Here is a 56,632-nt window from a genome sequence, read left to right on the forward strand (position 1 = left end):
CCCGTTCGGCCTCGCTCAGAACGAGATCGGCCTTCGGCCGGCCGATGCGCATCCCGTCCTCAAGCCCCGAGATGCCCTCCGCCGCGAACTTCCCATGCCACTTCCGCACCGTCGTCGCGGTCACACCGACTTCCACGGCGACTCTCGCGTTCGGCACCCCACCCTCGCAGGCCAGCACGATGCGAGCACGCTCGGCGAACCGCGGCGCCACCGTCCCACCGGCCCAGCGGGACAACTCTGCACGCTCTTCATCAGACAGGCGGACTTCAACAGCACGAGGACCCGGGGGCATAAAAACAGGCTACAGACTTAGCCCTGAGATTTCCGGCGCATCACACTAGGGTGGGCGTGGCCGAAGTGGGTCACCGCCCCCTTGAACGATGGCGTTGAGGTGTTCGCTCTGCCGAAGCGACTGACCCGAGCACTGGCCAGCGCGAGCTCCGCCGAACTCGAAGAACTCGCAGGCCGCTGGACTACGCGCCTCCGATCCGAGGACGGAGACGACATGACCGACGATGACCTGCTGGCAGTCCTGCAAGGCGTTGCCCGCCTCGCAGCGTCTGCGGTGAATACGGGTGGCGGCCTCTACAGCTGGAGCTTCTGACCGCCCCTCCGTGAGGGACGCTCGTTCTTGACGCCGCTGCACGCCAGGAGCTCGGTCCCGGTGGCGTCGAAGTACAGGGTGAAGAACCAAGATCGGTCTGCTGCAACGATGTTGCCGGTGCGCAGTTGCTCGTCGCGGTGCCGAGTGCGGAGGATCTCAACGGTCTCGTCAAGGCCGAGGGTTGTCAGGCCGATCTTCAACGACCTCCTCAGCCTTGTCGCAGCGATGCCAAAGACCATCCAGTGCGGGGCCTGGCCGTCGTAGAGCATGACCTCGCCGCCGCCGGCGATGGCGTCGCGCGCTGCCTTGCAGGCACTGGTCTGGCCTTTGAGCATCGCAGTGATGTCGGGGTGACGTGGGTTCTCGTCCTCGGTGGCCATGCGGTGACTGTAGAGATCGAGCGCAGGCGTTGCTACAGGATTCGGCGTGACCTGCGCAGGGCTCTGAGACGGAGGCGTTCGTGACAGGTAGAGCGGCAGACCGGCAACGTAGTGGTCAATCGGTCAATACCAAACCCTGGCTGCAAGATCCCCTCCACCCCGGAGACGTCGGTCCACGTCTCCAGCCACTCCCTCGCCTTGGCGAGGTCGGTGGTCATCGGGCACAGCGTCCACGGCGCGCTCAGCTGGTGGGTGCCGAAGAGGTCCTCGAGGATTCGCCGGCGCTCGTGATAGGGCCGGGTAAGGAGTTCGGTGCCGTCCTGCTGAAGGACGTCGAAGGCGATGAAGAAGGCCGGGGTCTTCGCGGCCAGTGCGGCGGCGGTGCGGCCGCGGGCGGCGGCCCGGCGCTGGAGCGCTTCGAAGGACAGGCGTCCGACAGCGGTGTCCCAGACGACGAGTTCGCCGTCGAGGACCAGGCCGTCGGGCAGCTGCTGGGCGGCGGCGACCAGGTCGGGGAAGCGGTCCTGGACCAGGGAGCCACGCCGGGTCTGGAGCAGCACCCTGCCGTCCGGGCCGACCGGGGTGAAGAGGATGGCGCGGTGGCCGTCGAACTTCTGCTCCAGGGCCAGGCCGCCCGCCAGGACGCCGGGACCGGGGACAGACTCGGCAGCCTGGGCGAGCATCGGCTCAAAGGGAGGGGTCAGAAACACTCGGGGGTTGGCCTCCTTCACCGCCGCTCCGTGCCTGGTCCCAGCGTCACCCGCCGGGCACGGTCCAGCGCGCCCGATGCGGCCAGAAGGCCCCGCGACGTCAGGCTCCAGGGTGGGTTGGCTTCTGCTGTGACTCCAGGAGCCGGGCACGGCACTCCTGGCAGAGGGGGTTCCCGCCAACCCCATATCGACAACATGTTCTATGACTTCTCTGCACCAAGCCCACCTGTGGTCAGCCCAGTCAATCGGTAGGCGCTCAAGGCGGCACCGAGGTGCGCTGGCTGTCCGGAGCCGGGATCGTGGGCAGGAGTGCGCGCACCAGTGCGGTCGGCCACCGGGTGAGGGTGGCCGACCCGCACAGCTTCCCTCAGGGCACGAGCCCGTGCGGGGCTTCGGCCGCGGCAGGTGCCTGAGGTACCTCCAGCCCTGCTGTCGGGCCGATGACGAACACAGCGGGCGGTGCGACGCTGTGGACAGCGCAGTCCTGGGCGAGGTTGGCCAGTGTGGACCGCAGAATGCGCTGGAAGCGGGTGGCTGCGTCCTGGACGACGAGTACCGGTGTGGCCGCGTCCCGGCCGGCTCGCATCAGCAGCTCGCTGCTCTTGGCCACGTGAGTGACGCCCATGAGGATCACCAGCGTGCCCTTGAGCCGGCCGAGAGCAGACCAGTCGACGAGGCCTGCGGCGTGATCAGGGGGTACGTGCCCGGACACGATGGTCACTTCCTGGGCCATGCCCCGGTGGGTCACCGGAATCCCGGCCAGCGCCGGTGCCGCCAGCGCGCTGCTCACGCCCGGCACCACGGTCACCGGCACATCTGCCTTGGCGCAGGCGGACACTTCCTCGAAGCCGCACCCGAACAGGTACGGGTCTCCGCCCTTGAGCCGGACCACGAACCGTCCCGCCAGTGCCCGGTCCACCATGACCTCGTTGATGTGCTCCTGGGCCATAGTCCGGCTGTAGGGCAGTTTGGCCGCGTCGATGATCTCGACCTCCGGCCGCAGGTCGGCCAGCAGCTCCAGCGGCGCCAGCCGGTCGACCATGACCACGTCGGCGGCTCTGAGCAGATCGCGGCCGCGCACGGTGATCAGGTCCGGATCTCCTGGTCCGGCGCCGATCAGGGCCACGCCCGGACCCGGATGATCCGGCCGGGCGTCGTCCGCCGCGGCTTGCCTGTTCACGAGGGTGCAGAACACCCGCTTCTGCTCGGCGACCCGGGCGATTTCCTCGTTGTGGTCTGGGGTGCAGGCGACCGCGAACCAGACGTCGTCCAGGTCCGCGGGCTGCCATGACCGCTCGTGCCACCGGATGCGGCCCGCCTGGGCCATGGCCCCGATGGCAGGGCACAGGGCAGGCGCCACGACGGTGATGTCCGCACCGGTACGGCTAAGGCGCGCGAGGGGCCGCAGCGCCGTGGGCTCCCCTCCGAACACGACCACTCGGCGTCCCGCCAGATCAAGCTCGGTCGACAACGGTCGCGCCTCGGGAACGGGAATACGAGCTGTGGGAATCAAGCGCCTTCATCCATTCGTATCAGAGTGCAGGAAGCTGTCCGGGAATCCCTCGGCCTCGAGGGTCCGGCCGACGAGGAGCGTCGCGATGCGCTCCGCCCCAGCGGCCCGCACGTCGTGAGCGATGCGCGCGAGCGTCGAGCGCACGACCTGCTGACCGCGCTGACTCGCCTGCGCGACCACCGCTGCCGGGCAGTCCTCGCCGTAGTACGGGACCAGCTCCTCGACGACCTGTTCCAGATGGTTGATCACCAGATAGATCGCGAGCGTCGTCCCGGTCCGCGCGAAGTTCGTCAGTGTCTCCCCTGGGGGCATCGAGCCCGGCCTCGACCGAGCCCGCGTGATGACCAGACTCTGGCCCACGCCGGGGACGGTCAGCTCCCGGCCCAGAACGGCGGCGGACGCGGCGAAGGCGGATACGCCCGGCACCACCGCGTGCGGCACGTCCTGCTTGTCCAGCAGGCGCATCTGCTCGGCGACCGTGCTGTACAGCGACGGATCTCCAGAGCACAGGCGCACGACGTCCAGGCCCCGGCGATGCGCCGCGACGATCCGTGCGACGGCTTCGCCGAGCGGCAGATTCGACGCATCGATGAGGTTCGCGTCCGGCGGGCAGAAGGCGAGCAGATCGGTGGGGGTCATGCTCCCCGGGTAGAGACACAGACCGCAGCGACCGAGGAGTTCTCGGCCCCGGACTGTGATCAGATCCGCCGCCCCAGGCCCGGCGCCGACGAAATACACGGTCATACGAGTGCGCTCCTCCTTCCAATCGCCCGCCACCACGGCGGACACGAGGAGAACGACGCCTGTTCGTCTTCGGTGACGTCGATTCCCGGACGTACCGCAGGCGGTTCCAGGGCGGTGAGGGACCAACGGCCCGGAAGATCAGGAATCGCAGCGACCGGCCCGAGCCCGCCCAGCAGCGGGCACCTTCCTCCTCCCGGGCCTGACTGGCACAGGTCCGCGGTCGGTCACTACGGAGTGAAGGGCCGGGTTCGAGAAGGTTCAGTCAACACACCAGCGCACGCACGGTCCCGACTGTGACGGGGCCCAGGTCGCGACTGCAGGACGTTGGGTGGGGGTACTCATGAGCAGGTTCCTCTCGGCGGCACTGTAGTGAACCGTTTCGCCGACCCGGCATTCTCGCCGACACACAGCGCCCACAAGCAGTCACCAGACCGCGCTCCGCTACCAGGGCAGCAGGGGTTCGGGAGGGGGTGCAACACGGCGGTGCAACGCTCTCGCGCAACGGGGCGTTGCACGCGTTGCGCCAGGTCAAGCCCGCAACACACGGCTGCGCTCGACCACGTTGCACAGCCCAGGGCACCCGCCTGCAGGCAGCGGGGCTACGTCCTGCCCTCCGCGCCCCAGCCACCGAGGAAGTCGGCCAGGGCTCCGCGCTGCTGTTCCTCGCGGGCGATCTGCTGCGCGAGGACGTCGCGGTCGATATACGGGGGCGACGGCGGCGAGAACCAGGCGCTGGAGTTCGTCCGGCTCCAGTGCCTCCACCTCCCACTGCACCGGGCGCTCGATGCGAAGGCCGGCCACCTCGGGTCGCCGTGTTTGCCCTCGGTCGCCGGGAGCCCGTACGCGCGTACCTGTTCGTAGGTGAGCAGCACCCGGGTCACCGAGCTCCAGCAGCACCGTGCGTTCCACCCAGTCCCGTTCGATGTCCTCGCCGGAGCAGTCGAAGTCGCCGACCACGGCAAGGTGGGCTTCGCGTTGCTCATGGGCGACGCGGTCGCGGACGACGTCGGCGTAGGACTGGGAGCTGAAGCCGCGGACCACGAGCACGGGGATGCCCGCGAACTCGAGCCAGCCGGTCAGTTGCTGTCGGAGGGTGTCTTTCTCCGCCGCGACGTACAGGGCCTGCTTCGCCCGTGGTGCGGTCCAGGCGGAACCAGGTGGGCATCGCGGCGACGAACTCGTCCGCGTCCGGCCAGGCCGGCGGGACGTGGACTTCGCGGACGGTGTCGATCAGGTCGGGGAAGCGGCCCTCCCGCCGGCCTGTGCCAGCTGCGCGGACAGCCGCCGGTACATCGGCGGCGTGTGCGGCAGCACGCCCTCGGCTGCGAGGCGGTACATGACCTGCCTCAAGGTCACCTTGAGCAGCGCGTACCCGTCCACGATCTGCCGTGCCCGTTCCACGACGAGGGGCCATCGGATCCGTTCACGAGCCATACCGGTACATGTACCCCTCCGCGCGGACGCCGGCCCTCAGTGCACGGGAACGTGCAGGCCGCAGTCGGCCTCATCGGCGGTGAGCCAGCTTCCGGTCCACGGGGCGTCGCTGGTCTCCAGCACGCGACCGGCAAGCGGGGCCACCCAGGAGCCGGACGATCACAGCGGTACCCCCACCCGACGGCCGGACTCTCCCGCCCCCACCCTTGGGCGGGCCTCGGCCCGCGGAGGACAGCATCCAGCCCGCCGAAAGAGTGAATCTGCCCTCGCGTACGTGGGCGCGGTCCTAGTCGTGTCGGCCCAACTCACCTGATTTCAGGAGGTATTGACACGTTTTCGGGTGGTCTGTCATGTTCTGTCGCCAAGGTGCAAAGCCAACGAGTGAGAGCGAGGAATCCCATGGCTCAGCGAACCGAGTACGACGCGGCCCAGACCGCGAAGCGGCTGCACACGACGGTCGCGGTGCTGCGCTGGGCGCAGCACGTGGGCATGGTCCCGGATCCGGACGTGAGCGGCTTCGCGTGGTCGCGGCAGGTAGTGGAGGCGATGGACGCGGGCGCCGTGCGGGCTGCGATGCCGCGCGAGGCGATCTCGCCGTACGAGGTGGCGAACCGGATCGCGGCAGCGCTGGGCAGGCCGAACGAGCCCGGCCAGCCGCCTGCGGTGTCGTCCTACGCGGTGGAGCGGCTGATCGCGCTCGGCCTGCTGACCGACCTCAGCGGCCACCGCCGGTACAGCTCCCTCAACCCCGATCAGGTCGACCAGGTCGTCGCACGGGAGGGCCTGGCCGAGCTGCTGGACTGTGAGGCCCCGCTCGGGCCGGAGCAGGCCGCGGCCCGGCTCGGCGTACGCCGGGTCGATTTCGAGTGGATGCGCCGCCTGGGCTGGATCGCTCCGGTCTCCTGGGGCCGCGTCCAGTTCGGCGCGAGCAAGGCCGGCGCCGTCGACGTCCCGCGCTTCGCCGCCGGGCACGTCGACGACCTGCCCGGGGCACACCCCGAGGTCGACTGGGCGCAGCTGCGCACGGTCGGCAAGGGCCGGCGCCCTCCCCTCGCCGGACTCCGGGCGCAGCCGGCCTGAGCTCCGCGGCCCGGCCCTGATGGACGGCACCTCTTCCCCTCGGCTATCGCGTGGGAAAGACACCTCATGCAGCTAAGGAGTCAAGGCGCCCGAGGGGAGACCGGTCTGGAGGCGTCACGTGGTTCGTGATCACGGGGGTGCGTCGGGCGTGAAGGCGTAGGTCCGCAGCGGATTCAGATGTAGCTCGTGCGGACCCATACAGTCCGCGGCAAGAGTTCCCACGGCCGCCCCGCACACGCACGTCATGTTGGGGCCTCCCGATCCGAGAGGTCCGCAGCAACCGTGGTGAATGCCCAGAGAGCTGGCCAGTTGCAGGCTCGGCACGTCCTCCGGGTGCACAATGACGGAGTTCCGGGGGCCGGCGGGCACCATGTCGGTCATGCCGGGCGGCATGAGCAGAGCCCTGCTCACAAGTGCGCGTGCTGCCTGGGTGCCTGGTGCCACGAAGGGAGCGCCCCAGGGTTCGGGATCGATGGCGTAGCTGCCTCGCGGGACCGTCGAAGGCGCGAGCCGCGTCGTACTGTGCCGGTCTTTGTCGTGCAGCGAAATATCCGGGATGCCCTGGTGCTTCTGCAGGTCCGGGGTAAGTTCGGCACCGCACTTGGCACAGTAGAAGACCGTCACACCGACTGTTGTATCCCACCAACAGCACCCGTCACGACCGAGTTCCCCTCCTCAGTCCGCCTGTCCAGCACAAGCGGTGGGGAAGGCAATGGACTCGTCGAAAGGAACTCGTGTCTGAAGGCAGTGGTGGAGTTGGCCGATCATGCGGTTGAACAGGGTGTCGCAGGGCTTGCATGTGCCAATCTCCGCCCGCCCGGCGGCGCCGGTAGTGGGCGTCCGCGCCGCTTGAACCGCTGAGGGAGGCGAAGGCCCATAGGTGGCCGACGTGGTTGAGGCGGTTGTTCTTGGCGATGCAACCGGCGTCCAGCGTAGTGGCGTTTGCCGGAGGCCCGGGTGATCGGGGCCGAGCCGGCGTACGCCTTCAGCCCCCGGCCGTGGCGAACCGGGTGGTGTCGTCGCCGATCTCGCCCAGAATGCGGGCACCGACCTGGGGACCGATCCCGGGGAAGCTCAGCATGATCGCCGCGTCCGGGTGCGATGGGAAGGCATCCTCGGTCGCCTGCGCCAGGTCATCGACCGCCTCACAGGCCGGTCCACGACCTGTTCCACGACCTGCCGAGGCAGAAGTGGAAGCGCCGTTCCTGTGCGCACAATGAGTCCGGCGCGCAGGGACGGACGAAGGGGATGGACGTGCAGCAGAATCCGGGGATCGAGTTGCGGGTCGCGGGTCAGGCGGATGTAGACGCCGCGGCGGAGTTGTTCCGGGGGTACCTCGACTTCTACGAGGTGGAGGTGACCGATCCGGACCGGCCGCGCGCCTTCCTCGCCGAGCGGATCGCGAAGGACGAGTCGCTGGTCCTGCTCGCCGACGCACCGGGCGTCGGGACGGTCGGATTCGCCCAGGTGTACCGGGCGTTCTCCTCGCTCAGCATGGACACCGCCTGGGTGCTCAACGACCTGTACGTGGCCCCGGAAGGCCGACGTACCGGCGCCGGCCGGGCGCTGCTGCGCGAGGTGCTGCGCCGGGCGCGGGAGGCCGGGGTGACCGGGGTGCAGCTGGAGACCGCCTACGACAACAAGGTCGCGCAGGGGCTGTACGAGGCGGAGGGCTTCGTACGCGAGGGGTTCCATGTCTACTTCCACGAACTCGGGTGAAACATTTCCGGGCCGTCATCGCGTCGATGGGGTGAGACGACGCGAGGGGGAGTAGATGCGGCAGGGTCGCAGAGACGGGTTCCGTGAGTTCGCGGAAGGCAGATCGGGGCACCTGTACCGGTCGGCCTGCCTGCTGGCCAGCGGGGACACCCATCTCGCGGAAGATCTGGTGCAGGAGACCCTGGGGCGGATGTACCTGCTCTGGGGGCGGAGCTCCCGCATCGACAATCCGGCGGCGTACGCGCAGACGGTGTTGGTCCGGGCCTTCCTGACCCACCAGCGCCGGCGGTCGGCGGGCGAGCGCCCGGTCGGGGAGTTCCCCGATTCAGGTGCGGTGGCCACCGGTTCCGGCGATCCGGCGCTGCGGGTGACGCTGCTGGAGGCGCTGGGGCGGCTCGCGCCCAAGGATCGGGCGGTGCTCGTGCTGCGGTACTGGGAGGACCGCAGCATCGAGGAGACCGCCAACGCGATGAATACCAGCTCGGCGGCGGTCCGCACCCGGGCCTCGAGAGCGCTCGGCCGCCTCAGGGAGCAACTGGGCGGCAGCATCGGCGAGTTCGCGGGCCTCTGAAAACGGAGACGGTCCGGTTCGCCCGCGGTGGGCGGCGTCGGGCCGGTTCGGTCCTCTGCACACTCCTGAGAACGGAAGGTTTGGTTCCCCATGTCCTTTGAAGACGAGCTCGGTGAAGCCCTCCGGCGTGCGGGGGACGGTTTCACGGCCGACCGGCACGCCCTCGTGGAAGCCGGTGAGCGGCGCGGACGGCGGCTCGTCGCCCGCCGCCGGGCCGCCCTGATCGGCGGATCGGTGCTGTCCCTGGCACTGATCGGCGCGGCCGGCGCCTACGCGGGGGGCCTGCTGGGCGGAACGGACCGGGTCGAGGTCGCGACGCCGCCGACACCGTCGGGCGGACCGTCGGGAGGGGGCGGGGACGGCACCCCGGAGCCGCCGCCGCAGCCGCCCCGCGGTACCGGCGCGGTCTCCTCCTCACAGTTGGTCGAGGTGCTCAAGGGGCTGCTGCCGGAAGGGGCTCTGTCCGTAGAGCATGCGACCGGTACCGGCGGCGGCGGCGCGGGGGTCAGCGGCGTGTACGACGACGGCCAGGGTGGAGCGGCGATCAGGCTCGTCCTAAGCCGGATGGACCCGAACGGCAGCATGGCCAACACCACGACCATGTGTACGAAGAAAGCCACGCGGCCGGACGACGACTGCACAACGGAGCAGCTGGCCGACGGCTCCAGGCTGCTGATCCAGCAGGGCTACGCGGCCCAAAACCCCGGCATAGACATCAAGGAATGGCGGGCCGCACTCGTGACCCCGCAGGGGTTCCTCGTCGAGCTGTCCGAAAAGAATGCTCTGCCGATGGAGACCATGAAGGCCTCTCGCCCCAACCCTCCACTGAGCCCCGCCCAGTTGAGGGCCGTGGTCATCTCGGACAAGTGGCACCCGGCGCTGAACGACCTGCCCGCGGCCGCGCAGCAACCGCGGGGCTGGACGCCCGCGAATCCGAACGCGCTGCGGGATCTGAAGGCCGTGGAGCAGCTGGAGAAAATGGTGACCAAGATGAAGGTCCCGGTCATCTCCAAGGGCGGGGAGTCAGGGTCCGGCCACGTCGTGGTCGACGACGGCAAGGGTAAGTCCCTGGTCCGGCTCGTCGTCGTCAAGGAGACCGGCGCTCCGGACTTCGAGGGCAACGTCCCTTCGCCGAACGACCGCATCCGTACCAAGGTCACACAGGGGCCTGCGGAGAAGGGCAGCGGGGTGGTCCCGTGGACCGTGGACACCCGGTACGGGAACGGGCTGCGGGTGACGGTGACCGCCTACAACGCCGCTGACCAGAGCGGCACGGCCACCCGTGAGACGCCCGCGCTGACGCTGGAGCTGCTGCAGCACATCGCCACCGACCCCATGTGGCATGAGCTGGACTCCTTCGCGTCGGCGTAGCACTCCACGACGGCCGTGGTGAACGGGAACGGACCGGGGTGTCGCCGAAGGTGATCCGCCCGGCCCGGTCCCCGACGGCGCGGACCGCCTCGGCAACGGCCTCGGCCTCCTCGGCCGGGCAGTGCACGATCACGTCGTCGTGCTGGAAGAGCACCATCTCGGCCCGCAGGCCGCCGTGCGGCCGGTTCAGCAGAGGGCGCAGCCACTCCGCGGCCTGGACGCCCGCGTGGAACAGCCCCGCCTCCATCGCAGCGGGCTCGCCCTCCGCCTGCTTGGTAGACCGTCCAGGCCGTGAGGCCCTGCTGGAGGGAGGGGGCCAGGTAGGGGCAGTGGGCGGTCATCTGTCGTACGTACGCCGTGATGTCGATGGTGGTCGGGGTGGGGGTGCTGGCTTCGACGAGGCGCAGCCGCCCCGGCGGTGGGCCGGGGCGCTGGTGTGGTGGGGTAGGTGTTCACCGGCGGGCGGTCTCCGGCTGGTCGGGCGCGGCGTCGTCGCCGTCGCCGCCGGCGGGGCCGCAGTCCCACTCGGCGACCACGGTGCCGGTCTCGCGGTAGCGGGCCAAGGCCAGCTCAAGGCCAGCTCGTCGACGGTGCCGTCGGCGTTGGTGAACCAGATGTCCGGGAGCGGGCCGTACGCGGCCTCGTAGGCGGTGACCCAGGCGATCGGGCCGTGGCCGATGTTCGCGACGTGGCGGATCGGCTGGCCGGCGGTCTCCTGGCACAGGACCTTGTAGTCGGTGGTGCCGTGCATGTCGTGCCAGGCGGCGTCCACCGCCGGGGAGAACATCTCGGGCATGGGCCGGCCGGCCTTCAGGCGCTGGCCGGTGATGGTGAGGAACCGGCGCAGCTCGGTGGTTGTGGTGCTCATGATGATCCCTCTCGGTGCCGGGTGGTGCTGAGGCCCCGGGCCGGGTCCGGCCGGGGATGGTGCCGGCACCGCGCCTTCAGGAAGTCGGCCTCCAGGCGCGGTGGTTCACAGGGCCCTGGCGGGCCTGGGTGCGGCGGCTTCGGTGAGGCGGTCGAGGCGCTCGTAGAGGCACGGATGAGGCGGGCCCGCCCCTGGGCGCAGCGGACGGTGCCGTGCGCGGGGGGGTGCCTGCTACGCGACCAACGTCGCGTAACGCCTGGACACGCCCGGCGCCCGCGCGTCCCTCGCCCCGTTCGCCCCGCTGCCGTAGCGGGCAACCGCCCTGCGCCCCCGTCCGGACTCGGACAACTGTTCATGACCGCCTGCGCAGGGCGGTGCCGTGCCCCTACGCTCGGCCTTGGCAGAGGTGCAGTCGACGGGGACGGGGTGGGATGCGTGGAGATCGGGTTGGCGGACGCGGTGGCGGCGGTGCGGGACGAGCTGCTGGAGGCCGCGGCGAGCGGTGCGGGACACGAGATCTCGTTCGTGGTCGGGCCGGTGGAGATGGAGTTCGAGGTCGAGCTGCGCGCCGATGCGCGGGCGAAGGCGGGCTTCCGGGTGTGGGCCGTGACGGCGGACGCGGAGGCCGGGGTGGCCCGCGGCCGGACGCACCGGGTGTCGTTCACCCTCACCCCGAGGAGTCCCGCCGGCGGCGATCTGCTGGTCAGCGGGGGCGCGGACCGGCCGGCCGGTCCCGGCGACATGAGCGGCCGGATCCAGGACTGACCGGGCGTCGCCGTACGGAACGGGGGATGCGATGAGGCGGGATCGTCTGGTCGCGGTCGGAGGACCGGGCGGGCCGGGATCGGGGTACGTGATCGGTCCGCGGCTGGTGCTGACCTCGGCACACGTGGCCGGTCGGCGCGGCACGCTGGTGCAGGTGTTCCGGCCGGGCGGCGACGCGGTGTTCGGCGGGGCCGTGGTGTGGTGCGGCACGCCCGGCGGGCGCGACGATGCGGCCCTGGTGGAAGTGGACGACGCGAGGTGGCGGCCACCGGCGGGCGCGGGGGTGCACTGGGGCCGCCTGGTGACCGAGCAGCCCGGCCAGCCCAGCGCGACCTGGGGCGTACCGGACGTGGTGCAGCGGCCGGGGGCGGCGGTGGAGGCCGCGCAGCTGGCGGGGACGGTGAATCCGGGCAGTGGCTTCGTGGCCAACCGGCACGTGATGGACCTCGGCCCATATCCGCCGGTCTGGCCGACCGACGGGTCGTCGCCGTGGGGCGGGCTGTCAGGGGCCGCGATGTTCTGCGGCCGCCTGCTGACCGGGGTGGTCGCGGCCGACGCGGGCCGCTCCGGGCATGCCGCGCTCTCGGTGGTGCCGGCGTACGTGCTGCACCACGACGCGGAGTTCCGGGCCGTGCTGGCCGAGCACTGCGCCGGTGCGATGGTGCTCGAAGCGGTCGAGTTCCAGGACGTGGCCGAGGCCGGTCCGGTCGCGCCGGCCGGCGGTCTGGGCTCGGCGGCGGCGCTGCTGCAGGCGGGCCGGCAAGTCGTGGCGTTCCACGGCCGCGAGGAACTGCTGGGCCGGTTGGCTCGCTGGTGCCGGCAGGAGGGGTTCGGCAGCTGGCTGCTGCACGGCCCGGCCGGGCAGGGGAAGACCCGGCTGGCCCACCAGCTCGCCGCCACCCTGGCTCCGGACGGCTGGGCGGTGCTGTGGCCGCGCGCCGGTGCCACTCCGGCAGAACTACGGGCGGTGGGCCGGGCCGCCAAGCCGCTGCTGGTGGTGCTCGATTACGCGGAGACGCGCGCGGCACAGCTCGCCGCGATCCTGGAGGCCGCCGCCGAGCACGGGGGTGCCACGCCGTTCAAGGTTTTCCTGCTGGCCCGGACGGCCGGGGACTGGTGGGCCAGCGCGCAGGCAGTGAGCCGTACCGCCGAAGAACTACTCGACGGCACCCCGGTGGCCGCGCTGCCGGCGCTGGAGAGCGATGCGGCCGCGCGTCCGGAGGCGTACCGGCGGGCGGCGGAGGCCTTCGCGGCCGCGCTGCCCGAGGTGCGCGGCCGGCAGGGGCCCGACTGGCCGGCGCTGGCCGCCGCCCTCCCCTCCCTCGAGGTGAACCGGGCGAGCATGGACAACGCGCTGACCCTGCACATGACCGCCCTGGCCGATCTGCTGGACGCCGCCGACCCCGGTCCGGTCGAGGACGGGGCGGGACCCGCGGACGGCGTCGAGGACCGCCTGCTCCTGCACGAGCGCCGCTACTGGGAGCAGAGCGCGACTGCCTGCGGTCTGCGTCCGGCGCTGAGCACGGCCACCCTCGATGCCGCGCTCGCCGCCGCCCTGCTGGTGGGGGCCGCCGGCCGCGATCAGGCCGCCGAGGTCCTGCGCAAGGTCGGCGGGCTGGCCGACCAGCCGCGCGACCGCCGCGATGCCGTCCTGGCCTGGATCGCCGCCCTCTATCCGTCGGCCGATTCGGGTCCGTGGGGCAGCCTGCAGCCCGACCGGCTGACGGAGCGTCTGATCGGCCGCCGCCTGGAAGCGCACCCCGGGCTCGCCCACGACCTCGTACCGGGCATCACCGAAGAGCAGGCGGGCCGGCTGCTGACCCTCTACAGCCGCGCGGCCGCGCACGCCGTCTTCGCGGGGCAGCTCGACGACCAGCTGACCGCGCTGTGCGTCCGGCACCGCACCGTCCTGGCACCCACGGCGATGGCCGCCGCCACCCAAGTGGAACGTCCCGGCCCGCTCGTGGCCGGCCTGCAGCAGATCGCCGCGGATCCCCGGACCCCGCTGGACACCCTCAGGCAGCTCGACGACCGAGTCCCGCGCAGCCAGCGCCTGGCCGTCTGGGCCTGCGACCTGGCCTGGCACCTGGTCGCCCGCCACCGCGGCCTCCCCCACACCCCCGACCTGGTGTGGAGCCTGCATTCCCTCTCCTCGCGCCTGGCGGCTCTGGACCGGCGGGAGGAGGCGCTGGCCCCCGCCGAGGAAGCCGTCACCGTCGCCCGTTCCCTGGCGGACGCCGTCCCCCTGATCGCGAGCCTGAACGCGTACGCCGACCGGCTGCGTGACCTCGGGAGCCGTGAGGAGGCCCTGGCCACGATCACAGAGGCCGTGGCGCTCTCCCGCGGCCTGGGCGGCGGCCGCACCCCCGACCTCGTCGAGAGTCTGAACAAGCTCGCCGCCCTGCTGGGCGATCTCGGGCGGCAGGAGGCGGCGCTGGCCGCGTCCGAGGAGGCGGTGCGCCTGCGTCGCGAGGCCGGGGCAGGTTCGGACGCCGAGGCCCGCCAGCTCGCCCGGAGCCTGAACGTCCACTCCGAACGCCTGTGGGACCTGGGCCGGAAGGAGGAGGCCATGGAGGCGCTCATCGAAGCCGCCCGGCTGCACGACGGCATGGCCGGTGCAGGCTCTGCGTACTCCCCCGCTCACGTCGCGACGCTGAGCGAGATGGCGGTCAAAGGTGCGCAGATGGGCTGGCTGAAGGGGGCCCTGTCGATGGCCGAACGCGTGGTGCAGCTCAGCCGCGCCATGGCCAGGACCCGTCCCGACGCCCACCTGCCCCAGCTGGCCCAGAGTCTGGGTCGGCTGGCCTGGGCCCTGGAGGACTCGGGCCGGAAGGAAGAGGCCCTGGCCGCCGCCGAAGAGGCCTTGGCCATTCACCGGAGCTTGGTCGCCATCCATCCCGACGCCCACCTGATGGCGCTCAACGCGAGCCTGAGCACGGTCGCGGCGCTCCACGCGGCCCTGGATCGGCCCGAGCAGGCTCTCGCCGCCACCGAGGAGTGCGTACGGATCCTCCGCGGCCTGACGCGCGCCTACCCCGAGGCCCACCTGCCCCACCTGCCGGTGCAACTGCACACCCTCGGCACCCGGCTGGCGGCCGTGGGGCGCACGGAGCAGGCCCTGGCGGCCCTCGAGGAAGCCCTCGGCATCCGCCGCACCCTCGCCTCCCGCGACCCGGACGCCCACCTGCAAGGCCTGGCGAGCAGCCTGATCGCCGTGACCGTACGGCGGGAGCAGTCCGGCCGGCCGGGGGAGGCCCTCGCCGCCCTCGAGGAAGCCGTCACCGTCTACCGCACCCTGGCCGCCACCCGGCCCGCCCACGTCCCCGACCTCGCCAAGGCCCTGTACACGCTCTCCCGCAGGCTGGAGGGGTTGCACCGGTGGGACGAGGCGCTGGCCGCGGCCCGCGAGGCGTTCCGCCTCCTGCCCGAACTCGCGCTGTACGAGCGGCGCTGATCCGGCGGGCGTCGTGCGGGATCCCGGCGAGCCGGGGGTGTGGGCGCGGGCTTCGGCGCCGGGTGGACCTCGGGGGCGAGCATGCGCCATGCGTTCACGCTGTAGCGGGCGAGGATACGGGGGGCGAACTCCTCGCGGACCTCCGGGCCGCCGAGGGCGCGGGCAGTCGCGGACCGGGCGACCAGGAGGACGTGCATGCAGACCTGGCGGCCCATGCAGAGGATCTCGATGAGCACGTCGACGGCCGGGGAGGTCTTCGGGTCGCTGGACTCGCGGGACTCCTCCCAGTAGCGGGCCAGCTGCTTCATCGCGGCGTTGACCTCTTCGAGGGGGTCAGCAGCCGCGGGCCGATGGCGTTCGGGTCGGCGCCGATGCCCAGTTCGTCGGCGACGCGTGTCCGGCGCCGGACGAGGGCGTCGTGGATGTCCGCGATGTCTCGGCAGTAGGTGACGCCGGAGAGGCCGTCGGCCCACGGGTGAGAGATCCTTGGTGTCGAGGACGCTCCAGCCGTAGATCGTGATCATGCATGCGGAAGCCGCTCGCCGGCAGCCTGCCCGCGTGGCTGAGACCTGGAACGAAGGGCAGTTGATTGCGGACGGCTTCGAGCGTGTGTACGCCGAGTTGAAGTGGTACGACGGACCGCGCGTCGGCCTTGCTGACATCAACGGGAAGCCTCACTCCTTCCAGAGCCACGACTACGACCACGCCGGCGCGAAGGGCGAGCGGTATCACGACTGGGCCGAGGTCGGCGTCCACGGCCCAGTCGGGAGCCTCGGCCACTGGCGCCTGCTGGTCCGCCGCAACCGCCGAACAGGCGAACTCGCCTTCTCCCGCTGCCACTCGCCCTGTTTGGTCCCCCTGTCGGCCCTGGTGCTGGTGGCTGGACGGCGATGGACGGTGGAGGAGACATTCCAGGCGAGCAAGGGCCTGACCGGCCTCGACGAGCACCAGGTCCGCCGCTGGACCTCATGGCACCGGTGGGTCACCCTCGCGATGCTTGCCCACGCTTTCCTCACCGTCACCGCAGGCGCCGAACGCCGTGACCGCCCGGCCCCTCACGGCCTGATTCCCTTGACCGGCAACGAGATCCAGCACTTGTTCGCGGCACTGATCAGTCCGGTTCATCACCTCGCGCATCGACTGCGCTGGTCACAGTGGCGACGCCGGCACCAAGCTCGCTCCCGCGACTGCCACTACCAGGGGCAAGCGGCCTCTCAGCCATGAAGATCACGATCTACAGCTGGAGTACTAGCAGGTCCTTCACGGTTCGTCCCCGACTCGGGCGAAGCCGCCTCACCTGGTGGGTGATGACCGCCGTGCTCATCACCAGGGCACTGTGCCGGCGTCGTCGAAGAACTGGCCGGTCGGGCCGTCGTCGGGCAGGGTCGCGAGTGCGATGGCGATCGCCGCGCCCTGTTCGGGGGTGCGCACGCCGCGGAAGCCGTTGAGGTCGGTCGCGACGTAGCCGGGGCAGCCGGCGTTGATCAGGATGTTCGTGCCGCTCAGCTCCCGGGCGTACTGGAGGGTGACTGCGTTCAGGAACGTCTTGGACGGCGAGTACGCCACGGCCACCGGACCCGCCGTCTGCTCGGCGGCGGTTCCTGACTGCCGGGTGAGGGAGCCGACGCTGCTGGACATGTTCACGATCCGCGGTGCAGCAGAGCGGCGCAGCAGCGGCATCATCGCGTTGGTGACGCGGATGACGCCGATCACGTTGGTCTCCACGACCGTCCGGATGGTGGCGGGATCGACCTGGGTGGGCTCCTGCGGCATACCGCCGGCGATGCCGGCGTTGTTGACGAGCACGTCGAGACGCCCCGCCTGTTCCTCGATCAGCCGTGCGGCGGCGGTCACGCTCGTGTGGTCGGTCACGTCCAGTGGTACGCCGAACGCGTCGACGCCGGCCGCGCGCAGTCTTTCCACCGCGGCCTTACGGCGCTGATCGTCGCGTGCGCCGACGCCGACGCTCCAGCCGAGGGCGCCCAGGCCCGCGGCGATCTCGTAGCCGATTCCCTTGTTCGCGCCGGTGACCAGCGCAATCGTTCGTTCACTCATGGGGACCATGCTGTCCTCGGACTCCGTCTGGGGTCCAAGACCGATCGGGTGGGCGACGATACCGTCCGGGTATCGATCCGGGGTAGCGTGGTCGTATGGAGACCCGGGAACTGCGCTACTTCGTCGCGGTCGCTGAGGAGTTGCACTTCGGGCGCGCCGCGCGGCGGCTCGGGATCGCGCAGCCGCCTTTGTCACGGGCGATCCAGCAGCTCGAACGCCGGCTCGGGGCAGTGCTGCTGGATCGGACCAGCCGCACTGTCGCACTGACCGAGGCCGGTTCGGTGCTGCTGGCCGAGGGCCGCGCGGCCCTCGACGCGGTCGACGCTGCTGAACGCCGGACCCGCCGCGCTGCCCTTTCCGCGACCGGGCGTCCCGGCCTGGTCCTTGTGACGAAAGCCAGCGCGTCCCGCGAACTGCTGGCGAAACTGCTCGACGCGTACGCCGCCGAACCCGGGGCGGTCCCGGTCGAGGTCATCCTGTGCGGGCCGGCCGAGCAGGAACGACTCCTGCGCGCGGGCCGGGCCGACGTGGCGCTACTGCACCGTCCGTTCGACTCGACGTCCGGGTTCGACACCGAAGAACTCAGTACGGAAGGCCAGGTTGTGGTCCTGCCGGCCGGGCATCCGCTCACCATCCGGGCCCATGTGCACATGGCCGACATCACCGAGCTGCCGGGCCTGCCCCTGCCACGCTGGCCCGACCCCGACGGCACCTACCCGCCCGGCCCCGGCCCGCAGGTCCGCGACCACGCGCAGCTGTTGCAGCTCGTCGCGCTCGGCCGTGCCTGCGCGGTCTCACCGGAGTCGTGCCGAGCCCAACTGCACGGTGACCTCGCGGCAGTGCCCGTGCTGGACGCGCCGACAGTCACCACCGTGATCGCCTGGCCACCGCACAGCCGGTCCAGAGCCGTCGCCGACCTTGTCCGGACTGCGACACGTCTCCAGTAGTTCCCACATGCCTGGCCAGGTTCCACCTATCGCGTCCCGGCCCAGCGGTCGACTCACGGACCGGATCACGCCCGCCACGTACCGATCGCCGGCGGCGAGCCGCGGACGGCCGAGTTGCTCGTCGACGTCGTCGAGCGGATCGTCGTCCCCGTCACCGGCCCGCCCGACCCGGAGGCGGGCGAGCCGTCCACGGCGACCTTCGCCCTGGAGGCCATCGGGCGGGTCCTGGTGACCTCCCTGCGGACGTGGTCGGAGGCTCGGCCGGACGCGGCGGAAGGCATCGCCCGTTCCGTCGTCGACTTCGTCGTGCCAGTTCCTCGCCGACGACCACGAGGACGTGGCCGAGGTCCTGCGGCAGCTGGAGGCGGTCGGAGGGGGCCAGGCCCTCGATGCCCACCCCGCACCGGCCGGAGCCGCCCGGTGCATCTCTCCCTCGTGCAGTGCGCATCGTGGACGGCAGTGGTCGCACCGCACCCATCGGGTGGGCACCACCGTCGGCACCGCACCCCACCGCACCGCACCGGGCACCACGATGCGTACCACCGCCCACCGCACCAGACGCACGGCCGGAGTGGCGGGCAGAACCTGGCCGGGATCGACGGCGCGGGCGTCAATCAGTGGACTGCAACGGCAGCCCGAACCAGCGTTGGACCGCACCGACCGCAACCGGCGCGTGGTGGCGCGCCGTCTACGATGGCCTTGTCATGGTCACAGTGAAGGTGCTCGGTTCGTTCGGGGTCGAGGTCAATGGTCGCCCGGTCGATGCCGGAGGCAGGCTCGCCCGCATGGTTCTGGTCCAGCTGCTGCTCGCCCGTGGGGCGGTCGTGCCCACCGAGCGGATCATCGAGCGGCTGTGGCCGACACGCGTACCGTCGAGCGCACAGGCGTCCCTTCACGCCTACATCGCGCGCCTGCGTCGCGTCCTCGAACCGGAACGCGCCCCGCGCACGCCTGCCCGACTGCTGCTCAGCGCGCCCTACGGCTATGCCCTCGCTCTGGAGGCCGACGCGGTCGACGCCTGGGTGTTCGAGAGCCGGGTGCTGACCTGCTCGGCTCCGCAGTTGCCCGCCCGCGTCGCCGCCGAGGGCCTGTCCGAGGCGCTCGCGTGGTGGGGCGGAGCGCCCTACGCCGAGTTCTCGAACGAACCGTGGACCGCGGGCGAACGCGCCCGCCTGGAAGAGGTGCACCGCACCGCCCGCGAACGGCTCACCGCGGCACGGCTCGCCGTCGGCGAGGCCACGCGCGCCCTCGCCGACGCGGGCGCGCTCACCCGGGAGCAGCCGCTGCACGAGGAGGGCTGGCGACTGCTGGCCCTGGCACTGTGGGCACGCGACCGCCAAGGGGACGCCCTGGCCGCGTTGCGGCAGGCCCGGCGTGTCCTTGGCGAAGAGCTCGGCGTCGCGCCCGGATCCGCCCTGCTGGAGCTGGAGCAGGCCCTGCTGCACCAGCGCCTGGACGTCCTCCGCCGGGCGACCGGGCCATCCGCCACCGCCACCGCCACCGCCACCGCCAGCTGGCCTTCCGGGCCGGCCATCGCCGCCGCGGGCAGGCAAGACCGGCGGCCGGCTGGTCCCGCCGGAGGCGGGAGGGCGACGTCGCTGACGGCGGACCGGCTCCTGGGCCGAGACGAGGACCTCGCCGGGCTCGCCGCCGCTGCGGACCGGGCCCGGGCAGGCCGTGTCCAGGTGGCCCTCATCTCCGGTGAGGCCGGCATCGGGAAATCCAGTCTCCTGGAGGCGACCGTCCGTCAACTGCCTGAGCAGGGCTGGCTGGTAGGGGCAGCGCAGTGCCCGGAGACCGACGGCGCCCCGCCCGGCCGAGCCTGGTTCGACATGCTGCCGCGCCTGGCGCAGGACGCGCCCCCGGGTCCGTACGCCGAGGAGCTCGCCCCCTTGCTGGCCCCGGGCACGGAGGGGAAACCCGGGCAGCCGGACGGCAGTCCGGCCCGGCGCTACCGACTGCACAGGGCGCTGCTCGGCTGGCTGCGCGACACGGCGCTGCGGCGGCCGCTCGCGATCGTGCTGGACGACCTGCACCGCGGTGACCAGGAGAGCATCGAGCTGTTCCTGATCTGCGCCGAGCAGCTGCGCGACGTACCACTGCTCCTGGTGGGCTCGTACCGCACCGGAGAGGGCGATCTGACCGGGGCGCTGGCCCGCCTGGCCGCCTGCGAGCCCGTACGGCTGCGGCTCAGCGGGCTGTCGGACGCCCAGGCGAAGGAACTGCTGCGGCGCGGCGCGGCCACCATGAGCGATCACGCCGCGACGGCCCTGGCCGAACGGGCCGGGGGCAACCCCTTCCATCTTCGGGAGAGTGCGCTCCTGCTCGCCGCCGAGGGCGAACACCAGGCTCTCGCCCGTGTCCCGCAGGGTGTCCAGGACGTACTGCGGCGACGGCTGGCTCTGCTCGCGCCGACCGTCACGGCCGGGCTGCGGCTGGCGGCCGTCGCCGGACGCGAGGCTCCCGTCGCCCTCCTCGTCCACGCCGCGGACAGCGACCCCGAGCAGCTCCTCGACGCCCTCGACGCGGGAGTCACCGCCGGCCTGCTCACCGAGCCGCGACCGGGCACGGTCCGCTTCACCCACGCCCTCGTACGGGATGCCCTGGAGGGGGACCTCACACGACTGCGGCTGGCCCGGATGCACTCCCGCCTGGGCCGGGGATTGATCACCCTCGGCTCGGACGACATCGCCGCCATCGCCCACCACCTCCTCCGGGCGGCCGCGGTCGTGACCTCCGACGCCGGGCCCGCGGTCCACCACGCCCGGCTGGCCTGCGAGCAGGCAGTGCGCCGCTACGCCCCGCAGAGCGCCGAGGCACTGCTGAACGCGGCCCTCGGCCTCCTCACCGACCATCCGGCCGCATGCGCCGACCAGGACCTGGCCTCGTTGCGGGTGACGCTGCTGGGACAGCTGGTGGACTGTCGGATCCGCATGGGGGCTGTGGTACCCGCCCGCGAGGCCCAGGAGCAGGCCGTACGGGTGGCTCGTGCGGAGGGCCGGGCCGACCTGCTGACCGCTGCCTACACGACGTGGACCGAGCCGACGCCCTGGCGCGTGCGCCCCTATGCGGCGTCCGACCCCGAGGCCGTCGAGGAGCTCGAGGAGCTGCTGAAGAACCCTGGGCTGACCGTCCCTCAACGGTGTCTGCTCCTCGACCAGCTGTCCGACGCGCTCGACGACACCGACCCCCGTGCCGTGGCCGTGGCGCGGCAGGCCGTGGAACTCGCCCGGACCGTGGGCGAGCCCCGTCTGCTGGGTCTGGTCCTCACCTCGCTGCTGCGCAAGGTCGACGGCGAGCTCGAACCCGCCGCGTACCGGGAGCTGCACCGGGAGCTCGCCGACGTCGCCGACGCCCAGGACAGCCCCGAGTACTCCTGGATGAGCTGCTACGTCGCCGCTCGGATCGCCGCCGGCCGCAACGACCCGGCGGAGATGGAGCGGTGCCTCGTACGGGCGGACGAGATCGCCCGCCGGTACGAGCTCCAGGGCGCGTTCGCGGTGGCCAGGCTGCGCCATCCCATGCTCGCCATGGCACAGGGCCGGTTCGAGGAGGCGGAACAGGCCCTCGGGACGGCGGTCGCGGAACTCCGCGCGCGCGGTGCGGTGGACCTCAGCGGGCTCGCCGCCCTGAGCATCGGGTGCATCCGCCTGCAGCAGCGCCGGTTGGACGAGATGCTGCCCACGCTGCTGGCGGTGTGGGAGCGGTACAAGCCGCACAACGAAGCCCTCGCGGCGATGGCGCTGCTCGCCGGCGGCCGCCCCGAGGAGGCCCGGGAGATCTTCGCGCAGCGCGTGCCGCTGCGACGCGACTTCGCCTACCCCATCCTGGCCGGGCTGCGCGGCATGGCCGCCATCGCCTTCCGTGACGCGGCGGCCGCCGCCGAGGTCTACGAGGAACTGCTGCCGCTGCGCGAGCTGGCGGGCGGCGCGAGCAGCCTCAGCCTCGTCCTTCGGCCCGTGGCGCAGACCCTGGGTGAACTGGCCCGGTTCCTGGACCTCCCCGAGCAGGCCGGGTGCCACTACCGCGAAGCGGCGCGGGTGGCGGACGCGTGGGACTCGCCCCTCTGGGCGGAGGCGGCCCGGGCCGGGCTGGCCGAGCTACCGCCCGAGGTAGGCGGCGGGCGAGCCGCGCCCTAGTCTTCTGAGTCAGGAATTCTGTTCAGATAGCTGGCGAGGCGTTCGAGGATCTCGTCTGCGGTCTTGGTCCAAACGTAGGGCTTGGGGTCGGTGTTCCAGACGGCGATCCAGTCTCGGATGTCCTTCTCGAGGGCCTGGACTGACTTGTGGACGCCTCGCCGTATCTGCTTGTTGGTGAGTTCGGCGAACCATCGCTCCACCAGGTTGAGCCAGGACGACCCGGTCGGGGTGAAGTGCAGATGGAATCGGGGATGGCTGAGGAGCCACTTCTTGATGTCCGGTGTCTTGTGGGTGGCGTAGTTGTCGCAGATCAGGTGGACGTCCAGGCCTGCGGGCACTTCCTTGTCGAGCTTGACCAGGAACTTCTTGAACTCCTCGGCGCGGTGGCGGCGGTGCAGGGAGCCGATCACCTTGCCCGTGGCCACGTCGAGTGCGGCGAACAGGGTGGTCGTGCCGGCGCGGACGTAGTCGTGCGTTGACCGCTCCGGGACCCCCGGCATCATCGGCAGCACCGGCTGGGACCGGTCCAGGGCCTGGATCTGTGACTTCTCGTCCACGCAGAACACCAGCGCCCGCTCGGGCGGGTCCAGGTAGAGGCCGACGACATCGTGGACCTTGTCGACGAAGTAGGGATCGGTCGACAGCTTGAAGGTCTCCGAGCGGTGCGGCTGCAGGCCGAACGCCCGCCAGATCCGTGAGACCGAGGACTGGGACAGGCCCATCTCCTTCGCCATCGACCGCGTCGACCAGTGTGTCGCGTTCTTCGGCGTGGACTCCAACGTCCTGGTGACCACAGAGGCCACCTGCTCATCCGTCACCGACCTGGGACCGCCCGAACGCGGCATGTCTCCCAGGCCGGCGATCCGGTACTCCACGAAACGGGCCCGCCAACGGCCGACCGCATGAGGCGTCGATCCCAGACGGACAGCGACATCCTTGTTCGAGGCGCCCTCGGCGCAGGCCAGGATGATCCGACACCGCAAAGCCCACGCCTGCGGCGTGGAGCGACGCCGCACCCACCCCTCCAGCGCAGCGCGTTCCTCATCCGACAGCGTCAACTCGGCCTTCGGCCGCCCGGTACGTGCCACAAGCCAAGCCTACACATCTGAACAGAATTCCTGACTCAGGAGACTGGCGGGGACTCCGGAAGACGGGTGGCGTTGCGGGCGGGGAAGCGTGTTCCGCCCGGCGCGCAGCGTGCTCAGTACAGCTTGTTCACCGCGGTTCGCAGGGTGTTCTTCCAGGCGGTCACCGGTGGATCGCCCCAGTAGCTCTGCCACATGTTCAGTGTGACGGTGTCTCCGTCGCGGCCGACGCCCCACAGGTAGTTGAAGTGCGGGCGATCGGAGGCTTCAGCGTCGAAGGTGTACATCCCGTGCAGGGTGGCGCCTTCCTCCACGTCCAGCACGCCGTGGTCGTAGCCGGTAGCGGTCACCCCGGGCTCCTGGGGGCGGTTCGCGCACTCGGCGTAGTTCTTGCGGGTCTCCGCTGCGAACGTGATGGCCTCGGCCTCGGTGGCGAAGACGACCACCTTCTGCTGGGCGTAGGCGGTCTCCGCGGTGCTGAAGTCCCGGTGCCAGACGTTGACCTCGGGCTTGTTCTCCGGCCAGGGTGCCAGGCATTCGTGCGTGTCGCCCCAGCCGCGCGAGACCGGTGCGGCACGCCACGACTCGGTCTTGGGCAGGTCGGAGATGTACAAGGTGCCCGGCCGCGGCCGCCACTGGTCGGCACCCGCCGCAGGCCCAGAAGTCACCGCGACCGCCGCCGCAGCGCCCACCGCGATGCCAGCCCAGCGCATTCGTGTTCGTAACCCCATCACGTGCTTCCTCCCCCGAAGTGTTCCGATTACGTGCCGCCCCTGTGGGCAGCGACCGTGCTGGGTTCCAGGGTGAGGTGGCCGCGTCTCTTCGGCCCAGCCTTTGGCAGGGGTGACCTGAAGCTGTGGTCTCCCTGGCCGAAAGCGGCGAACTCGGCGAGGCGTAGATCACCTCCCGGCGGGTCTGATCCGTCGGCGGTCTCGGAACCCGGCGTGATGACTCCCGGGCCGGCGACTGACGCCACCACGTGGAACGGAACGGCGACCGTGCTCACCAAAGGACGCCCGACCAGTACCGTCGTCGCGTGGGCGGACCTCACCGAACTCACCTGGCTGGACGGCGTCTCAGCGGTGCCCGATACACTCCACTTCCGCCTGCGCTCCGGCGCGGTCCCTCCCAGTCGGCAGCGCGGCGTGGTATCCCGGCCACCGCGAGTCGTGTTCGAGCTGACGACGAGGTCGCCCGCATCCGGGCCCTCAGCCGCAAGGGCGGGCTGCCGGCCTTCCGTGACGCGACCCTGTTCAAGACCGCGTACGCCTTCGGCACACGGCGGAACGAGACGCGGATGCTGGACGCCGCCGACTTCGGCCGCAACCCGTACGGAGCCGAGTACGGCGAGTTCGGTCCATGCCGGGTCCGCTTGGGCAAGGCAAAGGCGGAGAACAACGAGCCGAGAGAACCACAAGAGACCAAGCGAGGGGACGACGATGAGTACCGCCGAAGAGCAGGACCGACTCCTGCGAGGACCCAGAACCGCTCTCGAACAAGCCCGGCGGGACCCCGCGACGTGGGCGGACCTCGCCTACTGCGGCGTTCAGGACACCCCCGAAGGTCCCGTGACCGATCGCAACAGAGCCGCCCGCTTCGCGGTTCTGTGGGCACTGCAATACGACCGCCGGCCCCAGGACCTACCGCTCCTGCGCTTCCTCCTCCAACAGCAGACCACGTTCTATCAGGAGGCCGTCCCCTGGGGGCTGGCCCCAGACCTGACGCTGGCCGGCTTCCTGGTCGCCGAGCACCGGCAGGCGGAGGACCTTTGGCTGCACTGGACCGCGAAGAACATCAGCTTCGACACGGCTCTCGGCTATCACCTCAACCACTTGCTCACCGGAGGTGCCGCAGCTACCGCCGAGCTGGTACGAGCCAGCACCCACCCCGACCGTGACCGCATCCTGGGCGACATCACCTCGGACCGCCACACCGATGCCGCCGTTGAGGGGTGGCTGGATCAGCAACGCGAACAGTTCCCAGCCGACCCGGCCGACGAGAGTCTGAAGGCATGGGCCTACCACGCAGCGCGCCTCGGCGAACGCGAGGCATCCCGCCTGTTCATGACCGAGTGGGCCGCCAGCGAGCCTCGAACCGACGACACGCTCAATACACTGCAGTTCCACCTGGCCCAACTCGGCTACCTCACCGAGGCGGTGGCGGTGCAGAAAGAAGCCATCGCGCTCTGTGACAGCCCACCGGAGTCGAGTCTCAAGGCCAGCAAGCTGCTGAGTCTGGTCGGATTGGAACGGCAGGCTGGCGACTTCACAGGGGCATGGCAATCCCTGCAGGCAGCCGGGCAGGCGCTCTCAGGAGTCCCGGACTGGCCGTGGATGGGCATGTGGCAGGCCTTCGTCAAGGAGTACTTCCTGCTCGTTCCAGTTGCGCCCGGACACCAGGGTCGGTTGCTGCTGGAGGAGGGCGACCGGCATCTACGAGAAGCTCCGCAGAAATGGCTGAGCGGGGTACTCGACTCGGCGATTGCGGCAGCCGAGCACCTCAACGAGAACGACAAACTCAGCCGATACCAAGCTCTGCGAGGCGTTGATCATCACCAGCGAGGGCGACGGCCATCACCTCGATCGGCGGAGACATCACGAGGCACTGGCCCGCACCCGTGATGGGGCACGGGGCGCCGCAGGCGTACCGACAGCAGTCGTGGTCGGTGCATGCAGTTCGGACTGTCCTCGAAGAAAGGGCCTAGGTCAGCAGCACGATCGCCGCCGCCCCGAGGAAGTCCACGACACCACACCACTCCGACCAGGCCCGCGGCACGACCTTGCCTGTGCGATGGTGCACTACATCCCACACGCCGTGGGCGAACCAGCCGACCGCTACGACGTAGCCAGCGCCCGGCGGGCCCACCGCGAGCGCCAAGAGCCCCACGGACGTGAAGACCACGAGGCCAGCCAGCTGGACCGCCAGGGCGCGCTGTGTGCCGAGCTCCCGGCGCCTGGCCCCGAAGGCCAGGTAGCACAGCGGCATAACGACGAGGAGGGCCGCGAGCAGTTCGAACGGCGCGGCACCGTCGGCAAAGGTGATGACGACGAGGGCCACGGCGAGCCAGGTGGGCCAGCGCCGTGCACACCGGGTCAGGAGAACGCGAACCTTGCTGGCCTTGCCGTCGGGCGGGACGTCGGTCGTGCTGCGTGCGCGGGAGCCGCGGGGAAGGTCCATGCACCCACGGTCGCGGCCGACAGGCCGGTCGTGGGCTCTCGTGCTCTCTTCCTGTCACGAACCTTGGGATGTAGGTCCGTCCGGCATAGGGTCACACCTCATGGGGGAACGGCTCATGCTGGTGATCGGGTACGAAGCGGCTGAGTTGCTGGATATCGCGTGCGTCACGACCGCGCTGCAGATGGCGAACCGGATCGGGGACCTCGCCCACCGGTACCGCGTCCGGCTGGCCGGACCGGCCGGCGCACCGATCGACTGTGGTTCCGGGATCCTCCTGCTCAGCCAGGAATCGCTGGAACGGGTGACGGGCCCCCTGGACACGCTCTTCGTCTCGGGTGGCATCGGCTTCGAACGTGCCGCGCAGGACGTGCGGCTGGTGGGACACGTGCGTCGGCTGGCACGGGAGAGCCGCCGGGTGGCCTCGCTGTGCACAGGGGCCGCCGTCCTCGCTGCCGCGGGCCTCCTCGACGGTCGCCGCACCACCACGCACTGGCGGTTCGCAGCCCAGCTCGCGGCGAGGCATCCCGCCGTCACCGTGGATCCAGACCCCCTCTACATCAAGGACGGGAACGTCTACACGGCGGCGGGAATCACCAGCGCGATCGATTTGACCCTTGCCCTCATCGAGGAGGACCACGGTTCCGAACTGGCTCGCCAAGTTGCCCGCGACCTGGTTGTCTATCTGCAACGCCCGGGAAACCAGGCGCAGGTGAGCCTGTTCACCGCCGCCCCTCCGCCCCGCGACGACGTGATCCGCCGACTGGTGGAGCACATCGCTGAGCACCCGAACCACGACTTGTCGGCCGGGGCCCTGTCCATGCTCGCTGGAGTGGCCCCGCGTCACCTGAACCGCCTGTTCGTTGAACACCTGGGGCTACCTCCCGGCCGGTACGTCCGACGCGCCAGAACTGAGGCCGCAGCCCACCTGCTGACCTCGACGACGCTTCCGCTGTCGAGCGTGGCCGCCCGGTGCGGCTTCGGGTCCGCCGAGACGCTCCGGCAGGCCTTCACCGCCAGATATGGAATCTCCCCGGGCCGCTACCGTTCCGCACACCGCGCAGCCGCCGCCGGGCCCGCCTGAACGCCCCCTACCTGCCCGGGTACCGCGGGTGGTCTGTTGACTGCACGGTCTGGTGGATCAGCTCGACACGGGGAATGGGGCGTCGGTGTACTGGGCGGCGTACTCCTCGGTGGGCGGGACGACGGTGATGACGTCGATCAGCACACCGTCGGGGGCGGCGAGGATGAAGTGGCGCTGGCCGAACTCCTCCGTGCGCAGCGGCAGTACCTCGGGCAGGCCGGCCGCCGTCACGAGCCGCTGGTGCTCGGCATCCACGTCGTCCACCTCGAAGTTCAGCAGCAAGCCGCCCCGCAGCGCGACGCGGTGGCCCTCAGGGAGGGTCGGGTGGGCGTTGTCGAGGAGGGCCAGCTCGTACTGCGGGGCGTCGGGGCGGCGCAGACTGACGTACCAGTCCGCCTCGAACGTCACCTCGAACCCGAGGTGGCGGGTGTAGAAGTCGCGGGAGGCCGCCACGTCCCGGGTGGCGAGCACGGGGTAGAAGCCGCCGAGCTTGGTCGTGGGCATGGTGGTGAGTTCGTTCGTCATGGCAGAGCTCCCTCAGATCCATTTCACATACCCGGGGTATGTGAATAGTGGCGTTAGCATACCCCCGGTATGTGAAATGGAAAGGGCGGTGTGGGCGATGGCGGTCAACCGGGCGCAGCAGCGGGCGGCCACGCGGCAGGCGCTGCTGGCCGAAGGGCGGCGGCGGTTCGCCGCCGATGGGTACCACCACGTGGTGCTGGCCGAGGTGGCGCGGGCCGCCGGGGTCACCAAGGGGGCCGCCTACCACCACTTCGACAGCAAGGCGGGGCTCTTTCGGGCCGTCGTCGCCGAGGTCCAGCAGGAACTGGGCGAGCGGGTCGCGACCGCAGCCGAGCAGTACGAGGACCTCTGGGAGCAGCTCCGGGCCGGCTGCCGGGCCTTCCTGGCTGCGGGCACCGACCCGGCGGTGCGGCAGATCCTGCTGGTCGACGCGCCGACCGTGCTGGGCTGGAACGAGTGGCGGGCCCTGGACGAGGAGTACTCTGCCCGGCACCTCGCGGACGCCCTGACGGCGCTCGCCGCAGCCGGGATCATCGCCGACCAGCCGGTGGAGCCCCTGGCCCGGCTGCTCTCGGGGGCGATGAACGAGGCAGCGCTCTGGATCGCGCGAAGCGGGGACCCACAGGCTGCGGAGCAGGCGCTCGACCGGCTCCTGGCGGGGCTGCGCACCCCGGCCTGACCTCGCGCGCGGACGCTCAGCTTGTTCTCTGTGTCGCCCACACTGGCGGCCGCCGCGAAGTAGCCACCCGCCACGTGCTGGATCCCGTCAACGCGGGAGCAGGTGGAGGGCGGCCTCGCGTAGGGCTTCGTCGAGGCAGCGCTGCTCATGGACGGGGTCGAAGAAGTCGTCGGGCCTGATGACTCGGCGGGGCGAGGTGGCCCAGTGCTCGACGCGCCGGCGCAGGGCGTCGGGTGTCGTGCCGATGCGCGCGAGCACCTCCACAGCGCGGACGCTCGTCGTGTACGCATACCCGCTGGTCACGTGGGCGGGGAGCTCGACGAGTCCGGTGAGCGCGGCAACGGCTCGCGCGGGGTCCTGGGTGATGCGCCAGTCGGCTTCGGCCCCGCGCAGCCGCGCCCACTCGTCCCAGTGGCCGTGGTACGGCTCGATGAGCGGCAGCAGCGGTGCCGCCGCCGGGCCGAGACGCCCCGCCTCCTCGATGCAGTGGTAGCTGGCGTCGTCCGCGGCCATGGCCTGCTTCAGCACGCGGAGGGCCGGTTCCGGGTCGGCTCCGAGGCGGGCGGCGGATACGGCTGCGGTCGCGGCGAGCTCGTCGTGGCCGCTGCGGGCGGCTTCGTCGAGCAGGCCGAACAGCTCAGGGTCCTGGACGCCCCAGTCTCCGAACAGGCGGACGAGCTCCAGTTCGGGGCGGTCCGGCTCGGCGGGGTTCATCCGGTGCAGTACGGCCTTGAGGTCGGGGAGGAGAGCGTGGACGTCGTCCGGTGCCAGGGTGGCGAGGAAGTCGTCGAAGCCCAGGTACGCCGGCCGCTGGAGGGCGAGGCGCTGGTGGTCGCGGTGGCGGGTGCGGGCCGCGAGTGCGGCCACCGCTTCGGCGCACGGGTCGGGCACGGCGGTGAGGAGGCGTTCGTCGCCGAGGCGGCCGAGGGCGAGCTGGGCGCGGTTGGCCGTCTCGGAGTTGTCGCAGAGTTCCTGCCGGAGGAGATGGTCTGCGAGGCCGGGTTGCGGCTGGGTGGCGAAGGGTGTCCAGCAGGCGATGGAGTACAGCAGGTGGGACCGGTCGAAGGGCGTGTGCTGGTGCGGCAGGGCCGCGGTGAGCAGGGCGAGGGTGTCGTTCTCGCGGTCGCGCCAGGTGACGGAGAGCTCGTGGGCACGGCGTGAGCCGCGGCCGTCGACGTCGCCTCGCGTGACGAAGCCGCCCGCCACTGCGGCGGCGGCGTCCGCGTCCTGCTCGGCGATGTCGGTGAGGCGGGAGTCGGTGTCTCCGATCCCGGGGAAGAGCCGTGGTGTGAAAGGGGAACGGCGGCGGATCTGGCGCCGGTGACGTTCCGCCAGGTGGCGGGGTGCCGCCTGGTCGACGGTGAGGTCGCCGTCGGCGGTCGCGACGGCCTCGGCCAGGACCGCGACGAGGTCCGGCGGGTAGGGCGGGTGCGTCCTTTCCAGCAGTGCGAGGGAGGCCGCAGCGCGGACGGCGGGGAGACGGTCCGTGAGGGCGTCGTGCAGGCGCCGGCCCGCCGCCTGCTGGTCGGGGTCGAGCCGGGTGAGAACGGCCAGCGCGTCCACGCGGACCTCGGCGACGGGGTCGGCCTCGTAGCGGGCGGTCAGCTCGCGCAGCGCCGCGGGGAAGCTCTGCCCGGTCGCGCAGCGTGCGACGCGTACCGCGCCGAGGCGGACCTTCGGGTCGTCGTCGGCGAGGAGGTGCAGCAGGCCCGGTACCTCGGCCGTGACCTGCGCATACCCCTCTTCCTCGAGGCCGGCTTGGGGCTGCGGGCCAGGGCCTCCCGCGCCTGCCAGGAAGGCCAGCGCACTCGCCCGCTCGTGGACGGCGTGCACGGCGGCGTGCGCGAGGAACGGCACGGCCGCCACGGTCGCCGGATACACCGAGTCCCGGTTGAGCACCTTGTTGAAGAGGAGGCGCACGGCCCGCTCGGCCCGGTCCGCGTCATCTGCGTACAGAGCCCGTATCGACTCCGGTACGTCGGTGGCAGCACCGTAGGCGTGATGGCACGACGTCCAGTCGACGGTGTCGAGTTCCTGAGGTGGTCTCACACGGACAGACGGTACCGACCGGGTCTGACACCCCATCTCGTTAGCCGGCCGTTGGGTGGTTGAGGTCGGTTAGACCGCTGGTCCAGGGACCTGCCCGGCGAGCAGCCTGAGCGCGCTGTTCGGTCTCTCGTGCCGCCTGGCGCGCGAGGGCGGTCTCCTTCCTGTCGTGTTCCTGTCGTGTTTCGCCCGGTTCCACGCCCAGGTGAGGGCCTCTGACGCCCGAGGCTGTCCTGATCCCCACAGGAACGCCATGCCGTCTACCCGCGAAACGGCAAGAACCTGCACCGGGAATACGTCAACCTCCGCCGGCATCCCGCCCAGGTCAGCGCCACGAAGCCGGTGAAGACCCGTGCCTCCAACCGGTGAAGGGCAGCTGACGCCCATCAGTACAGTTTCACTGACCGGCGACAACCCCTGGCCGGGTCCCGTACCTGCGGGTCAGTGCTCGCAGAGGGAGAACTCCCGTTCGTAGAGCTGCTCGTTGTGTTCGTCGACGAAGAACTTCCTTTCCTTCATGAGTTCTTCGCGGTACGTCTTTGCCTGCGCGAGCGTCATGGTCGAGGTGTCGGACCAGGGCTGCTGCGGCGGTACGTCGGAGGTCGAGACGATCTGCTGTGCCGGGTCGACCAGGAAGAACGCGAGGATCTTGCGGTGTCCCGGGCGGGTGGGGTCCGCGAGGCGGAACGCGTCCACGCGGTGCTGCAGGACGTTGGGGAACGCCACGCAGCGGCCCTCAGGGGTCGGTACCGAGCCCAGCACCTGGTTCAGCGCGTCTTCGTCCTCAAGACCGTAGACCTCGCGCAGCCCGGCGTCGTCGTTCTGTTCGTAATGCGGGTCGTCGAGTGCGGCCCGGAATCCCAGACGGCTTTCCGTGATGTTCTCGCTGTCCCAGTAGTAGATGCCGGTCGAGACGATCCGCTCGTTCAGCATGCCCTCGACGTGCCACGAACCGCCGGGGTACTCGGGCTTGTCCGGTGTGAGGTGGACGGTGGCGAGCTTGACGATGACCTGGAGTCGGCGGCCGCGCAGGTCGACCCGGGCGGATGCGTCGGGCAGTGCGGGCGGGCTGAAGGCCGGAGCGTCCGGGACGATCGGGCGGCGGTTCTCCCACCAGGCCTCATAGGCCTCTTCCCAGGCAGCGCGGGCATCCATGTAGGCCGCGTTGTCACTGTAGGACGACTGGCGTGGATACTCCGGTTCCGCGTCGTACCAGCCGTAGGGATCGGCCTCGATCCGCAGGGGCCGCGGGTGCCGCAGGTCGGTGAGCACGTTCTCGAACAGCGGGCGCAGGCGCGCGAACACGTCCGGCAGGACGGAGGCCAGTGCGCGATGCACCTCGGGGTGGACGTTGTTGACGTACGAGCGGAAGGCGACGGCGCCGTCGTCACTGACGTCGACGTCCGTGGGCAGCCACTGGAACCTCTCCGAGAACTCGTACTTCGCGTAGTGGTTCGTCGGGTTCTGCCAGGCCCGCTCCGGCCCTCCGCTCACCTCCCGGACCAGGCAGAACAGTGAGGGGTGCACGAGATCCAGCACCTGGCCCCCGGATCCGGGATGCCAGTCCCGCTCCGCGTCGGGGACCTCTTCCAGGACCCGGACCGCCTCCCGCAACCGGGACCCGAGCTGCTCGTCGACGAGGGTGTCCGACTGCCAGACCCCATCGACCGCGGACACCTCGATGCCGGTCCGCGCGTCCCGCGACGCGGCGTAGTGCGCCAGCTCGGCGAGCACGTAGCGCACCTGCGCTTCGGTCAGGCCCTGGGCCACCGCTTCCCGCGTCCACCTGTCGACGATGTCGGCGTCGTTCATCTTGTCGAACCACGCAGGCTTGGCGCGCAGGTGCGAGCTGCACTGCATCATCTGCAGTTCCCGCAACGTCCGGGGCGTCGCGAACGCCTGGGAACGGGAGCTCTGGAAGGGCAGCGGGAAGGCGGACAGGCCGGTCACTTCTGGTGATCCTCACGGTCGGTGTGCGGTGCCGGGAAGGATAGCCCGCCCCACTGACACCACAGCCACGGCCCCGGGAGCGGGGACGACCGTCGCGGAAGACCCCCAGTCGGGGGCCGGACGCCATGGGGTGTCCGGGCCCGGGACCGCGCGGGTCAGGCGTTGCCGCCGGTGAGGGCCGCCGTCGGGCCGGCGACGCCAGTTCACCACCGCAGTCCGGCCCACCCGAGCGATCCGCCCCCCTTCCAGCAGCAGCACCTCGTCCTGGTCCGGGACGACGGGGGCGTGGGCGGCGGCGAGGGCGGCGAGCGGGGAGCGGGGAGCGGCTTTCCGCGCGGGCGGTGAGCACCGCCCGCCGGTAGAGCCTGAACCCTTGCGTTCGAAGCGATGGGGGGAAGGGCCTACACGGACGGACCTCGGGCTGGCCAAGGGCCGGGCTCCCGGGCTCCGCGGGTCATGGCATCAGGTCGTCAGCGTGGCTGTGGCGAGGGAACCCCGAAGGATCTGCTCGCGGGGCAGGGAGAGATCGAAAAGACGGCCCAGGATCCCCAGCAGTGTGCACCGCATCTGCTCTTCGCCCTCTTCGCCTGGGTAGCCTTCTCGGCCGGCAACGGGCAGTCCGGCCTCGGCCATGGCCGCTGTCACTTCCGCCGCCACCGCCGGGTCCCCGTCGATACCGTCGTATCCCCATGACCCGTCCAGATGCAGATTGAACGAGCAGGCGAGATGCCCATCGCGGTGGTACGCGAAGAACGGCGGAACGGGCTTGCCGTTGTCCTCTTCGAACGTCACCTGGAAGACGTGCGCGCCGTCCGCCGAGACCGGACCCAGCTCGTTGAACTCGCCCCACCACGGGCCGTACATGACCGCAAACGACAGGCCCGCGTACTCGCCGTAACGCAGGTGCACGTCCGAGTCGACATCGAAGAGGTCGAGGTTTCCCACCTCCTCGGCGGTGTGCTCGCCAGACGCCCGATGGACAACGGCGGGTGCCTCCCAGAAGGCCGTTGCCGCGAGCCGCTGCACCAGCTCGTCCGGGGTCAGCCCCCGGGCCATCACCACGTTGTATCCGCCGAAAGGAATCCAGCGGGGCGCCGCGAGCCAGGCGAGCCCGGTCTCGGGTCCGGCGGGAGTAGTGTCCTGCGTTCGATGAGTCACCCGGACATGATCCAGGACGCCACCGACAACCCGACGCGGTCGGCTTCCCTCGGTGCCGGGCACCTCCCGGCTGCTCCAGCCCCGTCCCCCGATGACGGACGTACTTGCGCTTGCCCGAGCCCGGGTGATCGGGGCAGCTCCCGCGTATGCCATGAGTCCGCCAGCGGTGGCGAAGCGGGCGCGGTCGTCGCCGATATCGGCCAAGAGAAAAGCACCCGCTCCGGTGCCGGTGCCGGTGCCGGTGCCGGTGCCGGTGCCGGTGCCGGTGCCGGTGCCGGGGGAGCTGAGCATGACCGGGGCGTCGGGGTGGATTCGGAAGGTCCGTTCACGGGCCTGTGTTTCCCTCGAAGGCACCGAGGTTGATCAGGCTTATTCGGTGGTCCCAGGCGTCCCACCTCACATGCTTCTGCGCGCCCCAGTAGTAGTTGTCGTAACCCATGAGGTCGCCGTATGCCTCATCTTCGTGCACCCGGTCGGGTCTGCCGAACGCGGCCAGGAGTTCCTCGTACGAGTTCAGGTGGGCGAAGTGGGACAGATGCGGGCCGTAGATCGCGAAGCCGACGACCGACCCGGCTCGAACCTTGTAGGTGAGCTCGTCGGCGCAGTACAGGAATCCGTCTGACCGGGCCGCGTGGTCGACGACCGCGTCGAGGGTCAGCCGACGCCCCTCGGCGTCGTAGTACTCGCTGTCGACGTCGGTCCCGCCGCGGTACCGGGCGACTATGGAAGACCGAGCCTCGATGATGCGCTGGCGTGGGACACTGGTGGCTTGTGCCCCCAGGGCTATGCCGCCCATCTCGACGGTCGTGAGGTCGAGGTGTGGCCGGGAGAGCATGTCCAGGTTGTCGAGGATCTCGATCACCGTCAGAGTCTATGCTCGCCACGTGGGATCCGAACACGGATCGTTCTTGGTCGACGAAGCGGGCACGGCAACGGTGTTGGCCAGGGCGGCCGGGTGCTCAGGCGGTCCGAGCGGCGCACGACGTGGACCCGGGCCGTCAGGGCGCCGGCGGCGAGGCGGGCCCGGTCGTACGGGACGTGGTGCGCAGCGCGTTCAAGCACCGGCACCTGCTCGCCGAAACCCGACGCCATCTCGCCTTCTTCCTGCGCGGCCGCGCCTACCAGCCCTGCCTGGACGAACAGATCGTGCCGGCCGTCGTCGACGACTGCACCCGCCCGGCCAGCCGACGAAACACCACGGCGACCGTGCCGACGGTGCCTGCGTAACGTCGACCCCCTGCCGCACCCGCGCCGACACCGCCGCGGCCGCCGCCCGCGCACTCTCCGCCAGCCGGTAGACGGTGCAGGCGCCGAAAGCCCGGGTCGCTGAGGTCCGCCATCGCTCACGCAGCTCGGTCAGCGGTCACCCCGCTGCCCCGCGGCGTGGCCGGAACGGGTCACTTCCCCCTTGAACGATGGCGTTGTGGTGTTCGCCCTACCGAAGCGGCCGACCCGAGCACTGGCCAAGGCGAGCCCCGCCGAACTCGAAGAATCGCAGGCCGCTGGACCACACGGCTCAGGTAGGAAGGAGTCCCCGGATGCGGACTTCGACGCCAAGCTCGCCAGGATCGAGTACGCGATCAACGAGCGGCCCGACCGCACGTTCGCGTTCGACGAGTTCGGACCGCTCGCATCCGTCCCACCGCCGGCTCCTGCTGGGCCGAACGAGGCAGGCCCGATCGGATGCCGGCAACGTTCCGCCGCACCCACGGCATCACCTACCTCCACGGCTGCTACACCGTCGGCGACGACCAGATGTGGGGAATCAACCAGCGCCGCAAGGGCATCGACCACACCTGGGCAGCCATGCGAACGGTCCGGGCCGCCCGTCCGGACGGCGCCCCGATCTACGTGATCCTCGACAACCTCTCCGCCCACACGAACTGACGGATGAACCAACCACACCGTCCAGACGAGGGCCTGCGCGCTTATCCGCGCTGGCGCAACAAGAACGCTCGCCAGCCCGACGTCCTCGCCGCCCAACGCCGCGAACGCGCCGCATCCGCAGCGAGAAAGCCATCCGCCGGGGTGGCAGACCCCTGCAAGGAGCGGCACGAACAAGGCCAATCGCCTCGTTCACTCGATGGCGGAGACAGTCAACGCGCCAGGCGGAAGTGAACGATGGTGGCGTCATCGGTTGACTTGATGTCGGGGTAGTGGAACCGCAGCCTGTCCTGCAGCTCGGCGAGATCGCGAAACCCGTCGGCGACGGCGTCCGCTTCGGTCAGCTCGGCAACGCTCTTGGAAGTGATGTGAGTGACCACACCGGACAGCACTACCTCGTCATCCAATTCGAACACCATGTTCACCGGGCCCGTCTCCACGGGGTCGCGGAACCGCACCGTGGTCGTCTTCCGCCCAGTGCGTACAGCATCGAGATAGGTGCGATGGAAATACAGGGTCTGTATCCCCGCCGAGCAGGGCGCTCCGTCGGACGCTGCAGACTGCTCCCCCCAAACATAAGCATGAGGCAGGAGATCGGTGATCGCGACACTGCGAATGCCGCCAGCTGTCGGCACGAGGACGCGGATACCTGGGTGGTGGTCCAGCAGGACCTGCCGGTCCCGACCACACGGCGCGAGCACGCCGCGCCCCGTGTCCCCGACGGCAACGATCGCCGTCAGGTCACGCGCTCCCGCAGCACGCGCATGCCCGAGCGCCACCAACTCCGCGCAAGGTCCGCCCGTGAAGTGATAGAGGTTGATGCCACCGAACATCCGGCCCTGTGCGTCTCGCACGGCTGCCCCGACGGTATGCACCTCACCGTCGCCGTTGGTCTCAACAATGCGCTGGGCGAACTCGACCAGCTCCAGATCTTCTTCTGTCGGCAGATTCATCGTGCTGTCCATCCAACAGACACTACTCATACACGTCCCCAATCCATGCACCCCAGTGAACGGTCGCGGTCACAGCACTGGCTGCAAGTCGGTGGTCATGGGGCACAGGGCCCCACCGATCCGCCGCCGCCGGTTCCCGGCCCTGCGCAGCGCACCCGCCGCAGGCAACGACGACTCCAGCACCGACCACTGCTCGTCACACGGATCCCCCCACGCCCTGCACCGTGACACGGTCTGCGTTCTTGCGGGCACGAGCGGGTCAGGAGAGCCAGTCGGCGTAGCGGGTGGGGGCGAGGTGGGCGTCCTTGTCGGTGAGGACGTCGCCCTTGACGACGGAGAACATGCCGGCGGTGGGGTCGGTGACGACGGCACGGTTGTCCCCCTTGTGGGACAGGGTGATCCGGCCCAGCTCGTCCAGGGCGAAGACCTCGGGACCGGCGATGTTGCGGATGCCCCTCAGCGGGGTGCCCACGGCGACTTCCGCCACCGCGCGGGCCACGTCCTTGGAGGCGATCGGCTGGATCGGCGTGGGGGGCAGCCGGACGGTCTCGCCGTCGGCAGTCCAGGACAGGATCGCGTCGATGAACTCCATGAACTGCGTCGAACGGACGATTGAGTAGGGGATCGGTCCGGCCGTGAGGATGTCCTCCTGAAGCACCTTGGCCCGGTAGTAGTCCAACTCCGGCACCTGGTCCACGCCGACGATCGAGAGAATGACGAAGTGGCCCACCCCGCCCTTTCGGCCCGCGGCCAGAAGGTTGTCCATCGACGTCTGGAAGAAGCCCAGGGAGGCTTCGTCAAAGGTCGGGGAGTTCGTCAGGTTGACGATGACGTCGCTCCCCGCCATCACCTCGTCCAGTCCCTGGCCACTGATGACGTCGACTCCGGTGGATTGCGCGTGCGGTACCGCCTCGTGCCCGACGGCGTTCAGGATCTCGACGACCTGCGACCCGATCAGCCCCGTACCACCGAATACCGCGAGCTTCATGACACACCTTTCACAGGGAGTATGCCCGTAATATGGCATATGAGCGCTCGTGCTCGAAGCAGTCGACGGCCTCGGCCAGGCGTGCGGTTCGAGGGGGACGAGCTGGGGAGGTGGATCGAGCGCCAGCGCCGCTCTGGCCTGGGCCGAGCCTCCTCCGGCACGGCGCACGCCTGTGTGTGGAAACACGTCAGGTCAGCTGACCGCCGTCTCATCGGAGCCGAACTCGGCTGGATTCGGTGTCCGTTCGGGTGTTGCGGCCACGGCGGCAGGGCTACCGTTGCGGCACTGCGCGGGTACGGCGAGAGGGGAGCGTCATGCTGGACGAGGCGGCGGTCGCGCTGGCGGCATCGGTGGGGTCGGGCGTCGTACAGGCCGCCGGGACGGAGGTCTGGCAGGAGTTCCGAAGCCGCCTGGCCCGGTTGCTCGGCCGCGGGAACCGGGCCCAGGAGACCGTGCAGTTGGAGCGCTTGGACCGGACCGCCGCCGAACTGGCGGCGGCGGCCGTGCAGGACGGCGACGGGCCGGAAGAGCGAAGAGGCGAGGAGCGGAGCAGGCACGGCGCGGCCTGGCGGACGCGCACCCAGGACCTGCTGGAGCAGTTGGAACCGGACGAGCGGGCCGCGGTGGCGGCGGAACTCCGCGCGCTGCTGCACGAGGTCGCGGAGGCCGTGCGCCCGGCGGGCGGGGGTGTCACGCGGAACGTGTTCTTCGGACCGGCGGCGGTCCAGTCCGGGGACGGCAACGTCCAGGTGAACCGGTTCGACTCCCGCCCGTGACCGGGGCCGAGTCCGGCGAGGGCGACAGCCGCCGCGGGGAAGCCTTCCACGGCCCGGCCGGGGTGCAGCGCGGCAGCGGGAACCTCCAGGTGAACTTCCACGAGCACCGCGCGAGCGTCCTCTCCGCCTGCGCGGTCGCCCTGGTGTGCGTGGCCGCCGTGATCGCCGTCCGGGTGGGCGGAGGATCGAGCCCGGGGCCCACCGCCTCCCCCACGAACACAGCCCCGGCACCGGCACCGGGCCCGAGCACAGCGCCGCCGGGCACAGCGCCGCCGGGCACGGCCGAGGCGGATCCCTCGGTGCTCACGGGGCGGCTGGTCAACGACGACAGCGGGCTGTGCCTGCGGGTGGCCGGCGCCGACGACCGCCTCGTGCCGGTGCAGGACACGTGCACCGGTTCCGCCGACCGGACCTGGATGCTGGCGCGGGCGGACGGCGGTGCCACCCGCACGTTGCGCAACGGGTACAGCGGCCGGTGCCTGGCCGCGACGGGCCCGGAGAACGACGCCCCCGTCCACCAGCTCACCTGTACCCCTCGGTACGAAGGGCAGCGCTGGGAACTGCTGTGGGGCACCGGCGCCCGAAGCGGGCAGTTCATGCTGCGCAGCATCGGCCCCGCCAAGTGCCTGCTGGTGCGGGGCCCCGCTGCGGGTCGGCCCGCAGCGCAGACGTCCTGCGGCGCGGAGTACGCAGACCAGTGGTGGCGCCTCGCTCCCTGAGGGCTTCAGCACGGTCGTTCCCGGTCCTGTGGACCGCCTGACAGGTCACACGAACACCTGCTTCCGGGTTTCATGGCGGGTCACACGGCGGGGAGACCTCAGCGCCTGAGTGTTGCGCGGCATCGACCTGCTCGGGCGCCGTCCCGCGGCGGGGCTCGGGGAGGTTCGAAGCTCCAGGCTGCTCGCGGTGGCGCAGCCGGTGCAGCTCACCGGCGGCGGGCCTCTCACCGCGTACGAGTACGCTGGCCTGCCGGAAAGCTACTGACGGAGAACCATGCGTGCTGGATTGCGCACGTTCGTGCGCCTGACCTTCTGCAACTGGCTGTCGGGGTCCTACCTCGGCCTGGCTGCCTTCTTCCTGGGGTTCGGCTTCGGAGTGAACGGCAGCTACGTCGGGGGATTGCTGGGCGGCTTGCTCAGTCTGCCCACGCTCGTCGTGCTGGTCACAGTGGTCAAATCCCTCGGGGCCTGGGCCCAGGGGGACGTCGTGATGGTCTGCGTCCTCGTGTTCTCGTACCTGTTTCAGGCGTTCCTGCTCGGGTTGCTGGCACGCGCCGTCAGGACGAGGTCACAGCGGTCCGGCGGGGTCAGGAAGGGTTCCCGCGCCGACCTCATGGGACGAATGCCCCGTTGAGGGTTTGCAGCCGGCCCGTAGTGGTCCGGGGCACGGCGGGCACGGGCTGCTACCGCCAGACCTGCCGCTCCCACCCACACCGGGGGCAGTGCAGGCGCTTCCCGCGCCACGCCCGGATGATCGGACCCAGCGCCGTCGTGAGGACGATGCCGGGGAACGACCGCATCTCGCCGATCAGGCCGAGCTGGTCCCGGAACGCCTCCCGGTAGGTGTCGCGCCGGACGACGAGCTCGGTGCGGCACTTGGCACATCGGCGTGGCGTGTCCATGTGCACCCCCGGTGTACCCGGGCAACACCGCCCGGCCACCACCCAGCGTACGGATGCGCACGCCCGCTGTCACCGCACGGGCGCCTCAACCCCCGTGCCCAGTGGGCTGGTTGGCCGGTGCCGAGCCGCCTGTGGGGGATGAGGCCTCCGAGCACAGCGCGAAGCCCGACGGCCGACCGGTCAGGCGCGGTGTGGCACTGCCCGGCGGGCGACGTCCCGGCGTGTCGCGTTGTACTTCGCGGACGGGATCACCGGCGCGGCCCGGGTTGCTGAACCCTGTGTGCGTCGCGCAGCAGGCCGGGAGCCAGTCGGCGGTGTACTGCGGACAGCAGCGACCAGATGCGGGCCCCCATCGGCCGGTCGTAGCAGAGGATGGTGGCCATCGACACCTGCTCGTCACCGACCTGGACGACGAGGTGGCCGGTCAGCATCCAGGAGTGGGCTTCGAGCCTGATCCATCTGTCGCAGCGGTCGGCGATCTTCCATCCGGCCAGGTGGTCCGGTGCTGCCCGGCGCTGCAGCCGCAGGCCCAGAAGCACCCGCCAGATGAACTGGCCCGGGAGTCCCGCGACGTCTTCGAACGCCGCACGCGCCCACTGCTCCGGTGACCTGTGCGAGGCGTCATGCGTGAGGAGCGTGAAGACGTCGATGTAGTCGGGGTCGGCCGGGCCGAGAGCACGGATCGCCGGGGGAATGTCATGTTGTCGACGGACGGTCAGTTCTACGTCAGTCCTGTTCGCTTCGTCGCGGTCAGTGGGACGGTTGGTTCCGGGTTCCACCTTCATCTCCTTGACTTCTCTGAACCACCCCGGGCGCGTCCGAGCAGCGACGTCCTCATCGGCTGGCGGCGGTTGGTCATCGTCCTGCTGTGCTGCCCGCACGTCAGGTCGGCGTGCCGACCCGCCACGCCCGTCCGATCATGCGCATCAGCGCCGGATACACGATCAGGTACCGGAACGGCGCGATCGCAGCCATGTAGACCCTGCCGAGCAGGCCGTTCGGCTTCACGAGCACGGTCATCTGGCCGCGGTGGCCGTCGGCGTCATCCGGGACCCAGCCGATGTGCATCACGGTGTGCACGGTCTTGTTGCGCTCTCGGCCGTCCACTCGGTGGCCGTCAGGTAGACCGAGGTGAACGGAACCGACGGCAGATCCGGCCCGCACGGGCCCTCGCGCAGATCCTCCGGCAACCGGCTACGCAGTGTCGGCACCCGGGAACCGACACCCGAGCCGGCCTTGTCCCAGCCGAACACCCTCCCGACGTGCCAGCGGAGCGCGAAGAGGACGCGGGCGGCACCCGAGAACGGATTCGGGCCGTCGTCCTTCGCGAACCACTCCACCAGCAGCGGAAGGTCGTCGGGGCCGCCGGGCGTCGGCAGGACCCAGACGTCCTCGACGCGGAAGTCGGGGGCGATCTCGTGGATGCGCCAGGGCCGGGACGTGTGCGCTGATCTCGGGACTCTCATCGGTGGTCATCCGTCCGGTCGGGGACAGCGGGGTCGACTCCGAGCACGCCGGCGACAGCGCGTTCGGCGAGCAGCTCGTCGTGCGGGGACTGGCCGGCCAACGCGACGGCGGTGCCTTCGAGGGCGCCGACGAAGGCGAGCGCGAGAGTACGGGCCGGAGGGCCGGACGGGATCGTTCCTGCGGCGCGGCCGGCGCCGATGAGCTGGACGCAGTGCGTGACGAGCTCGTCGTAGCTGCGCTCCACCTCACGCCCGACGGGATGGTCCTGCCCGGTGAACTCCAGCCTCAGCGCGATCGCCATGCGGGCGAAGTCGCGTCGGCAGAAGACGGCGTGTCCGCGCGCCATGGCCAGCAGCGCCGCGACGGGCTCCGACTCCTGGCCGACGAGGCGGCCCACCTCCTGTTCCCAGGTGTCGAGGACCCACTGGAGGGCGGCCAGGGTCAAGTCCTGCTTGTCCTTGAACTGGTGGTAGAGGGCGCCCCGGGTGTACCCGGCGTCGCCGGCCACCTCCGCCAGCACGAGGTTGCCGTAGCCGTACCGGGACAGGCCCCGGGCGGCGGACTCCAGCAGGGCGCTGCGGGTCTGCGCGCTGCGTTCGGCCTGACTGGAACGAGGACGACTGGCGGAGCCCCGCCCGGCCGACGGGTCCGAACCCAACTGGTTTCGTACATGCATGTATGTATGTTACAGGGCGTCAGGGGCATGAACATGCCGTACCCCGACGGGGCCTTGGGAAGTGACCCCAAAGCCCCCGAAGGGCCCGCACCCGCGTTGCCGACATGGGCAGGGCTTGACGTGAGGGGTGTGGGTCGGTCCGTTACGGGTGCAGCTCAGTCCGGCGCGTCGAAGACCTCTCCTGCGGAGGCGACGCCGACCGCTCCGGCTGAGGGGCACGCCGGAAATAGCGCCTGGGGCTCTGTGCGGCAAGGCACCAAGAAAGCTCCTGAGGGGCGCCCTGCGGCTTCTTCGCGGAGTCGAGGTGGGGGGGGATTGAATCTCGTGAACTTAGGGCCGCACGGCGGCACATGGAGGCATTTTCGCCCCTCCGGTGAGGGGCGCCCCCGGTATCCTGGACAGCGTCCCGGCAGTCAACAGCCCCGAGGCCCCTGAGCCTCCGGGGCCCTGTTCGGGCTGCCCGCACCGTCTCCGCCAGCTGTCCGGCCGCTCCCGCACCGTGGTGCGGGAGCGCGGTCTGCCATGCCCGAAAGAGAGCATCTGTGACCACTTACGACACTCGCGCCGCCACCGGTACCCCCGAATCCCCGCAGCCCGGCCACGTGGGGGCGGCGTCGTACGACGCCAATGCGATCACTGTCTTGGACGGCCTGGACGCCGTGCGCAAGCGGCCCGGGATGTACATCGGCTCCACGGGGGAGCGGGGGCTGCACCACCTGGTGCAGGAGCTCGTGGACAACTCCGTGGACGAGGCACTGGCGGGGGTGGCCGATCGGATCGAGGTGACGATCCTGGCCGACGGCGGCGTGCGGGTGGTCGACAACGGCCGTGGCATTCCGGTGGGGATGCACCCGGTGGAGCAGCGGCCGGCCGTCGAGGTGGTGCTGACCGTGCTGCACGCGGGCGGGAAGTTCGGGGGCGGCGGGTACGCCGTTTCCGGCGGACTGCACGGTGTGGGCCTGTCGGTGGTCAACGCCCTGTCGACCCGGCTGTCGGCGGAGATCTGGACCAACGGCTACCGGTGGACGCAGGACTACGGGGACGGCGCTCCCACCGCCCCACTGGCCCGCCATGAGGCCACCCCCCGCACGGGCACCTCGCTGACGTTCTGGGCAGACGGCGACATCTTCGAGACCACCGAATACTCCTTCGAGACGCTGGCCAGGCGTTTCCAGGAGATGGCCTTCCTCAACCGCGGGCTCACCCTGACCCTCACCGACGAACGGCCTGCCGCGCGCGCGACGGCCGCGGCCGACGACGCCGGCTCGGACCCGGCAGCGAAGACGGTCTCCTACCGCTACGACGGCGGCATCACCGACTTCGTCGCCCACCTCAATGCCCGCAAGGGCGAGCCGGTCCATCCCTCGGTCATCACCATCGCCGCCGAGGACCCGGAACGGCTGCTGTCGGCCGAGGTAGCCCTGCAGTGGAACGGCCAGTACACCGACAGCGTGTACTCCTACGCCAACGCGATCCACACCCATCGGGGCGGGACCCACGAGGAGGGCTTCCGCACGGCCCTGACCACCGTGGCCAACCGCTACGCGCGGGAGAAGAAGCTGCTGCGGGAAAAGGACGCGAACGTCTCCGGCGAGGACATCCGCGAGGGCCTGACCGCGATCATCTCGGTCAAGCTCGGCGAGCCGCAGTTCGAGGGCCAGACCAAGACCAAACTCGGCAACACCGAGGCGCGCACGTTCGTGCAGAAGATCGTCCACGAGCATCTGACCGACTGGTTCGACCGCAACCCGAACGAGGCCGCGGACATCGTGCGCAAGGCCGTCCGGGCGGCCACGGCCCGGGTCGCGGCCCGCAGGGCGCGCGACCTGACCCGCCGCAAGGGCCTGCTGGAGACGGCGGCGCTGCCGGGCAAGCTGTCCGACTGCCAGTCGAACGACCCGGCGATGTCGGAGGTCTTCATCGTCGAAGGAGACTCCGCCGGCGGCTCGGCCAAATCCGGCCGCAACCCGCAATACCAGGCGATCCTTCCGATCCGCGGCAAGATCCTCAACGTCGAGAAGGCCCGCATCGACAGGATCCTGCACAACCAGGAGATCCAGGCCATCATCTCCGCGCTCGGCACGGGCGTGCACGAGGACTTCGACCTCGCCAAACTCCGCTACCACAAGATCATCCTGATGGCGGACGCCGACGTCGACGGCCAGCACATCAACACCCTGCTGCTGACCTTCCTGTTCCGCTTCATGCGCCCACTGATCGAGGAGGGCCACGTCCACCTCTCCCGCCCCCCGCTGTACAAGATCAAGTGGAGCCGGGACCACGTCGAATACGCCTACTCCGACCGCGAACGCATCCTGCTCCTGGAACGGGGCCGGCAGGACGGCCGCCGGACCAAGGACGACTCCGTCCAGCGCTTCAAGGGCCTGGGCGAGATGAACGCCGAGGAACTGCGCGTCACCACCATGGACCCCGACCACCGGGTCCTGGGCCAGGTCACCCTCGACGACGCAGCCGTCGCCGACGACCTCTTCTCCGTCCTGATGGGCGAGGACGTCGAAGCCCGCCGCCACTTCATCCAGCGCAACGCCAAGGACGTCCGCTTCCTCGACATCTGACCCTGGGCACCGGCCTCCCGGCCCCCGGGCCGCCCGACCCGGTCCCGGTCGTGCAGGACGTTCTTCGGGTCGGGTCGGGGGTGCTGTCGCCGCCTGCGTTGCCGACGCGGGTCAGTACGGCCGCGCCCGCTTCGCGAAGGCCGGCGACAGCTCGTCCTGCGAGGCGCTCGGGAAGGCGACGGTGTTCGGGTCGCCGTCCGAGGTGTACCGGCTCTTTCCGGCAGCGAGCTCGTCCAGCCAATGCGACGAACCGAACTCGGCGTCCTCGTCGTCGTGTCCCGCTGAGCGGATCCGGGGGATCGCGCCGGGTGTGAAGGCCTTCGCGAACGGCGAGACCGACGGGTTGGCCCCGACGAGGTACACGCCGTCGTATCGGTAGCCCGTTCCGCGCGTGGCGAGCCCGGCCGGCCGGGGCATCGCGCCGAAGGGCAGGGCGAGCGAGGTGACCTGCGTCCCGGGCACGGCCCTCTCGATCGCCTCCTGGCCGGCTGAGATCGCCCTCGCGGCGTCCGCCTGGTCCAGGGAGCGCAGGTTCTCGTGGCGGCCGGTGTGGTTGGCGACCTCGTGCCCGTGCTCCTTCAGCCAGGCCAGGGCCTTGGCGGAGCCCGTGGCCGAGAAGGCGTCCGCGTTGACGAAGAAGGTCGCCACCGGCTTGAAGGCGGGGTACTTCTTCGCGGTTTCCGCCAGAATGGCGACTGCGGTGTCCGGCACCGGGCGGCCGTCCGGGCCGAGGCGCACCTGACTGTTGGTCGAGTCGTCGAACGTCAGGACCACGGGGTGCGTGCCCGCCGGGATGTCGATGCGGCCCGTCTGGAAGTCCCGTGCCGTCACCGGCACGTAGCCCTCCCGAGCGAGGCGCTCCAACTCGGCCCGGAAATCGGCCGGGGTGCGGTCGTAGACGCTGGCCGGATCCTCGGTGAGCTGGTGGTACATCAGCACCGGCACCTGGCCGAGTTCGTTGGCACCGACTTCCGCCGGGCCCTTCGCGGCGACGGGGCTGGCCGCCGACGACGCGGCAGCATGGCGTGGCCCGGCGGACGGTGACGGCCCCGTGGAACAGCCGGTGGCGAGCAGGGCCGCGGCGCACGCCAGGGCGCCGAGCGGGACGAACGGGGCGAGCGGGGCGAGCGGGGCGAGCGGGTGGCGCATCAGGAGCCTCTCCATGGCGATGGGTCGCGCCATGACTACCTGCGACGGGAGCCCCCATACCGCACTGTCCCCTGCATGGCGTAGCCGCCGCGCCGGAAGCGATCGCGGCCGTACGTGTGAAATCTGAGCAGAACGAGGCGACCGGCACACGGAGCGGCAATGAATGCAGGCACATCGGGCCCACGCCCACGGCACGAAGGACCTCAAGATGTTCCCCACACGCATGTCGCACTCCAGCCCCTCCCTCCGTCTGCGGCGCTCGGCCCATCGGCGCGCCCTCATAGCGACGACCGGAGCGGTCGCACTGGCCGGAGCGGGCGTCGGAGCCTGGACGTTCCTCGCGCCGGGTCCGCGCATCCAGGGTGTGAGCGACGGCGTGGTCCTCAACGGGCGCGCGGCGGCACGGGTCAGTGCCTACCTCGCCGCCGACGCGGCCGGCGGTAGGGACGAGCTGCGCGTCACCCTGGACGGTGCGGCGGTCCCCGTCACGGCCGAGGGCGCCCGCCTGAAACTCGTCCTCCCGCAGCTCAAGGAAGGCCGGCACACCCTGGTGGTGACCGGCGACAGCAGCCTCCCCTTCGCCTCGTACCGCGAGGTCGTCGGCTTCACTGTCGATGCCACGGCTCCCGAGCTGAAGGTGGCCGACCCCCAGGTCAAGAACGCCACCCCGGTGACCCTTGCCGGCAGCGCCTCCACCGACGCCCACGTGAGCGTCAACGGCAAAAGGGTCCCCGTCGACAAGGCCGGCGCCTTCAAGGTCACGGTGCCGAAGGGCACACCCCTCGTCAGGGTCACCGCCGTGGACCGCGCCGGAAACACCACCACGAAGGACGTGTCCGCCCGGGGACGCCGCCCCATGATCCGGGCCGCGCACATCACGGCCATCGGCTGGGGCGACGACACGCTGCGCGGCGACATCCTCGCTCTGGTCCGCGCCGGCAAGCTCAACGCCGTCGAGCTGGACGTGAAGGACGAGGACGGCGAGGTCGGGTACGCGTCGCAGGTGCCGCTGGCCCGCCAGATCGGCGCGGCCAAGGGCTACTACGACGCCCGCAAGGCGATCGCCGAGATCCACGCCGCCGGCGCCCAGGCCATCGGCCGCATCGTGGCCTTCCGCGACCCCAAGCTCGCCTCGGCCTCCTGGAAGTCCCGCAAGCAGGACCAGCTCGTGCTGACCCCGGACGGAGAACCCTACGACGGCGGGCACTACGGAGCCCTGTCCTTCACGAACTTCGCCAACCCCACGGTCCGCAAGTACAACCAGGACCTCGCCGTCGAAGCGGCTCGGCTCGGCTTCGACGACATCCTCTACGACTACGTGCGCCGACCGGACGGCCCACTGACGGACATGCGCTTCCCGGGCATCGGTACCGCCACGCCCGAGCAGTCCATCACCTCGTTCGTCGCAGACACCCGGACCGCGCTGCGTCCGCACGCCAAGTACCTCGGCGTCTCGGTCTTCGGCATCGCCGCGACCCGCCCCACCGAGATCGCACAGGACATCGGTTCCCTGGTCAAGGTCAGCGACTACATCGCACCGATGGTCTACCCGTCCCACTGGGGGCCGGGAGAGTACGGCGTCGCAGAGCCGGACACCGCCCCGTACGCGATCGTGCAGCGTTCGCTCGCCGACTTCGCCCGCCAGGCGAAGGGCACGCAGACCGAGATCATCCCGTGGCTGCAGGACTTCTCGATGGGCAGCACCTACGGGCCGGCTGAGGTGGCCGAACAGATCAAGGCTGCGGCAGCGAACAAGATGAACTCCTTCATCCTCTGGAACGCCGGCGCCCGCTACCAGGGCGCGGCACTCCCGCGGATCGCCACGCGCTGACGGGGCCGGCCGTACCTGTCTGAGGTTCTCCTCCCACAGCAGTTCCGGGGGGCGACCTCAGGCAGGGGGGTGCAGCCGGTAGCGGGCCGCTGCGGCGTGGAAGGCGTCGTTCTCCTCCCGCAGCCCGATCGTGACGCGGACCCCCTCGCCGGGGAAGAGGCGGACGAGCACCCGCTGTTCGGCGCAGAACCCGGCGAACTCCGCTGCGTGCCGCCCCAGCGGGAGCCACACGAAATTGGCCTGGGAGGGCGTCACCGGATGCCCGTCGCGCAGCAGGCGCTCGGTCAGCCGGGCCCGTTCCCGGACCACCTGAGCGGTACCGTCGCGCAGCTCCTCGGGGCGGTCCAGGACGGCGAGGGCCGCGGCCTGGGCGATCCTGCTGACCGCGAACGGCACGGCCACCTTGTGGACGGCCGACACCACGGACGGTGCCGCCACGCAGTAGCCGATGCGGACGCCGGCCAGCGCGTACGCCTTCGAGAAGGTGCGCAGGACGGCCACGTTCGGGCGGTGCCGGGCCAGCTCGATGCCGTCCGGCACGGCGGGGTCGTCGACGAACTCGCGGTAGGCCTCGTCCAGGACGACCAGGACCCGCTCGGGCAGCCGGTCGAGGAACGCGCCGAGCTCGCGGGCGCCGACTGCTGTGCCCGTCGGGTTGTTGGGGTTGCAGACGAAGACGATCCGGGTGGCCGGGGTGACCGCGTCGAGCATCGCCTCCAGGTCGTGCCGGTGTGCGGCGTCGAGGGGGACCGTGCGGGTGCGGACGCCGGCGACGCGGGCGAAGACGGGATAGGCGTCGAAGGACCGCCAGGCGCAGACGATTTCGTCCCCGGGGGCGCAGAACGCCTGGACCAGGTCGCGGCAGAGGCCGACCGATCCGCAGCCCACGGCGATGCCCGCCTCGGGGACGCCCAGTGCGCGGGCGAGCCGGTCCGTGAGGGTGTCGGAGAACCACTGCGGGTAGCGGTGGGCCTCGGCGGCCGCGCGGGCGATCGCCTCGACCACGTGGGGTGGCGGCGGCAGCGGGCCTTCGTTGGAGTTGAGCAGGATGGCGTCGGGTGCGGTCGCCGGGATGTTGTAGTCCGGGACGGCGGCCAGGTCGCCGCGGATCGCAGGACCCATGGGGCTCCTCGGGGGCGGGAAGGGGCTGGGGAAGGGCGGGCGGGGCGGGGCGGCCCGTCAGTGCGGGGCGAGGCGGAAGACGGCGTCGGCCATGCGACGGATGCGGCGGTGGTCGGCGAGGAGCTGCTCCGGGCTGTCGCCGGTCAGGAAGACCCGCAGGGGGCTGGAGAGCAGGTCGGTCGTCGGCCGCATGCGGTCGCCGGGGGCGAGGCGGGGCACGGCGAGGTGCACCGTGTCCAGGGCGGTGATCGCGGCCAGGGCGTCCTCGTCGACGGCCTCGACCACCCCCTGGCGGGTGGTCTGCACGTGTACGACCATCCCCTCGCGGTGCTTGCGGTACAGGGTGTCGCCCGGGTGGCGGCGGGTGAACTCGTCGGGGCGCACGCAGGCCAGGGCGAGCAGGTCGGCCTGGTTGCCGTCCAGGCAGGAGTCGTGGTGGCCGGGGTCCATGAGGCCGTCGAGGCGGGCGCCCACCTCGACGAGGACGGGTCCGGCCGCGGTCAGCATGATCTCGGCGTGGGCGGCGCCGAAGCGGATGTCCAGGGCGTCGAGGACGGTGTCCAGGTAGCCGACGAGGGGTTCGACCTCGGGGGCGCCGGGATCGAGGAGGACGTCCCGGTCGTAGACGGGCCGGGTCCCGGCCAGGGTCTTCTCGTACCGCCAGACGCCGCACACGCGGCGGCTGCCGGCCGGGCCGCGGACGGCGTCGACGATGTACTCGGTGCCGTCGAGGAAGGACTGGACGAGCACCTCGGTGTTGCGGCGGCCGAAGATGTCGCGGCTGCCGAGGATCTCGGCGACCGCGGCGCGGACCTCACCGGGGCCGCGGCAGACGGAGACCTTGTCGGTGGAGGCCGAGCTGAGCGGCTTGACGACCACCGGGTAGCCGTTGCGGCGGGCCCAGTCGAGGACCTCGCCGGCGTCGTCGGACTTCAGCTGGTCGGCGCAGGGGATGCCGGCGGCGCGCAGCGCCTCGATCATCCGGTACTTGTCGCGGCGCACCGCGGAGGTCAGCGACGGGTTCCCGGGCAGGCCCAGCAGTTCCGCCGTCCTGTCGGCGGGCGGAACGCCGGTCTCCTGGCCGGGCAGCACCCCGCAGGGGCCGAAGGCGGCCAGCTCCCGCACCGTGCGTGCGGGATCGGACGGGTCCTGGACGATGTTGGCTAGGTAGGGGCGCAGGTCCGGCGGCGGTACGCAGTCCAGGAACTCGGGGGTGCTCTGGAGGTGGACGACGTCGGCGCCGAGCCTGCGGAACGCGGCGGGCAGGTACTTGCCGACGGAGTAGCCGTCGACGACCACGCCGACGGGGGCGCGGCCGCCCGGCCGGTGGGCGGTGGGCGGGTCGGGCTCGGCGGGTGCGGCTGCCATGGTCGGATTCCTTCTGCGGGGAGGGGGCGGGACGGGCGGGCGGCGGGGCGGTCAGGCGGCCGCGGCGACGCTGACGCGGTGGACGGTCCGGGAGACGCCGGGCGGCACGTCGGTGGCGACGTGGTAGGTGGTCGCGGTCTTCCACAGCAGCAGGTCGTGCGGCGTCCAGTGGTGGGTGTAGGTGTGCTCGGGGTCGGCGAGGAGGGTGTCCACGAGGTCGAAGAACGCCTCGTTCTGGTTGGCGTCGAGGCCGACGACCCGGTCCGTGTAGGCGCGGGCCGCGTACAGGAAGCGGCGGCCCGTGTGCGGGTCGCGGCGGACGACGGGGTGCTGCACGGCCGGGTACTGGCGGGCGACCAGGGCCTGGACCTCGGCGATGGACAGGCCGACGTGCTCGGGCGCGATGCGCTGCTGCTTGGTGAGGGTGTGCAGGCCGATCCGGTCCGCGAGGAGGGCCTGCCAGTGGGCCGGCAGGCGGTCGTGGACGTCGGCGGCGCTGGCGAAGACGGTGTGCCCGCAGTCCCCCGGCACGTTGACCCCGTGCAGGACGGTGTAGGTGCTGGGGTCGGCCTCGAAGGAGGAGTCCTGGTGCCAGAAGTGCCCGACCCGCTCGATCCCGACGGGCCGGCCCGCCCTGCGCTCGTTGGAGGAGACGAGGATCTCGGGGTGTTCGGGGTGGCGCCAGTCGGCCAGCAGGAAGGGGACCGGCCGGCCGAGGCGGGCGGCGACGGCGATCTGCTGCTGCGGCGTCAGGTCGATGCCGCGCACGACGACGAGGTCGCGCCGGTGCAGGGAGTCGAGGACGTCGTCGAAGACCTCGGGGCGGGTGAGCTCGGTGGGGGTGAGGCCCGTGTACTCGACGCCGATGAAGGGGGTCAGGTCGCGCTTGTGCACGTGTGCTCCTTGTGCCAGGTGTGGGCGGCCGGTCGGGGGGCCGCGATGGAGGCGCGGTTGACGCCGCCGGAGAGCGGGCCCGTCGTACGGTCTGCGGCGGACCCGGCCACGGTTCGCCGGGTGGTGGTGGTCATGGCCGGTCCGGGTCTCCCGCCGGGCGGAGCATGCCGCCGGGGTTGAACAGCCCCGCCGGGTCGAGCGCCGCCTTGACGGCGCGGTGCACGCGCAGGCCGACCGGTCCGATCTCCCGCTCCAGCCAGTCCTGCTTGAGCTTGCCGACGCCGTGCTCGCCGGTGATCGTGCCGCCGAGGGACAGGGCCAGGTCCAGGATGGCGTCGAAGGCGGTGCGGGCGCGGGCCTGCTCGCGGTCGTCATGGCGGTCGTACAGCACGGTGGGGTGCATGTTGCCGTCGCCGGCGTGGCCCACGACGGCGACCGTCAGGCCCGCCGTGTCCCCGATCTGCGCGCAGCCCTCGATGAGTTCGGCGATGCGGGTGCGGGGCACGGCGACGTCCTCGGTCATGCAGGCCCCCTGCGCCTCCAGGGCGGTCAGGCTCACCCGGCGGGCGCGCAGCAGCAGGGCGCCCTCGGCGGCGTCCCGGGTGGCGTGCGTCCAGACGGCGCCGGACTGCCGGAACAGCTTCTCCAGACGGTCCAGTTCGGCTTCGCCGACGGAGCCGGCCGCGTCGGTCTGGCACAGCAGGAGGGCCTGGTCGTCGGCGCCGGCCAGGTCGGTGCCGAGGTGGGCGGACGAGGCGCGCAGGGACGTCGCGTCCATGATCTCCATCAGGGAGGGCACCAGGCCGGCGCGGACCACCCGGTTGACGCTGGCGCCGGCCTTCGCGACGGAGTCGAAGGCGGCGACGACGGTGCCGGGGGCGGCGGGCAGCGGCCGCAGGGCGAGCGTGGCCCGGGTGATGACGCCGAGGGTGCCCTCGCTGCCGACGAGGAGGCGGGTCAGGTCGTAGCCGGCGACGCCCTTGACGGTGCGGCGGCCGGTGCGCAGGAGCGAACCGTCGGCGAGGACGGCCTCCAGGCCGAGGACGTAGTCGCCGGTGACCCCGTACTTGCCGCAGCACAGGCCGCCGGCGTTGGTGGCGAGGTTGCCGCCCAGGGTGCAGGTCTCCAGGCTGGACGGGTCGGGCGGGTAGTACAGGCCGTGGGCGGCGGCGGCCGTCTTGAGGCGTTGGTTGATGACGCCGGGCTCCACGACGGCGAGCCGGTTGTCCGGGTCGAGTTCGATGATCCGGTCCATCCGGGTGGTGACGAGGACGACGCAGCCGTCGACGGCGTTCGCGGCGCCGGTCAGGCCGGTGCCGGCGCCGCGCGGCACGATCGGGACGCGGGCCGCCGCGCAGGCCCGTACACAGGCCTGCACCTGCTCCGTGGTGGTGGGCAGCACGACCGCGTACGGCCGGCCGTGCGGGGCCAGCGGCATCATGTCGCGGGCGTATCCGGCGGTGGCGTCCGGGTCGGTGACCAGGCCGTGGTCGCCGACGGCGGCGCGGAGGGCGGCGGCCAGGTCGGCGCCGGCCACGTCGGCACCGACGACGTCGGCGGCCGTCACGCCGGGCTCCCGTCGGCGGCGGCGACGAGGATGGCGCGGGCGGGGCACAGGTCGGCGGCCTCGTGGACGGCCGCTGCGAGGTCCTCGCCGGGCTCGGGGTCGAGGAGCAGGACGACGCCGTCGGAGTCGTCCTGGTCGAAGACCTCGGGGGCTGACAGCACGCAGTGGCCGGCGCCGACACAGCGCTCGGGGTCGAGGGTGACCTTCATCGGGTCGGCTCCTTCGGGGGCGGGGGGATCGGGGCGGCGGTGCGACGGGTGCCGTGGGGGCGCCCGGTCACCAGGTCACCGGCAGGGCGTGGAGCCCGTAGACGGCCATGTCGGACTTGAAGCGGAGCTCCTCCTCGGGCACGGCGGTGCGCAGGGTGGGGATCCGGCGCGCCACGGCGGCGTAGACCTCCTGGAGTTCGACGCGGGCCAGGGACTGGCCCATGCACTGGTGGGGCCCGTACCCGAAGGCGAGGTGGCCGTGGGCTCGGGCGGCGGGGTCGAACTCCTCGCCGGAGGGGAAGCGCTCCGGGTCGCGGTTGGCCACGTTGATCGCTGCGATGGCGCCCTCCCCCGCGCGGACCAGCCGGTCGCCCACGGGTACGTCCTCGACGGCGATGCGGCGGATGCCGCGCTGCACCACGGAGAGGTGGCGCAGCAGTTCCTCGACGGTGTCGGCCGCGATCCGGGTGTTCTCCCCGGCGGTGTTGAGGGCGGCGAAGCTGCGGGGGTGGCGCAGCAGGGTCAGCACGCCCAGGGAGATCATGTTGGCGGTGGTGTCGTGTCCCGCGGTCAGCAGGAGCAGGGCCATCGCCGCCAGTTGGCGGCGGGTCATGGTGCCGTCGGGGAGGTGGCGGGCGGCCATGCGGCCGATGAAGCCGTCCTGCGGGTGCCGTTCGTGGTCGGCGACCAGGTCCTCCAGGTAGTCCTGGAGGGTCTGCCGGGCCGTGGCCGCGCTCTCGGTGCTGCCCGCGACGACGTTCATGGTGTGGGTGAGGGTGCGGAACAGGTCGCGGTCCTCGACCGGGACGCCGAGGAACTCGCAGATCACGGTGAGGGCGACCGGCAGGGCCAGGTCCGCCACGAGGTCCGCTTCGGTGCCCTGGAGCATGCGGTCGATGCAGTCGTCGGCGACGGCGCGCACGGCGGGGCGCCACCGCTCGGCCCGCTTGACGGTGAACTCGCCCAGGACCAGGCGCCGCACGGCGTCGTGCTGCGGGTTGTCCATGACGAGGAGGGTGGGTTCGACGGCGGTCTCGGCGAGGGCGACGGCGCTGGACAGCGGGTAGCCGGGGCGGCTCTTGTCGGCGCTGAACCGCGGGTCGGACAGGACCGTGCGGGCGTCGTCGAAGCGGGTGAAGAGCCAGGGCCGCACCCCGTTCCACAGGGTCACCCGGGGCACCGTGCCCGCCTCCCGGACGGCGGTGGCCTCCCGGGGCGGGGCGTACGGGCACTGGCGGTCCATCGGGTAGTGCGGTTCCGCGGTCGGGTCAGTCATCGGGGGTGCTCCGGTCGAGGGTCTGCCACCAGCGGCCGACGAGGGCGTCGTCCAGGGCGGGCGCGGTGATGCCGAGGGCGTGCAGGGCGGCGAGGGTGGCGTCGTTGCGGAAGTGGGGGCGGCCCGCGGCCGGGTGGTCGCGGAGGTCGCGCAGGTGCTCGCGGTAGGCGAGCGCGGGCAGGGCGGTGCCGGCGGCCTCGGCGTCGTCCAGGCGGCGCAGCCAGGTGCGCAGCGGCACGGCCGGGGTGGTGCGGCCGGTGCGCCGGTCGCGTACGGCCATCAGGTCGGCCAGCGGGGTGGGCCGGGGGTGGTGCAGGTGGTGGACGGCGCCGGGCCGGCCGCCGGCGAGGGCCAGGGCGGTCAGGGCGCGGGCCATGGTGTCGACGGGCAGGGCGTCGGTGGCCAGGCGCGGGTCGTCGGGGTGGCAGCCGAGGGCGGCGGAGGTGGTGAGGAGGCGGCTGAGGAAGTCGTCCTCGCTGACGGCGCCGGTGGTGCTGCCGCCGGCCCGGCCCAGCCGGTGGATCCGGGTGTCGGCACCGCGGGCGGCCGCCTGTGCGACGAGGTGCTCGGCGGCCCATTTGGCGGCCGCGTAACCGCGGCCGCGCGGATGCCGCTCCCCGGCCGCGGAGGTGGCCTCGGTGACGGTGCGCGGTGGAGCCCCGGCCGGGCCGTCGCGGAAGACGCCGAGGGTGGAGACGTGGTGGAAGCGGGCCGGCCGGCCCTCCGCGCAGATCCGCAGGAGTTCGGCGGTGCCGCGGACGTTGGCGGCCTCCAGGTGCCGGTAGCCGGAGACGTGGTGGACGGCGGCGCCCAGGTGGAGGACGGTCGCCGCCTGCCGGACCTCCTGCGCCCAGGGCGTGCCGGCCAGGCCGAGGCCCGGCAGGGCCAGGTCGCCGGGGACGGGGCGGATCCGCGGGTCCGCGGCGTCGGCCCGCAGCCCGTGGCGGCGCAGCGCGGCGGCCAGCCGCTCGCGGGCGGTGACCTGGTCCGCGGCCCGGACCAGGCAGAGCACCGGTCCGGTGGTCCGGTCGAGGAGTTCGGCCAGGACGTGGGCGCCGACGAACCCGGTGGCGCCGGTCAGCAGCACCGGGTCGGCCGGATCGACGGGTCCGGGCCGCCCGGCGAAGACCACGGACGGGTCGAGGCGGGCGTCGCCCGGGCCCACCGGCGCGGTGCCCGGTCCGGCCGCCGGCCCGGAACCGGTCAGGCGGCGGGCCACGGCGCGCACGGTCGGCGCCGCGAGGAAGTCGGCGACGGGCACGCGGGTGCCGAACTCCCGCTCGATGCGGCCGAGGAGCCGGATGACCCGCAGCGAGTGCCCGCCGCGGGCGAAGAAGTCGTCGTCGGGGGAGCCGGCGGGCCCGTCCAGGACCTCCTCCCACAGGGCGAGCAGCCGCCGCTCCGTCCCGTCGGCCGGGACGGACGCGGCTGCGGCGGCCCCCCGCGCCTGCGACCGGCGCCGGTGGCCGGCCAGCAGGGCGGCCAGCGCGGGCCGGTCCGCCTTGCCGTGGCTTCCGGTCGGGAGGGCCGGGACGGGCACGGCCAGGCGCGGCACCATGTGGTCGGGCAGCAGCCGGGCCAGGTGGGCGCGGGCCTGCTCCGGGGTGGCGGAGCCGACGTAGCCGACGCCGAGTTGGGCGTCGGGGCCGTTGCCCACCAGGACGGCGACGGCCCCGCCGACCGCGGGGTGCTCGGCCAGCGCGGCCTCGATCTCGCCGAGCTCGATGCGGAACCCGCGGAGCTTGACCTGGTGGTCGAGCCGGCCGAGGTAGTCCAGGGAGCCGTCGGGCAGGCGCCGCACCCGGTCGCCGGTGCGGTAGCAGCGCCCGGCGTGCGCGAGGGCCGGGTGGGTGGTGAACAGCTGGGCGGTCCGGTCCGGGTCGCCCCGGTAGCCGTCACCGAGGCCGGCGCCAGAGAGCCACAGTTCGCCGGGGACGCCGGTGGCGGCGAGCCGCCCGTGCCGGTCGACGACGTGGGCCGCCGTGCCGGGCAGGGCGGTGCCCACGGGTACGCGGGCGCGGTCGTCGCCCGGGTGCGCCCGGTGGGTGGTGGCGAGGACGGCCGCCTCGGTCGGGCCGTAGCCGTTGACGACGGTGCGGCCCTGCGAGGCGAAGTGCCGGGTGTCGTGGACGTCCGCGGGCTCGCCGGCGACGAGGAGGACCCGTACGCCGGCCAGGTCGGGGCGGTCCATGGCGCGCAGCAGCGAGGGGACGGTCACCA

General features: G+C 71.5%; 51 protein-coding genes and 3 pseudogenes (1 of these 54 cut by a window edge). 19 read left to right on the forward strand and 35 right to left on the reverse strand.

All coding sequences use genetic code 11. The features are described from left to right. The 7 genes from ACFVGY_RS19595 to ACFVGY_RS19625 all read right to left on the reverse strand — a co-directional run. On the reverse strand, positions 1-292 hold a 292-nt coding region (locus ACFVGY_RS19595), incomplete at its 3' end, for a transposase (RefSeq protein ID WP_385678794.1). Positions 293-585: 293 nt separating this feature from the next. Next, positions 586-984 carry a hypothetical protein gene (locus ACFVGY_RS19600; protein ID WP_385678797.1) on the reverse strand — a complete coding sequence of 133 codons (399 nt, stop codon included), beginning with the start codon at positions 982-984 and terminating at the stop codon, positions 586-588. A gap of 32 nt (positions 985-1,016) precedes the next feature. Further along, complete coding sequence (locus ACFVGY_RS19605; RefSeq protein ID WP_385678799.1) at positions 1,017-1,667, reverse strand: hypothetical protein; 651 nt, start codon at positions 1,665-1,667, stop codon at positions 1,017-1,019. A gap of 394 nt (positions 1,668-2,061) precedes the next feature. Further along, positions 2,062-3,207 carry a uroporphyrinogen-III C-methyltransferase gene (cobA, locus tag ACFVGY_RS19610; RefSeq protein WP_385678802.1) on the reverse strand — a complete coding sequence of 382 codons (1,146 nt, stop codon included), beginning with the start codon at positions 3,205-3,207 and terminating at the stop codon, positions 2,062-2,064. Positions 3,208-3,213: 6 nt separating this feature from the next. Continuing rightward, complete coding sequence (locus ACFVGY_RS19615; protein ID WP_385678805.1) at positions 3,214-3,951, reverse strand: cobalt-precorrin-4/precorrin-4 C(11)-methyltransferase; 738 nt, start codon at positions 3,949-3,951, stop codon at positions 3,214-3,216. Positions 3,952-4,550: 599 nt separating this feature from the next. Next, a complete protein-coding gene (locus ACFVGY_RS19620) occupies positions 4,551-4,832 on the reverse strand; it encodes a hypothetical protein (RefSeq protein ID WP_385678808.1) in 282 nt (93 codons plus the stop codon). A 349-nt stretch (positions 4,833-5,181) separates the two neighbouring features. Then, the gene (locus tag ACFVGY_RS19625; RefSeq protein WP_385678811.1) at positions 5,182-5,385 is read right to left on the reverse strand and encodes a hypothetical protein; all 204 of its coding nucleotides are present in this window, start codon (positions 5,383-5,385) and stop codon (positions 5,182-5,184) included. A gap of 399 nt (positions 5,386-5,784) precedes the next feature. On the opposite strand from ACFVGY_RS19625, the gene ACFVGY_RS19630 reads away from it, so the two are divergent. Beyond that, positions 5,785-6,465: a hypothetical protein gene (locus ACFVGY_RS19630; protein WP_385678814.1), complete on the forward strand. Its 681-nt coding sequence runs from the start codon at positions 5,785-5,787 to the stop codon at positions 6,463-6,465. Between the two features lie 129 nt (positions 6,466-6,594). Here ACFVGY_RS19630 and ACFVGY_RS19635 read toward each other — a convergent pair whose 3' ends face one another. Further along, positions 6,595-7,089, reverse strand: a complete 495-nt coding sequence (locus tag ACFVGY_RS19635; protein WP_385678817.1) for a hypothetical protein — start codon at positions 7,087-7,089, stop codon at positions 6,595-6,597. Positions 7,090-7,140: 51 nt separating this feature from the next. Beyond that, a pseudogene (locus ACFVGY_RS19640) lies at positions 7,141-7,615 on the reverse strand (transposase); the annotation flags it as partial. Between the two features lie 104 nt (positions 7,616-7,719). Here ACFVGY_RS19640 and ACFVGY_RS19645 point away from each other — a divergent pair. From ACFVGY_RS19645 to ACFVGY_RS19655, 3 genes are all read left to right on the forward strand, one after another. After that, entirely contained in the window at positions 7,720-8,184 is a 465-nt protein-coding gene (locus tag ACFVGY_RS19645; RefSeq protein WP_385679079.1) for a GNAT family N-acetyltransferase, read from the forward strand. Positions 8,185-8,239: 55 nt separating this feature from the next. Further along, a complete protein-coding gene (locus ACFVGY_RS19650; protein WP_385678820.1) occupies positions 8,240-8,755 on the forward strand; it encodes a SigE family RNA polymerase sigma factor in 516 nt (171 codons plus the stop codon). Positions 8,756-8,845: 90 nt separating this feature from the next. Continuing rightward, a complete protein-coding gene (locus tag ACFVGY_RS19655) occupies positions 8,846-10,126 on the forward strand; it encodes a hypothetical protein (protein WP_385678823.1) in 1,281 nt (426 codons plus the stop codon). A gap of 337 nt (positions 10,127-10,463) precedes the next feature. On the opposite strand, the gene ACFVGY_RS19660 is transcribed toward ACFVGY_RS19655, so the two are convergent. Next, entirely contained in the window at positions 10,464-10,994 is a 531-nt protein-coding gene (locus ACFVGY_RS19660; RefSeq protein ID WP_385678826.1) for a hypothetical protein, read from the reverse strand. A gap of 435 nt (positions 10,995-11,429) precedes the next feature. Here ACFVGY_RS19660 and ACFVGY_RS19665 point away from each other — a divergent pair, with 435 nt between their 5' ends. From ACFVGY_RS19665 to ACFVGY_RS19675, 3 genes are all read left to right on the forward strand, one after another. Beyond that, on the forward strand, positions 11,430-11,759 hold the full coding sequence (locus tag ACFVGY_RS19665) for a trypco2 family protein (protein ID WP_385678829.1): 330 nt from the start codon (positions 11,430-11,432) through the stop codon (positions 11,757-11,759). Positions 11,760-11,847: 88 nt separating this feature from the next. Beyond that, positions 11,848-15,213 carry a tetratricopeptide repeat protein gene (locus ACFVGY_RS19670; protein WP_385678832.1) on the forward strand — a complete coding sequence of 1,122 codons (3,366 nt, stop codon included), beginning with the start codon at positions 11,848-11,850 and terminating at the stop codon, positions 15,211-15,213. Positions 15,214-15,771: 558 nt separating this feature from the next. Then, positions 15,772-16,437 (forward strand): hypothetical protein, encoded by a 666-nt coding sequence (locus ACFVGY_RS19675; protein ID WP_385678835.1) that lies wholly within the window; start codon positions 15,772-15,774, stop codon positions 16,435-16,437. 99 nt (positions 16,438-16,536) lie between these two features. On the opposite strand, the gene ACFVGY_RS19680 is transcribed toward ACFVGY_RS19675, so the two are convergent. Then, positions 16,537-17,268, reverse strand: coding sequence for an SDR family oxidoreductase (locus ACFVGY_RS19680; RefSeq protein ID WP_385678837.1), 732 nt, complete (start codon positions 17,266-17,268; stop codon positions 16,537-16,539). 95 nt (positions 17,269-17,363) lie between these two features. On the opposite strand from ACFVGY_RS19680, the gene ACFVGY_RS19685 reads away from it, so the two are divergent. Next, positions 17,364-18,215 carry a LysR family transcriptional regulator gene (locus ACFVGY_RS19685; protein WP_385678840.1) on the forward strand — a complete coding sequence of 284 codons (852 nt, stop codon included), beginning with the start codon at positions 17,364-17,366 and terminating at the stop codon, positions 18,213-18,215. A gap of 65 nt (positions 18,216-18,280) precedes the next feature. Here ACFVGY_RS19685 and ACFVGY_RS19690 read toward each other — a convergent pair whose 3' ends face one another. Then, on the reverse strand, positions 18,281-18,496 hold the full coding sequence (locus tag ACFVGY_RS19690) for a hypothetical protein (RefSeq protein WP_385678843.1): 216 nt from the start codon (positions 18,494-18,496) through the stop codon (positions 18,281-18,283). 423 nt (positions 18,497-18,919) lie between these two features. Between ACFVGY_RS19690 and ACFVGY_RS19695 the strand changes: the two genes are divergently transcribed. Then, entirely contained in the window at positions 18,920-22,354 is a 3,435-nt protein-coding gene (locus ACFVGY_RS19695) for a BTAD domain-containing putative transcriptional regulator (RefSeq protein ID WP_385678846.1), read from the forward strand. On the opposite strand, the gene ACFVGY_RS19700 is transcribed toward ACFVGY_RS19695, so the two are convergent. Both ACFVGY_RS19700 and ACFVGY_RS19705 read right to left on the reverse strand, forming a co-directional pair. After that, on the reverse strand, positions 22,351-23,442 hold the full coding sequence (locus ACFVGY_RS19700; protein ID WP_385678848.1) for an IS630 family transposase: 1,092 nt from the start codon (positions 23,440-23,442) through the stop codon (positions 22,351-22,353). The two genes, ACFVGY_RS19695 and ACFVGY_RS19700, sit on opposite strands and share 4 nt — an antisense overlap. 113 nt (positions 23,443-23,555) lie before the next feature. Further along, complete coding sequence (locus ACFVGY_RS19705) at positions 23,556-24,107, reverse strand: hypothetical protein (RefSeq protein WP_385678851.1); 552 nt, start codon at positions 24,105-24,107, stop codon at positions 23,556-23,558. A 900-nt stretch (positions 24,108-25,007) separates the two neighbouring features. Between ACFVGY_RS19705 and ACFVGY_RS19710 the strand changes: the two genes are divergently transcribed. Beyond that, on the forward strand, positions 25,008-26,060 hold the full coding sequence (locus ACFVGY_RS19710; protein ID WP_385678854.1) for a hypothetical protein: 1,053 nt from the start codon (positions 25,008-25,010) through the stop codon (positions 26,058-26,060). Positions 26,061-26,139: 79 nt separating this feature from the next. On the opposite strand, the gene ACFVGY_RS19715 is transcribed toward ACFVGY_RS19710, so the two are convergent. Beyond that, positions 26,140-26,616: a hypothetical protein gene (locus tag ACFVGY_RS19715; RefSeq protein ID WP_385678857.1), complete on the reverse strand. Its 477-nt coding sequence runs from the start codon at positions 26,614-26,616 to the stop codon at positions 26,140-26,142. Positions 26,617-26,716: 100 nt separating this feature from the next. On the opposite strand from ACFVGY_RS19715, the gene ACFVGY_RS19720 reads away from it, so the two are divergent. After that, positions 26,717-27,697 (forward strand): GlxA family transcriptional regulator, encoded by a 981-nt coding sequence (locus ACFVGY_RS19720; RefSeq protein ID WP_385678860.1) that lies wholly within the window; start codon positions 26,717-26,719, stop codon positions 27,695-27,697. Between the two features lie 57 nt (positions 27,698-27,754). Here ACFVGY_RS19720 and ACFVGY_RS19725 read toward each other — a convergent pair whose 3' ends face one another. Then, positions 27,755-28,222: a VOC family protein gene (locus ACFVGY_RS19725; protein WP_385678863.1), complete on the reverse strand. Its 468-nt coding sequence runs from the start codon at positions 28,220-28,222 to the stop codon at positions 27,755-27,757. A gap of 76 nt (positions 28,223-28,298) precedes the next feature. On the opposite strand from ACFVGY_RS19725, the gene ACFVGY_RS19730 reads away from it, so the two are divergent. After that, a complete protein-coding gene (locus ACFVGY_RS19730; RefSeq protein ID WP_385678866.1) occupies positions 28,299-28,901 on the forward strand; it encodes a TetR/AcrR family transcriptional regulator in 603 nt (200 codons plus the stop codon). A gap of 87 nt (positions 28,902-28,988) precedes the next feature. Here ACFVGY_RS19730 and ACFVGY_RS19735 read toward each other — a convergent pair whose 3' ends face one another. From ACFVGY_RS19735 to ACFVGY_RS19750, 4 genes are all read right to left on the reverse strand, one after another. Next, positions 28,989-30,950, reverse strand: coding sequence for a hypothetical protein (locus ACFVGY_RS19735; RefSeq protein ID WP_385678869.1), 1,962 nt, complete (start codon positions 30,948-30,950; stop codon positions 28,989-28,991). 438 nt (positions 30,951-31,388) lie between these two features. Further along, positions 31,389-32,897, reverse strand: coding sequence for a DUF4246 domain-containing protein (locus tag ACFVGY_RS19740; RefSeq protein WP_385678872.1), 1,509 nt, complete (start codon positions 32,895-32,897; stop codon positions 31,389-31,391). Between the two features lie 462 nt (positions 32,898-33,359). Then, the gene (locus ACFVGY_RS19745; protein ID WP_385678875.1) at positions 33,360-34,346 is read right to left on the reverse strand and encodes a hypothetical protein; all 987 of its coding nucleotides are present in this window, start codon (positions 34,344-34,346) and stop codon (positions 33,360-33,362) included. A 34-nt stretch (positions 34,347-34,380) separates the two neighbouring features. Beyond that, on the reverse strand, positions 34,381-34,917 hold the full coding sequence (locus ACFVGY_RS19750) for a hypothetical protein (protein WP_385678877.1): 537 nt from the start codon (positions 34,915-34,917) through the stop codon (positions 34,381-34,383). Positions 34,918-35,039: 122 nt separating this feature from the next. On the opposite strand from ACFVGY_RS19750, the gene ACFVGY_RS19755 reads away from it, so the two are divergent. Beyond that, positions 35,040-35,282, forward strand: coding sequence for a hypothetical protein (locus tag ACFVGY_RS19755; protein WP_385678880.1), 243 nt, complete (start codon positions 35,040-35,042; stop codon positions 35,280-35,282). 298 nt (positions 35,283-35,580) lie between these two features. After that, positions 35,581-36,196, forward strand: a pseudogene (locus ACFVGY_RS19760) (hypothetical protein); the annotation flags it as partial. Here the strand turns inward: ACFVGY_RS19760 and ACFVGY_RS19765 are convergent. Both ACFVGY_RS19765 and ACFVGY_RS19770 read right to left on the reverse strand, forming a co-directional pair. Further along, positions 36,152-36,904, reverse strand: coding sequence for an ASCH domain-containing protein (locus tag ACFVGY_RS19765; RefSeq protein WP_385678883.1), 753 nt, complete (start codon positions 36,902-36,904; stop codon positions 36,152-36,154). The pseudogene ACFVGY_RS19760 and the gene ACFVGY_RS19765 sit on opposite strands and share 45 nt — an antisense overlap. A gap of 247 nt (positions 36,905-37,151) precedes the next feature. Beyond that, on the reverse strand, positions 37,152-37,880 hold the full coding sequence (locus tag ACFVGY_RS19770; RefSeq protein ID WP_385678886.1) for an SDR family oxidoreductase: 729 nt from the start codon (positions 37,878-37,880) through the stop codon (positions 37,152-37,154). Between the two features lie 314 nt (positions 37,881-38,194). Between ACFVGY_RS19770 and ACFVGY_RS19775 the strand changes: the two genes are divergently transcribed. From ACFVGY_RS19775 to ACFVGY_RS19785, 3 genes are all read left to right on the forward strand, one after another. After that, positions 38,195-38,656: a hypothetical protein gene (locus tag ACFVGY_RS19775; protein WP_385678889.1), complete on the forward strand. Its 462-nt coding sequence runs from the start codon at positions 38,195-38,197 to the stop codon at positions 38,654-38,656. Then, positions 38,653-39,375, forward strand: a complete 723-nt coding sequence (locus ACFVGY_RS19780; protein ID WP_385678891.1) for a ricin-type beta-trefoil lectin domain protein — start codon at positions 38,653-38,655, stop codon at positions 39,373-39,375. The genes ACFVGY_RS19775 and ACFVGY_RS19780 overlap by 4 nt, the downstream gene beginning before the upstream one ends. Before the next feature lie 274 nt (positions 39,376-39,649). Next, positions 39,650-40,009 carry an SCO4225 family membrane protein gene (locus ACFVGY_RS19785; protein WP_385678893.1) on the forward strand — a complete coding sequence of 120 codons (360 nt, stop codon included), beginning with the start codon at positions 39,650-39,652 and terminating at the stop codon, positions 40,007-40,009. 49 nt (positions 40,010-40,058) lie between these two features. Here ACFVGY_RS19785 and ACFVGY_RS19790 read toward each other — a convergent pair whose 3' ends face one another. The 4 genes and pseudogenes from ACFVGY_RS19790 to ACFVGY_RS19805 form a co-directional block, all read right to left on the reverse strand. Then, the gene (locus ACFVGY_RS19790) at positions 40,059-40,277 is read right to left on the reverse strand and encodes a hypothetical protein (RefSeq protein WP_385678896.1); all 219 of its coding nucleotides are present in this window, start codon (positions 40,275-40,277) and stop codon (positions 40,059-40,061) included. A gap of 248 nt (positions 40,278-40,525) precedes the next feature. After that, complete coding sequence (locus ACFVGY_RS19795; RefSeq protein ID WP_385678899.1) at positions 40,526-41,056, reverse strand: hypothetical protein; 531 nt, start codon at positions 41,054-41,056, stop codon at positions 40,526-40,528. Positions 41,057-41,159: 103 nt separating this feature from the next. Further along, positions 41,160-41,743: pseudogene (locus ACFVGY_RS19800) on the reverse strand (DUF2867 domain-containing protein). After that, positions 41,740-42,420 carry a TetR/AcrR family transcriptional regulator gene (locus tag ACFVGY_RS19805; protein WP_385678902.1) on the reverse strand — a complete coding sequence of 227 codons (681 nt, stop codon included), beginning with the start codon at positions 42,418-42,420 and terminating at the stop codon, positions 41,740-41,742. Before ACFVGY_RS19805 ends, ACFVGY_RS19800 begins: the two are co-directional and overlap by 4 nt. Positions 42,421-42,962: 542 nt before the next feature. Here ACFVGY_RS19805 and gyrB point away from each other — a divergent pair. After that, positions 42,963-44,996, forward strand: coding sequence for a DNA topoisomerase (ATP-hydrolyzing) subunit B (gyrB, locus tag ACFVGY_RS19810; protein WP_385678905.1), 2,034 nt, complete (start codon positions 42,963-42,965; stop codon positions 44,994-44,996). A gap of 111 nt (positions 44,997-45,107) precedes the next feature. Here gyrB and ACFVGY_RS19815 read toward each other — a convergent pair whose 3' ends face one another. Beyond that, positions 45,108-46,178, reverse strand: a complete 1,071-nt coding sequence (locus ACFVGY_RS19815; protein ID WP_385678907.1) for a polysaccharide deacetylase family protein — start codon at positions 46,176-46,178, stop codon at positions 45,108-45,110. 130 nt (positions 46,179-46,308) lie between these two features. Between ACFVGY_RS19815 and ACFVGY_RS19820 the strand changes: the two genes are divergently transcribed. Further along, positions 46,309-47,976, forward strand: a complete 1,668-nt coding sequence (locus ACFVGY_RS19820) for a putative glycoside hydrolase (RefSeq protein ID WP_385678910.1) — start codon at positions 46,309-46,311, stop codon at positions 47,974-47,976. A gap of 57 nt (positions 47,977-48,033) precedes the next feature. Here ACFVGY_RS19820 and hisC read toward each other — a convergent pair whose 3' ends face one another. From hisC to ACFVGY_RS19860, 8 genes are all read right to left on the reverse strand, one after another. Further along, positions 48,034-49,098: a histidinol-phosphate transaminase gene (gene hisC, locus ACFVGY_RS19825; RefSeq protein ID WP_385678913.1), complete on the reverse strand. Its 1,065-nt coding sequence runs from the start codon at positions 49,096-49,098 to the stop codon at positions 48,034-48,036. A gap of 57 nt (positions 49,099-49,155) precedes the next feature. Continuing rightward, a complete protein-coding gene (locus ACFVGY_RS19830) occupies positions 49,156-50,466 on the reverse strand; it encodes an ATP-grasp domain-containing protein (RefSeq protein WP_385678916.1) in 1,311 nt (436 codons plus the stop codon). Between the two features lie 51 nt (positions 50,467-50,517). Continuing rightward, entirely contained in the window at positions 50,518-51,360 is an 843-nt protein-coding gene (locus tag ACFVGY_RS19835; RefSeq protein ID WP_385678919.1) for a TauD/TfdA dioxygenase family protein, read from the reverse strand. After that, positions 51,342-51,494: a hypothetical protein gene (locus tag ACFVGY_RS19840; RefSeq protein WP_385678922.1), complete on the reverse strand. Its 153-nt coding sequence runs from the start codon at positions 51,492-51,494 to the stop codon at positions 51,342-51,344. The genes ACFVGY_RS19835 and ACFVGY_RS19840 overlap by 19 nt, the downstream gene beginning before the upstream one ends. Next, a complete protein-coding gene (locus ACFVGY_RS19845) occupies positions 51,491-52,927 on the reverse strand; it encodes an FAD-binding oxidoreductase (RefSeq protein ID WP_385678925.1) in 1,437 nt (478 codons plus the stop codon). The genes ACFVGY_RS19840 and ACFVGY_RS19845 overlap by 4 nt, the downstream gene beginning before the upstream one ends. Next, positions 52,924-53,136, reverse strand: coding sequence for a ferredoxin (locus ACFVGY_RS19850; RefSeq protein WP_385678928.1), 213 nt, complete (start codon positions 53,134-53,136; stop codon positions 52,924-52,926). Before ACFVGY_RS19850 ends, ACFVGY_RS19845 begins: the two co-directional genes overlap by 4 nt. Before the next feature lie 67 nt (positions 53,137-53,203). Further along, the gene (locus ACFVGY_RS19855) at positions 53,204-54,412 is read right to left on the reverse strand and encodes a cytochrome P450 (RefSeq protein ID WP_385678931.1); all 1,209 of its coding nucleotides are present in this window, start codon (positions 54,410-54,412) and stop codon (positions 53,204-53,206) included. Next, positions 54,405-56,632: the final stretch of an amino acid adenylation domain-containing protein gene (locus tag ACFVGY_RS19860; protein ID WP_385678933.1), read on the reverse strand. 4,150 nt of this gene lie beyond the right edge of the window; the window shows 2,228 of its 6,378 coding nt (coding positions 4,151-6,378); its start codon lies off the right edge, out of view; the stop codon is at positions 54,405-54,407. The genes ACFVGY_RS19855 and ACFVGY_RS19860 overlap by 8 nt, the downstream gene beginning before the upstream one ends.

The sequence above is a fragment of the Streptomyces sp. NPDC127106 genome (genome assembly GCF_042677605.1).
Taxonomy (GTDB): Bacteria; Actinomycetota; Actinomycetes; order Streptomycetales; family Streptomycetaceae; genus Streptomyces.

Excerpts from the sequence above, each read along its gene's own strand:
- ACFVGY_RS19600 (WP_385678797.1), bottom strand. The coding sequence starts at position 984 with ATGGCCACCGAGGACGAGAACCCACGTCACCCCGACATCACTGCGATG.
- ACFVGY_RS19605 (WP_385678799.1), bottom strand. The coding sequence starts at position 1,667 with ATGCTCGCCCAGGCTGCCGAGTCTGTCCCCGGTCCCGGCGTCCTGGCG.
- ACFVGY_RS19615 (WP_385678805.1), bottom strand. The coding sequence starts at position 3,951 with ATGACCGTGTATTTCGTCGGCGCCGGGCCTGGGGCGGCGGATCTGATC.
- ACFVGY_RS19625 (WP_385678811.1), bottom strand. The coding sequence starts at position 5,385 with ATGGCTCGTGAACGGATCCGATGGCCCCTCGTCGTGGAACGGGCACGG.
- ACFVGY_RS19630 (WP_385678814.1), top strand. The coding sequence starts at position 5,785 with ATGGCTCAGCGAACCGAGTACGACGCGGCCCAGACCGCGAAGCGGCTG.
- ACFVGY_RS19650 (WP_385678820.1), top strand. The coding sequence starts at position 8,240 with ATGCGGCAGGGTCGCAGAGACGGGTTCCGTGAGTTCGCGGAAGGCAGA.
- ACFVGY_RS19655 (WP_385678823.1), top strand. The coding sequence starts at position 8,846 with ATGTCCTTTGAAGACGAGCTCGGTGAAGCCCTCCGGCGTGCGGGGGAC.
- ACFVGY_RS19660 (WP_385678826.1), bottom strand. The coding sequence starts at position 10,994 with ATGAGCACCACAACCACCGAGCTGCGCCGGTTCCTCACCATCACCGGC.
- ACFVGY_RS19680 (WP_385678837.1), bottom strand. The coding sequence starts at position 17,268 with ATGAGTGAACGAACGATTGCGCTGGTCACCGGCGCGAACAAGGGAATC.
- ACFVGY_RS19685 (WP_385678840.1), top strand. The coding sequence starts at position 17,364 with ATGGAGACCCGGGAACTGCGCTACTTCGTCGCGGTCGCTGAGGAGTTG.
- ACFVGY_RS19690 (WP_385678843.1), bottom strand. The coding sequence starts at position 18,496 with ATGCCTTCCGCCGCGTCCGGCCGAGCCTCCGACCACGTCCGCAGGGAG.
- ACFVGY_RS19695 (WP_385678846.1), top strand. The coding sequence starts at position 18,920 with ATGGTCACAGTGAAGGTGCTCGGTTCGTTCGGGGTCGAGGTCAATGGT.
- ACFVGY_RS19715 (WP_385678857.1), bottom strand. The coding sequence starts at position 26,616 with ATGGACCTTCCCCGCGGCTCCCGCGCACGCAGCACGACCGACGTCCCG.
- ACFVGY_RS19720 (WP_385678860.1), top strand. The coding sequence starts at position 26,717 with ATGGGGGAACGGCTCATGCTGGTGATCGGGTACGAAGCGGCTGAGTTG.
- ACFVGY_RS19725 (WP_385678863.1), bottom strand. The coding sequence starts at position 28,222 with ATGACGAACGAACTCACCACCATGCCCACGACCAAGCTCGGCGGCTTC.
- ACFVGY_RS19730 (WP_385678866.1), top strand. The coding sequence starts at position 28,299 with ATGGAAAGGGCGGTGTGGGCGATGGCGGTCAACCGGGCGCAGCAGCGG.
- ACFVGY_RS19745 (WP_385678875.1), bottom strand. The coding sequence starts at position 34,346 with ATGCTCAGCTCCCCCGGCACCGGCACCGGCACCGGCACCGGCACCGGC.
- ACFVGY_RS19765 (WP_385678883.1), bottom strand. The coding sequence starts at position 36,904 with ATGGACAGCACGATGAATCTGCCGACAGAAGAAGATCTGGAGCTGGTC.
- ACFVGY_RS19770 (WP_385678886.1), bottom strand. The coding sequence starts at position 37,880 with ATGAAGCTCGCGGTATTCGGTGGTACGGGGCTGATCGGGTCGCAGGTC.
- ACFVGY_RS19775 (WP_385678889.1), top strand. The coding sequence starts at position 38,195 with ATGCTGGACGAGGCGGCGGTCGCGCTGGCGGCATCGGTGGGGTCGGGC.
- ACFVGY_RS19785 (WP_385678893.1), top strand. The coding sequence starts at position 39,650 with ATGCGTGCTGGATTGCGCACGTTCGTGCGCCTGACCTTCTGCAACTGG.
- ACFVGY_RS19790 (WP_385678896.1), bottom strand. The coding sequence starts at position 40,277 with ATGGACACGCCACGCCGATGTGCCAAGTGCCGCACCGAGCTCGTCGTC.
- ACFVGY_RS19805 (WP_385678902.1), bottom strand. The coding sequence starts at position 42,420 with ATGCATGTACGAAACCAGTTGGGTTCGGACCCGTCGGCCGGGCGGGGC.
- ACFVGY_RS19815 (WP_385678907.1), bottom strand. The coding sequence starts at position 46,178 with ATGGCGCGACCCATCGCCATGGAGAGGCTCCTGATGCGCCACCCGCTC.
- ACFVGY_RS19820 (WP_385678910.1), top strand. The coding sequence starts at position 46,309 with ATGCAGGCACATCGGGCCCACGCCCACGGCACGAAGGACCTCAAGATG.
- hisC (WP_385678913.1), bottom strand. The coding sequence starts at position 49,098 with ATGGGTCCTGCGATCCGCGGCGACCTGGCCGCCGTCCCGGACTACAAC.
- ACFVGY_RS19830 (WP_385678916.1), bottom strand. The coding sequence starts at position 50,466 with ATGGCAGCCGCACCCGCCGAGCCCGACCCGCCCACCGCCCACCGGCCG.
- ACFVGY_RS19840 (WP_385678922.1), bottom strand. The coding sequence starts at position 51,494 with ATGACCACCACCACCCGGCGAACCGTGGCCGGGTCCGCCGCAGACCGT.
- ACFVGY_RS19850 (WP_385678928.1), bottom strand. The coding sequence starts at position 53,136 with ATGAAGGTCACCCTCGACCCCGAGCGCTGTGTCGGCGCCGGCCACTGC.
- ACFVGY_RS19855 (WP_385678931.1), bottom strand. The coding sequence starts at position 54,412 with ATGACTGACCCGACCGCGGAACCGCACTACCCGATGGACCGCCAGTGC.